Below are 55,442 nucleotides of genomic sequence, written 5' to 3'. Positions count from 1 at the left end.
ATGTATCTCGACGTGCTGGCGTCCCGACTGGGTATGCACGATGCTTCCGACGACGCTTTACGCGTTGAGCTTAATCGCTATTCGCTGAAAACTCAGGGGCTGCTGGGGCGGCGCTGCCCGACGCCAATGCTTTCCGGCTACTGGCAGAACGATCCTTTCAGCCCGGAAGAGGAGTCACGCCTTATCACTTCTTCCTCTGCGGAGGGTAAATTGATGCAGATCCCGTTTAAGCCGGTTTACCGTAATTTTGACAAAGCGCTGAAAGAAATTGCCGGGTGGATCAACGATCGATTAGGTTAATAGATTGCTAAATTCTATTGTTTTGGTAAAACAGGTGCATCACTAAAGGAGACTGTAATGACGTTACCGAGTGGACACCCGAAGAGTAAACTGATCAAGAAGTTCATGGCCCTGGGCCCGTACATCCGGGAAGAGCAGTGTGAGGATAATCGCTTCTTCTTCGATTGCCTGGCCGTCTGCGTCAATGTTAAACCGGCACCCGAGAAGCGTGAATTCTGGGGCTGGTGGCTGGAAATGGAAGCCCAGGAAAAGCGGTTTACCTACAGCTATCAGTTTGGCCTGTTCGACAAAGACGGCGTCTGGCAGCCGACGGCTATCAAAGACACCGAAGTGACTGACCGGCTGGAACAAACGTTGCGTGATTTCCATGTGCGAGCAGAAGAGCTGCTGAAAACCTTGGGTCTGAAGCTGGAGCCTGCCGAAGACGTTACCCAGCCCGTGAGATTATCAGCCTGAAATCTGCCAGAATAATAAAAAGGCCCCTCATCATGAGGGGCCTTTTGCATTGGGGAATAATCAGAACTGATAAACCAGGCCCAGAGCAACCACGTCGTCGTTGTTCAGGGCGAGCTTATTGTCATCGCTCAGCTGGTTAATTTTATAATCCACAAAGGCAGACATGTTTTTGTTGAAGTAGTAAGTTGCCGCTACGTCAATATATTTCACCAGATCCGCATCGCCAACGCCTTCAATATCCTTGCCTTTAGACTGGATATAACCGACAGACGGGCGCAGGCCGAAATCAAACTGGTATTGCGCCACGACTTCAAACGCCTGGTTTTTATTCGCAAAACCGCTGACTTTGGTATCTACACCGCCGATCGAAGCCGTGCCGGAAATTGGCGTCATATCACGGGTTTCAGCATAAATCGCAGCCAGGTAAACGTTGTTAGCATCGTATTTAAAGCCAGTGGTCCAGGCTTCGGCGTCGCTGCCCTTGCCGAAATCGCTGTCCTGCTGGGTCAGCGTGCGGTTAGAGTTGGCGTACGCTGCGCCCAGAGTGAAGCCCGAGTCGCCGAAATCATAGCTCAGAGAGGTACCGAAGCCGTCTCCGTTGGCTTTGCTGGCCGCACGGCCATCGTTCTCGTTCTTGCCCTGATACTGTACCGCCACTTTCAGGCCGTCGACCAGGCCGAAGAAGTTGTTGTTACGGTAGGTTGCAACACCGTTGGCACGGCCGGTCATGAAGTTATCGGTTTTAACGAAGGAGTCATCACCGAACTCCGGGATCATATCCGTGTAGGCCGCAACGTTATACAGAATGCCGTAGTTACGACCGTAGTCGAAGGAGCCTGCGTCACCTGCTTTCAGACCCGCAAAAGCCAGACGGGTTTTCGTCGTATTCGGGTCACCTTCCACTTTGTTGGCGGCAACCTGATATTCCCACTGACCAAAACCGGTCAGCTGGTCGTTAATTTGAGTCTGGCCCTTAAAGCCCAGACGGATATAAGACTGGTCGCCATCCACGGCATCGTTATCACTCATATAGTGTTCGGCTTTCACGCGGCCGTAAAGATCCAGCTTATTACCGTCTTTGTTATAAACTTCTGCGGCTTGTGCTGCACCAGTAGACATTACGCCCAGTACGATTAATGCCAGTGTTGTCTTTTTCATTTTTAACCCTGATTTATCTACGCGCTGAAATTTGGGAACTCGCCCGATGTAAAAAACAGGAAGGGTTGTAACGCCGGGAAATGAACGTTTTATGACAAAGTAAGAATAATTTTAAATATCTGTATTTATCTATTTCTGTCATAAAAAAGCCATTTTCTGCCGCTACGCTTCCTGATCCCGCGCAACAAAGTGCTCAGCAACCCTTTGCGGGAGTTGGCAAGCCGTCTGACTCCTGCTAAAACGTCCTTTTCGTAATGATTGAATGGCAGAGAATCATGAGTGACAGCCAGACGCTGGTCGTAAAACTGGGTACCAGTGTATTAACCGGTGGCTCGCGCCGCCTGAACCGTGCGCATATCGTTGAACTGGTGCGTCAGTGCGCGCAGCTTCACGCCGCAGGACATCGTATTGTGATCGTGACGTCAGGCGCGATTGCCGCCGGACGCGAACACCTGGGCTACCCGGAACTCCCTGCCACTATCGCTTCCAAACAGCTGCTGGCGGCTGTTGGCCAGAGCCGTCTGATTCAGCTCTGGGAACAGCTTTTCTCTATCTACGGCATTCACGTGGGTCAGATGCTGCTGACTCGTGCCGATATGGAGGATCGCGAACGCTTCCTGAATGCACGCGACACGCTGCGTGCGCTGCTGGATAACAACATCGTACCGGTCATTAACGAGAATGACGCGGTGGCGACAGCTGAAATTAAAGTTGGCGATAACGACAATCTCTCCGCGCTGGCGGCCATTCTGGCGGGAGCGGACAAGCTTCTGTTGCTGACAGATCAGCAAGGCCTGTTCACCGCCGATCCGCGCACCAACCCGCTGGCGGAGCTGATCCAGGACGTTCACGGCATTGATGACGCGCTGCGTGCCATCGCTGGCGACAGCGTTTCCGGCCTTGGTACCGGCGGTATGGGTACTAAATTACAGGCCGCCGACGTCGCCTGCCGCGCGGGCATCGATACCATTATCGCTGCGGGCAGCCGCCCGGGCGTCATTGGCGACGTGATGGAAGGCATTGCCGTTGGCACCCGCTTCCATGCGCAAACCTCTCCGCTTGAAACCCGTAAGCGCTGGATTTTTGGCGCACCTCCTGCGGGAGAAATTACGGTTGATGAAGGCGCTGTTTCCGCGATTCTGGAAAGAGGGAGTTCATTACTTCCAAAAGGAATTAAAAGCGTGACAGGCAACTTCTCCCGTGGTGAAGTAATCCGTATTCGTACGCTGGACGGTCGCGACATCGCCCACGGCGTATCCCGCTACAACAGCGACGCGCTGCGCCGCATTGCCGGCCAGCACTCACAGCAAATCGACGCCATTCTTGGCTACGAGTATGGCCCGGTAGCCGTGCATCGCGACGACATGATCATCCGTTAAGGAGCTTTCAATGCTGGAACAAATGGGCATCGCTGCCAAAGCGGCTTCGTACAAGCTGGCGCAGCTGTCCGGCCGCGAAAAAAATCAGGTTCTGGAAAAGATTGCTGATTATCTGGAAGCGCAGACGGATACGATTTTGAGCGCTAATGCGCAGGATCTGGAAGAGGCTCGCGCCAGTGGCCTGAGTGAAGCGCTGCTCGATCGCCTGGCGCTGACGCCCGCTCGCCTGAAAAGCATCGCTGATGACGTGCGTCAGGTGTGCAAGCTCGCCGATCCGGTCGGGCAGGTAATAGACGGCGGATTGCTGGACAGCGGCCTGCGTATCGAACGTCGCCGCGTGCCGCTTGGCGTGGTCGGGGTGATTTATGAAGCGCGTCCGAACGTCACGGTAGACGTTGCCTCGCTGTGCCTGAAAACGGGCAACGCGGCGATCCTGCGCGGCGGGAAAGAGACCTGGCGCACGAATGCCGCTACCGTAAAAGTGATCCAGCAGGCGCTGGAAGAGTGCGGTTTGCCGGCGGGTGCCGTGCAGGCCATTGAAAGCCCGGACCGCGCGCTGGTGAACGAAATGCTGCGCATGGACAAATATATCGACATGCTGATCCCACGCGGTGGCGCTGGTCTGCACAAGCTGTGCCGCGAGCAGTCGACGATCCCGGTGATCACTGGCGGAATTGGCGTGTGTCATATCTACGTCGATGATTCTGCAGAGTTTGAACCGGCCCTGAAGATTATCGTTAACGCCAAAACCCAGCGTCCGAGCACCTGCAATACCGTGGAAACGCTGCTGGTGCATAAAGATATCGCCGACACATTCCTGCCTGTGCTGAGCAAACAGATGGCGGAAAGTGGTGTAACGCTGCACGCAGACGCTAACGCGCTGTCGCAGCTTCAGGCTGGCCCGGCGAAGGTGGAAGCGGTTCAGACGCAGCAGTATGACGATGAATATCTGTCGCTGGATTTGAACGTGAAGCTGGTCGACGGCCTCGACGGCGCAATTGCGCATATTCGGGAGCACGGAACCCAGCATTCCGACGCCATTCTGACCCGTACGCTGCGCAACGCCGACCGCTTTATCAACGAAGTGGATTCCTCTGCGGTGTACGTCAATGCCTCCACCCGTTTCACCGACGGCGGCCAGTTTGGCCTGGGGGCCGAAGTGGCGGTCAGCACGCAGAAGCTGCACGCACGCGGCCCGATGGGGCTCGAAGCGTTGACCACCTACAAGTGGATTGGCTTTGGTGACGATACAATCCGTGCGTAATTGAAAACGGGTGATGCAAAAACAGGCAGTTGATTCTAAAGGCCATTGACGCATCACCCGCAGCGTTTTAAGCTTTTGCCCCGTAGCACTTCCCCTCAGTGCCGATATAGCTCAGTTGGTAGAGCAGCGCATTCGTAATGCGAAGGTCGTAGGTTCGACTCCTATTATCGGCACCATTTCAAACTCTTCCCAGGTCTACCGAAATCCACTAAAAGCCCGTATGATGCGGTTTCTGGCCCATATCCTGTCTCCTGTTATCAACTGGACTCAACCGGAATCAAGTTACAGTTGGGGGGCATAAGTGGGGGCATTCTGTGTTTGTAAGTATCCCTGCAAAACGAACCATCCACTTTTAGAGATCTTCCGACATACTGATTATGTCCTCTGAGGAGATCGCCATGCGTAAAGCCTGATTCACCGAACATCAGATCATTGCCGTTCTGAAGTCCGTCGAAATCGGACGTACCGTTAAGGATGTCTGCCGTGAAGCCGGTATCTCTGAAGTCTCGTACTACAACGGGAAAGCAAAGTATGGTGGTATGGAAGCCTCTGATATCAAAAAGATGAAAGACCTGGAGGATGAAAACCGACGTCTCAAACAGATATTTGCTGATCTCAGCCTTGAATGTCGTGCACTGAAAGATGTTATCGAAAAAAGCTTTAAAACCAGTGATAAAGCGGGAGTTTGTCAGCTATCTGACGGCACAATTTGCCATGAGAGCACAGGAAATCACCGAGCGCTGGCTGGCTGAATATAACAGCGAACGGCCTCATGAATCCCTGAGTAACCTGACGCCGGAAAAGTACCCGCTGATGGCTGAAAAGCCGGAAGTCTCAAAAAGTACGTGGAACTAAAACAGGTGTGCTTACACATCATTACGAGCCTAATAAGCAATAGAGATATATCTGGCGCTAAGAGTGCCGCCAGATAATGAATAAAAATGAGTTTTACTCTTTGATCTTTATAGCCACCCTTCAACGGGATACCCGGAAAAAATGCGTTCCTTCGGCAGACTGGTGATGTAGTAAGGGTTAAGTAAAGGTGGTGCACCAGCAGCATTCAGTTTTTCAAGAGACTCGTCAGGGAGGATAATATCGAGCGAAGTAATATTCTGTACAATTTGTTCTGCTCTGCTGGCACCAATCAGTACGGATGATACTCCGGCCCTGTTCACGACCCAGGCGAGTGCGACCTGCGCCATGGGCCTGCCCATCTCTTCTGCGACTTCACGCAGGGTGTCCACAATCTGAAAATTTGTTTCAGTGAAGAGCAGTCCGCCAAAGGGATTATCGCCATTCAGACGACCATCGCTTTTCTGCCCGGATTCGCCCGACGTGTTAGGCAGGCTCCCCGCAGGACCGGCGTTACTCAGCTTCTCCCGGCCATATTTCCCCGTCAATAACCCCGCTCCCAGCGGGCTCCAGGCAACTAATCCCATACCCAGTGCTTTTCCTGCAGGGAGGATATCCAGCTCAACGCCTCTGTCTATCAGTGAATAGGAATATTGCAGACCCACAGGCTCAGGTAACCCATTTGCACGGGCAAGAGTGGCAATCTGGGCAACGTACCATGAAGGTGCGTTAGAGAACCCATAGTAGAGAATATCTCCCCGGCGAACGGCATCGGTTAATGCGTGCAGAACCTCTTCAGGCGGGGTTGTCTGGTCCCACACATGTGTCCAGAAAAGGTCGATATAATCTGTCCCCAGACGCCTGAGGGAGCCTTCGATGCCGTTACGGATGTTACGGGCTGAATTCCCCCCGGTCAGCGGCGTATCCTGCCTGCGTGGAAAACCCGCTTTGGTAGAGATAACGACCTTCTCACGATTGCCACTGCTGTTAATAAAACGCCCCAGCATCTCTTCGCTATTGCCACCCGCATAGACATCAGCGGTGTCGACGAAATTACCACCGTTATTGATATAAGCATCGAAAATAGCGCGGGCACCGGCTTCATCGACTCCCCAGCGTCCGGCACCAAAAGTCATAGCCCCCAGTGCAAGTGGGCTCACGATAAGGCCTGAGCGCCCCAGAGTGCGATAGCTGCAAAGATTCATGGTAGTATCTCTTCAATGAGTCAGAAAAGTTATTAGCATACGACCATGTTACGGAATAACTAGCCCCGGTTCATGGCAAGACCTTGTGAGTGGGATGCAACAATGAAACGTGGCGATCTCGACGATCTGGCAGCATTTGCTGTCGTGGCAAGAACGCGTAGCTTCACTCGTGCAGCTGCAGAAATGGGGTTATCACCCTCTGCGCTGAGTCATGCCATGCGTGGGCTTGAGCAGCGGCTGGGCGTCGTGCTGCTTGCCAGAACTACCCGTTCCGTTGCACCAACAGCAGCAGGTAGACAATTATTGCATTCGCTGGAGCCTGCCCTTGCCGGACTGGCTGAAGGCCTGGCCTCGCTTGCGAGCTGGCGGGGCACGCCAGCGGGCAATATCAGACTGACCACGCTTCACTATGCCTCCCGAACTCTCCTTGCCGACCGGCTACCTGCTTTTTTGCGGGAATATTCCGACGTGACTGTTGAAGTCACCATTGATGACCGGCTGACCGATATTGTCGCCGGAGGTTTTGATGCCGGGATCAGACCTGGCGGGGTTGTTGAAAATGATATGATTGCCATCAGGCTTGAACCTGATTCCCGCACACGAGTCGTGGGTACACCTGACTATTTCACACGTCATCCCCGCCCACAATCACTGCAGGACTTGCAGGAGCATATTTGCATTAATTATCGCAGGGTAACGACCGGTGAGATTACGCCCTGGCGATTTGAGCGTGAGGGCGAAATGATAAATATCAGGACTCAGGGGCAATTGATCGTTAATGACGGGGTACTTGCTGGTGCAACCATTCGTGCTGGCGCAGGGCTGGGGGTCTTACTGGAGCATGAAATCACAGAGGAGCTGGCTGATGGCAGGCTTGTCTCAGTACTCGATGAGTGGAGCCCCGTATTTCACGGTTGTCATTTATATTATCCCAACAGGCAAATAACGCCTGCGTTAAGGGCGCTGACAGAGGCGTTGCGCTGGAAGGATAAGTGATATTCTTCAGTTAAGTAGTAAAGTTGTGACATTAAAATCCCCTATACCTTTGCCACTCAGTTAACTTCCTTAATTGTTATATCTTCAATCGTCAAGTTAGCTCTCATATCGTGCTGGCCAGCGTCTAAATACACTGGAATGAGTCGTTATCTTCAAGCATATATGTCCACTCACCATGTCCTGCCCCAGGATTAGATACAACCTTCAGTTAGTCATGTCAGTTGGTTTTTCTTCATATTGCCAGTCCACTGCAAATTCAGCTGGAGTCTGGTAATCCAGCGATGAATATGGGCGGCACTTATTATAATCCTGCCGCCAGTCATTAATTGTTTTCCGGGCGTGAACAATATCGCTGAACTGGTGCTCATGCAGGCATTCATCTCTAAATCATCCGTTAAAACTCTCAATAAACCCGTTCTGAGTCGGTTTGCCCGGCTGGATAAGACACAGCTTCATGCCATGCTCAAAGGCCCATTGATCCAGTGCGCGGCAGGTGAATTCCGGACCCTGATCGGTCTTATCGTAGCCGGATAGCCAGGGAAAAGCGCGATACTGTCCAGAATACGCGTGACCTGTACGCCTGAAATCCCGGCTTCGACCTTGCGGAGAATACTGATGATCTGTTCGTCGGAAAAACGCTTCTTCGCATGGATGCCCTTACGTTGTTGATGAAGACATTACTAACATCACGGTGTATTAATCAACGGGGGGCTGGTCACTGTTGTTGCTTAAAGTCAATCACTTACGACTTTTATCAAACTAAAAAGCTGTAAAAGTAGACATTTGTCGACTTTTCATCTTAAAGTCCCCGGGTTGGCACTAGACAAAACCAGTGCTTGGTTATCAAATGGTTAAAAGATTTTTTGCTGAGCGTAAATGACCGACTAAATTTTTACATAAAGGTCGGCATGTATCTCAGCGTTTGCAAACACCGTGACACACCTCTTCGGGAGTATTTATGCAGTCCTCTGCTCAACATAACGAAGGCCGGACGTTCTTCGGCCACCCTTATCCTCTCGGTTCGCTGTTCTTCACTGAGATGTGGGAGCGCTTTTCCTTCTACGGCATTCGTCCACTGCTGATCCTGTTTATGGCGGCGACCGTTTATGACGGCGGAATGGGGCTTGCACGTGAAAACGCCTCGGCCATCGTCGGGATTTTTGCCGGGGCCATGTACCTGGCGGCTCTGCCGGGCGGCTGGCTTGCGGATAACTGGCTTGGCCAGCAGAAAGCAGTCTGGTACGGTTCGATTCTGATTGCGCTCGGGCACCTGTCAATTGCACTGTCGGCCTTTATGGGCGATACGCTGTTCTTCGTTGGCCTGATGTTTATCGTACTCGGCTCTGGCCTGTTCAAAACCTGTATTTCGGTTATGGTGGGCACGCTCTACAAAGCCGGTGATGCCCGACGCGACGGTGGTTTTTCGCTGTTCTACATGGGCATTAACATCGGTTCGTTTATCGCACCGCTGATCTCCGGCTGGCTGATTAAAACACACGGCTGGCACTGGGGCTTTGGCATCGGCGGCATCGGGATGCTGGTGGCGCTGATTATTTTCCGCGTGTTTGCCGTACCATCAATGAAACGCTACGACCGCGAAGTAGGGCTGGATTCCACCTGGAACAGCCCGGTTTCGAAGAAAAAAGGCGTTGGCGGTTGGCTGCTGGCGCTGGCAGTGGGCGTTGCAGTGATTGTCACGCTGATTGCCCGGGGCATTATCATTATCAACCCTGTCGCGGTTGCCAGCGCGCTGGTGTACGTTATTGCGGCCTCCGTGGCGCTCTACTTCATTTATCTTTTCCTCTTCGCCGGTCTGAACCGCAAAGAGCGCGCACGACTGCTGGTGTGCTTTATTCTGCTGGTCTCTGCGGCGTTCTTCTGGTCGGCATTTGAGCAAAAGCCAACCTCCTTCAACCTGTTTGCGAACGACTACACCAATCGCATGATCGGTGATTTTGAAATTCCGGCAGTTTGGTTCCAGTCCATCAATGCGCTGTTTATCATTATTTTGGCCCCGGTGTTCAGCTGGCTGTGGCCGATGCTGGCGCGCAAGAACGTTCGCCCGGGCAGTATCACCAAGTTCGTGATCGGCATTTTGTTTGCTGCCGCAGGCTTTGGCCTGATGATGCTGGCGGCGAAGGACGTGCTTGGCAACGGTGGCGCAGGTGTCTCACCGATGTGGCTGGTAGGTAGCATCCTTATGCTGACGCTCGGTGAGCTTTGCCTGAGCCCGATTGGCCTGGCGACCATGACGCTGTTGGCGCCGGAAAGAATGCGCGGTCAAATGATGGGGCTGTGGTTCTGCGCCAGCGCGTTGGGTAACCTGGCGGCAGGTCTGATTGGCGGTCACGTCAAGGCCGACCAGCTGGATATGCTGCCAGACCTCTTCGCTCGTTGTTCTGTGGCGCTGCTGATCTGTGCTGCGGTATTAATTGTGCTGATTGTCCCGGTACGCCGAATGCTGGAAAATGCGCAGGTTAAGACGGAAACAAAACCTACCGCAAACGTCTGATCATTTTCTTTATCTGAATAAACGGGCCCTATTTGGGCCTGTTTGTTTTGTCATAATCAGCTGTATGCTTTAGTTGAAACTTAACGTGAGCTAATGGCTTCACTTCACCACTACGGCCTGGAAGGAACGTTTGCAGGAGAATGTCGGTAGTGTCCCTATAAAAAAAAGATAGTTGTTATTGAACTGTTTTATTATTTTAATGTAAATATCTTTGCCTTCATAAACATAAAAATCAGGAAAGCGCTGTGCCATCCACTCATCGCTGACGGAATCATCGGGATACTTGATATTATGCATCGAGCGTAATACATAGGTATTTTGATTCCGTTGGTAATCAAATAAAATTTTTCGATTGAAGATCTTAGTGGGATCTTCTTCCAGATAGCCGTTCAGGCTCAGGGAACCACCTGTTTTATTGAATACGTAGTGCGATGTTCCATGAACATTACCTTGTGAACCATGGCTTATGTGATTAGCCACGCAGGAAATGGTATTATCATGCTTCGATATCCACAGGATATAAGTCAGGCTGGCGCTGGCAAACAGCGCTACAGCAATCAGAAGAAGTACCGATAAATTCTTTAGCATCACTTATTGGACTCAAAGAAATAATCTGAAATACAGGTATTATGTTGGCTCATCGGCTTATCACAGCGAATGATAGAGGTTCGAGGCAACATCGGAAAGTGTGAAATATATAGCCAGGGATAGTTCTGGCAGCTTCGCTCAAAACGGTTAACATATGAAAGGGCTTTATCTTTATCAGCTTTGCTTTTGATATTTTTTGAAAGAAAGACTCTGCATTCTCCGTGTGAAATAGAGGCAGAATAGGTTTCAAAGTAGCGGTGATTAGTGGCATTGTCAGAGCCTATGGCAAATGCCATAAAGAGCGTCAACAAAATAAAAATAATGAGGATAAGGCTGCTTATCTGCTTGATTGATAGCCGGTGAGCAAGAACACGCAGGCTAGCTTTCTGTGCTGGTGGGAACAATTTTGTGTCCCCTGGAGCATGCTGTGTCTCGATGGTTAAACCTGGGCTCATGCTGTCATCTTCTTGTTCATGAATAGCATTTGCATGATCGTGCCTGATTTCCGCCTCGTGATCGGCGACCAGCTTCTTAACCTGGGTGCCGCTGGCCAGCGTCAGGCCAATGCGCGGAATGGTCACGATCAGATTTTCAACTACCCCTAACTTTTTTAATCCCTTTCGTAGAATTGAGATGTTCTGATAATAGGTATTCAGTGAGACCTGCATCCCACTTTGCTCCCAGACAATATCCATGACCTCATGTTGGGTAACAATATTTCCCTGGCGATTAATCAATAGCAGCAGACAGCGACTGGCGGGATAATTTAGTACCACTACATTGTTGGGGTCATGCAAATCCCGTAGCGTACTCGTCGCTGGATGAAATTCTAAAGTGTTATTTATAATATAATGATTGTGCATAGCTTCCTTTCTTTTTCTCCATAAATATAAAGCAGTTCTTTGTTTGTAAGAGATAAATTGAGGTTTTTTTAACTGATAAAGGGTGTTTGTTAAAGATTATTTTTTGGATTATACACCCCCTGAAAAAGGATTTTTCTGAAAAATAGTCATATTTAGCAATGCTCATGCTTCTAAACTTGATTTTTACAGCGGGCAGAAAACTTAAGGAAAGGGCTCTTTTCTACGACTGCGCTGTGTTATTTATTGACACCGGTAACCGATAATCTTTGTGATGACTGATGTTTTTGAAATGATTGTGAATTAATCTTTATTTGGCTTTAAACATGCAGCGGAAATACTTCAAATAATTTCAGGTGCGCCTGGGAAAGCCTCTTCGCCATAATGGAATGACAACTCAGTAATCAAAATCAGAACAAATCTAACGGCATGTGCACCAGGGAGTAAGGAGGGGGGTATGCTGAATATACCAGGGTCAGAAGGGCGGATGACCGTTGCATTATCAGATGCGAATCATTTTGTCCGCAACGCAATTTATACTTTATTACAGGAGCTGGATACGCAGGGGAAAATCAGCGTCTCGGTCAGAAATTATCCATTGCTGGAAAATACGCAGGAACAAAGCGATATCGACTTGGTATTCTGGTCCGGCCTGGAATCAGGCACCGGATATGGTTGTCTGGAATATGTCAAAGAGGCGCGGGAAAAATACCCCAAAATGGCAATCTGCATGTACTCACAACAGCCTGACTCCTCATTGTATATTCGTGGTCATATTGATGCCTGGCTCTCATTGAATGAACCCTTGTCGACATGGCGAAGCTATATCATGAAAGTGATCGATGCCAGCACCTGTTCACGCAAAAAAAATTCCGGTGAGTTTCCGTTAACGGAAAGTGAATGGGAAGTCCTTAAAGCCATTAAAGCGGGCGACTCTTTGCAGGATATCGCCGTAAAAACAGAAAACAGCTATCGCCGGGTCAGTGCATTAAAAAACTCGGCAATCCGTAAACTTGGGTTGCGCAATAAAACAGAACTGCTGTTATTTCTGACGCGTTAAGTTGTTGTGCGTTATTGATAGGAAAATGTCAGGCTGGCTAACGCGTTAGCCGTGCCTGGCACAATGGTCCCCTTACGTACATACCTCACCTGGAAAGGCAGCGAGACGGTTTGCGCCGTGGTAGTGGTGGTGATGTAAAACTGGTTGGCTGTGCCTGCGGCAGAACTATCCTGCCCCAGATGAAGAGGGCCTGTGCCATCGTAATAAAATGCTACTCCCAGCGCGCCGGCGGTTGAATCTAAGGTAAGGGCAACCGCGTCGCTGTTGTTTGACGGATAACTTTGATCGCTCAGGACGGCGCTCAGGGAGATGCCGGCGTCGCAATCCAGAGTGACGTTAAATGCGCCGGCAGCAGCCATGCTGCCTACCGTGGGCAGTTGACGAATATCCACAGCACCCAGATTGACGCTTGCAGATTTGGTGATCACCACGCAGCCGGTCGCGGTGACGGTGATTGTGGTGGGGTTAATGATAACGCTGGCCGTTTTGGTTTCATTGTTGTACGCCGTGAGCAGCGCTGCGTTGATGGTCGGCGTGACATAAACCCCTGATACCAGCGGCTGTCCTGTTTTGATAAAGGTCACCTTGCCGGACCACCCCAGATTTTGCGCAAACCCGCTGGTGCCGTCTGCCGGATAGGTTTGCGTTACGCCGTTTTGCAATGGCATGTAGGCGCTGCCGTAAAAATCTTTCAGGCCAATAATGTAGCCAATGCCCGGAATGCCGGTTTCGAAGATGGTGTAGCTTTTGCCGTCGAGCGTTACGCTCATGCCGGTCGAGACAGTCCCGCTACCGGGTTCCATCGTGCCTTTGCTGCACAAAAAGACCAGCCCACACCAGAACACCTCCTGCACATCTGCAGTGGCACTCCAGTTGCTGCCAATTACTTTACCCGGAACGATGGAGTTTGCCGGACCGGAGTAGGTCAGTGGGACAGGGGAGAGCACGATATCGGCGACCCAGTTCAATGCCCAGGCCTGGATGCTGAACAGAAAAGTGATTAAAAAAGTCAATGTCTTCATTGGTACTCCACAAGCCAGGTGGCCGTTGCTGATACATCCCCGGCGCCGACAGTGGACTGCGTGGCGATCATACGGGCATAAAATTTCATCTCTACGTCGCTGGCTCCTGCCTGTCCATAGAACTTAGTCTGCGTATTTAAAGGCACGAGCTGGTCGTCTGAGTCGAATAGCGCAAGGGCAACTCCACTTGCGCCGCCGGTGGTCGTTTTTAACCATTGTGCGTTGGCAGGAGCGGGCGTGCCGGTAAAGCGAACCTTTGCCCCGGTGAACGTTGGACCGCAGTTTTGAAGGCTCAGCGTGAACCAGGATTTCACATTGCCCATGCTGCCTGCTGTACGAAACTGTCCGGTGCCGATTGTGCCAAGAGGAACCGTCAGGGTTTTTGCATCTGCGGCAACGTCGCAGGTATTGCCAATGATGCTGCCGGTGATGGAAATTAAAACGTCGTACCCGTGGGCTGGGGCTTGCAGAAGAGAGCCCGCCAGCAGGGCGATTGCACAGAAACGTTTATTCATTGGCAATTCAGCTCCTGTGTGTAAAGGCCGGTCGCCGGATTGAAATGTTGGGGTTTCAGGTAATAGGAGGCCTGGCACTGTTTATCCGCCCCTTTTCCCCAGACGATTTTCAGCGTGCCGGACTCCGCTAAACCCGACATGTATAAGCTGCCGTTGTCGCCGACGATGCCGCTGTTTTGCTGGCGCTGGCTGATGGAGGCGAGGCTACCAAAAGGCAGATCGCTCCGGTCGTGGCGGATAAAGAACATCGCTTTGAGCCCGGTCTGGGTTTTAATTTCCGCTCTGACGAGAGCGCCTTCTGTCGGCACCACGTTCACAATGGCATTTTCGATCTCGACGTTCTGCCCGGCGGTCGTGACGTCCATTTCAACCCGGTTCTGGCGATAGGGTGAAGCCCAGGGGATAACGGCGTAGCCATGGCTGTCGGTGGTAACATTCGGGTTATTACGCAGCGCGGCGCCCTCTGCTCCCGGTGCTTTGACCAGAATGTTGGTGTTGCCTAATGGGCGGCTGAGCGTCACGCCTCCCTCATGAAGGACGATACCGCCACTTGCGCCATAGCTGATATTGCGGGACTGTGGCGAATAGCCGTAGCCCAGGTTGTAGTCACCTTTTCCGGTGGAATATTGCAGCGCGAGATTCCCGCCGTTTTCATTCTGCGAATTTATTCTCTGGCTGGCGCTGTAGAACAGACTTTTGTTGCCTGGCATGTAGCCACTAATACCCAGGTTATAAACCGCAGGTGAAGCACTGGGCTGTAGTACGGAGAAGTTTGCCCGCGTAGCGGCAGCGGGCGAGCCCAGCGGAACAGAAACGGCTAACGACAGGATGTTTTCCTTTTTCCCGCTGCCGAGTGAAGTGCTCCGCTGGTAGCTCAGGCCAAACGATAAACGCCGCCAGGTGCTGTTCCAGGCGAATTGAGTGCTTTCTGACGTCTGATTCGATTTCCACCAGGTTTGTCGTACCCAGGAGAGCGAAAGCGATCCTAAATCGCCCATCTGCTGAGATATCTCGAGCTGGTTTTTGGCTTTTTTGGCCCTGTTTAAATCGTAATAGTTGTCGTATTGATAAGTGACGGTTCCGTCGCTGTTTGTCGTTTGCGGCGGGGCACCGCTTTTCATGGCCCGCCATGTGGTGTCGCTCAGGCTGTAAAAGCCTGCGGTTGAATAGCGCCAGGAATAAAAATTAAGCCGGGTGCCGTAATAGTTCAGCAATTTACTGTAACGAACCTGAACAGAATTACCTGAATAGAGATGGCCATCGGCCAGTCGGCTGCGTGCGTGGGTAAGATCGACGGCATAAGCACCCACGATCCCCAGATTTTGTCCCGCGCCGATAGCCACCGCGCGGTAATCGAGCGTAAGCTGCGTGCCGCCGTACAGCGTCAGGTTATCGAATGCTCCCCAGTACGCTTCCCCCCAAAACAGCTGCGGCTCGTTCTGGTTACCAGCGGCCTGATATTTACCTGCCCCCACGGCGTAATGAACCTGCCCCCGACGCAACATGTCAGGTACGCTTGCGAACGGCACGGTAAAATGCTGATTCTGGCCATTTTCCTCTTCAATGGTAACGTCCAGATCCCCCCCAAATGCCGTCGGGTAAAGATCTTTCAGAATAAAAGGGCCGGGTGAAACCGTCGTCTGGTAGAGAATGTTGTTATTTTGCCGTACGGTCACGGTGGCATGGCTTTTGGCAATGCCTTTTACTTCCGGGGCGTACCCGCGCAGGCTGTCCGGCAGCATATTATCGTCGGAATTGAGCATAATTCCGCGCATGCCGACGGAGTCGAACAGCTTTTGAGAAGAGAGCACTTCCCCGACGGAAAGCTGGGAGTCCAGCGCTTTCAGATCGCGCTGAAGCCAGGTGCGTCCATGAGAAAAACCATCTGCCTGGCTTTTGGTCCAGGTGGAGTAGTCGCGTAAACGCCATGCGCCCCAGTTCAGCGCGCTGGAAAGCCCGATGAAAAGCTGCTCCGGAGCCTGCGCGTCATCACGCGATCCGTTGATCACATAGTTCACCCATCCGGAGGTCAGCCCGTAGTCCCAGCTTTCTGGATTAACGTAGCCGCGCGGCAGGTTGACCATGTAGCGCTGGGGAACGTTAACTTGCAGCGTCATGGTTTTGTTGATGAATGAAAATGTGGCCTGGGGCAGTATATCTTCAAGAGACCAGAGCCCGGCTTGTTGCTGCTGAAACGCATTGGCGTCAGCAAGCTGTTTAAGATCGATTCCCAGCGCGCTGAGTTGCTCTTTGCTGAACTGAGGTGAAACGACCCCCTCCCTCATCGCGAAGGGAATGTCGGCGGTGAAAGCAAAATTATCGTTGATATAAATATTAACGTTGTAGTGACCCGGTGGAATTTCATTGCCGCTGCCGATCCACGAAAGATCGACGTTATTATCGACTTCGCCATTAATAAAGGCCGGGTTGAAGCGTAAATCACTTTCAGCAACGGCGTTATCCACCAGCAGAGTTAATGACGATGCCATAAAAATGATTTTAACTTTCATTTTAACCTGATTCATTTTGCGCGATTAAGTTAACTCAAAACTGCGGCTAAAAATGCACGTCCATCACCGGAGTTAATGCACCAAAATCGTTGATGGTTTGATAGCTAATGCGCTGTGCAGCCTGAAATTTTCCCGGGATTGTCGCTTCGCTTTTCGGCGCGATCATCACCGGTGCAACGCTCTTATTGTCAATACGGACATTGGTAGTGGTAATGTAAAAAGGTGTCGGGTTGCTAAAAGTAATGGTCCCGTTATGATTGTTTGCTTTTATTTTTGTATGGCTCTGAACAGCGCCTTCAGCAATACTCTGCGGGCGGTAAAAGAGCTTTATTCTGCTGGCAGACGCAAACTGCAATGTATTTTCAGATGTGGTGGTTTGCATCTGCGGAATCGCTTTCACCGTTATCCAGTAAAGCGTTTCCCGATCCTGAGTAAGCGGTTTTCCGGCAAACAGGACCTTCAGCATATTTTCACTGGCAGGCTTGAGCACGAACAGCGGCGGCGTAATAACAAAATCGCGTGAGGGCTGCCCCTGTTCGTTCTCTATCCATGACTGGATGAGAAACTGTGACTGCGAATCGGTGTTTCTGACTTCCAGAGAGGATTGTTTACTGTCGCTGGTGTAGATAAGACGGGTGGTTCCCAGCCCGACGCCCCCGGCGCGGGCATCAATGGCGCAGAATATCAGCAGAAGAATGAGTGAGCGAAAGCGTTTCATGAATGTCCTTATACTTAGCAATAATGAAGGCCCGCTCCCGGAACGGGCCTTTGTCATCAGGAATAGGTCAGGGTATAAGTGGCAACGGCGCTGGCATCACCTGCGGTGGCATCGCCCGCTGATGAGTAATATTTAGCGCTGAAGTTGAGTGTATTCTCGCCATCACGCAGGCTGGTGACGCTGGATGCGACGCCCAGTTTTACCTGAGCCCCGTTCTCATCGTACAGACGGATAGCCACGTTTTGCGCCGTGGAAGCCCCGCCGTTGGAGCCTACAGCCAGGCTTGTGGGGTCAGCTTTATCGGGCGTGCCGCTGAAGGTAATCGCGACGCCCGTTGAGGTTTTGGTGTCACAACCCTGTAAAACGATGGCGAAGTTTTTAGCCGTAGCAGACTGGCTACCTGCGGTTTTCAAAGAAGCTGCGCGGATCTCGCCAAGCTCCACATTAATATCTGCGCTGTTGCTGCTGATGGCACATGCAGTGGTGACCACGCTGCCGTGAAAATTCACCGTGCCGCCACTGACTTCTGCAGCATGAACCGCACCTACGGCTGGTAGTAACAATAATAAGCTGATGGACAGCAAAGATTTAGTACGAATAAGCGAGTTCATGAAATTACCCTACATAATGGCATGATTAAATAGACATCTAATAAATAGATGTTTAGCTGGTAAGAAATACCAGTAAATCTGTTTTATTTCGAAGTCCCAGTTTTCTTATCGCCGAGGTTTTTAAAGCGCTCACCCGGCGATAAGGAATTTCTTCTTTGTGTGCAATATGGTGCATGGAAAAGCCACTTTTTATACCTTTTAATACTTTCCATTCGGCATGGGTTAGCGACATTCGCTGTGCGGGAAAGCGATTTAGCGTACCACGACGGTTTTCAAGTATTCTTTTTAATCTGTATTTCAGGGAGTAGATCGGTTCGTCCGTTGATAAGTAATCATCTACCGCACCGCATGCCCAAAAGTAAAGGCTGCTACACGCTGAATAAATACAGATAGTCATTCCTGGATACGTTTCTTTTAACTGCTGAAGATAACTAATGCAGTCATAACCCTGGATTCCTGATTTATTGTCAGAGATAAATAAAATATCGACGGCGGTTTGCGATAAAAAAAGATCGAGAACCTTTTGTTCACGAACCGACGCTCTAATATGGATGCGTGGGCTAATTTCCTGTATCAGGTTTGATAGTCCACCTCTGGCAAAGTTATCCGCTCCCATGATCGCGACTGTTTTATTATGCCCAGGAGAAAATGCGGTAATCATCATCTTGCCCCCTCTGTTTGTGTTGTTAATGTGATTTTTTTTTACAAATAAATCAACGCCGCCTCACAAAGACCTGTTTTTTGGGTTTTAATGCTGCTTGTTTTGTGTTTATTGAAATTTTTGAATATTACCGTAAGATTTTGGCGCCTTTCTGTGGGGTTTTACACTGGTCGCGCCCGTTAAAAAACGCACCCTTTTTATTCACATCACGCTAACTTTCTTCGGAATAATCCATGGAAATTTCTTATTTTCCGTTAATTTCTGAGAGCCATGTCGCTGTTAGCACGAGCCACAGATCTTTATATTGCCAAACACCGTGCCCTCCCGCTGATGGGCGGGTCATAATCGCAGGTATCGAGTCAGGCTATTGTTTTTTAGCGGATTATTATCTACGCCTGTAGCATTACTCATCGTATTAACCGGCAGCATTTTTCGAACGCTTGCTGCTATTGTCCTTTTCACTGTTCCCTTCCCCTGAATGGCGTTTGTCCTGAGTTCTTTTTTGGATCTAAAAAGCGGGAAAGTAATCAAAATTAGTCAAAACTTAATCAAAAGTTCGCGGTTTGGACTCAGGCTGTAGCGTGACATCTGCCTGTTTCAGAAGATCTGAAACGCGTCTGTAACATCTCTTGCAAGGCGTTAACTTATTGATTAGGAATCTTTTTAGATTTATAAGCTGTCTGATAGTATGGTTGGGAAAATTCCTAAAAATAAGATGCGAACCGATGACTGTTATCTACCTGATCAATAACGTATTGTCATTTTCTCCTGCTGATAAATTACTGAAAAACATCGAAGAAAATATAAGCGCGAGCTTGCATACTCCCGCGTCAAACTGTTTGCAGGCGTTGATCGAACGTCAGGGAGAGGTCATCAGGCAGGAAGAACTTTATAAGATTGGCTGGGGCGAAATTAAAGGTCCTTCAACGTCGCCCAGTGCTTATTATCAGTGCTTTGTTAACTTACGTAAACAGCTGAAGATCATTGGCTATGAAGCCGAGCTCGTTATCACTGTGCCCAAAGAGGGGATGAAACTTGATCCGAACGCCAGGATAACTGTGGTGGAAGTGAATCCGGAGCAGGACGTTTCTTCTTTATCTGTCTGTCCGCGCAGTCGGGTCATTACCTCATGGCTGAAAACCAACAAGCTGTTAACCACATTTATTATCGGGTTTTGTGTGGTCATGGTGAAGCTGGTATTCATTTCTTTTCATCGCCATGAATATGTGTCTCAGCGTTTTCGTCCTGTAAATGCGCTACCGGCATGTCTTTTACTAAAAAAGGATGCCGACATATCGACGGAAGAGGCCGTGGGCATCATTCATTCATACAAAATTATGTGCAGCAGTGATAAACCGGTCTATGTCAGCGTAACTCCTGGTAAGCTGACGGGTATTCAATGTGACAAGGAGTTAAAACGCTGTACTTCATTTACCGAGATATCCCATTATGAATAAATTTATTAGTGCCGTGGCGCTTGCCGCATTGTATGCATGTCCTTCTGTTGGGGCGGTGAAAGTTATAGACTGCAGTATTATCCATAAATTACATCATGGTAACGATACTGTATCTGTAACCTACAAGCTACATATGGCGAAAAATAGTGGAACGGTGGTTATGCAAGGCGTTTTTGATGAAGGGAATAAAAAATCGGTTATCAGCCGGCAGGTATTGTTTCATTATAAGTCGGTAGATGATACAGGCTATCAGCTGACTTCCGATAAAATCATTTCGTTTTCAGGTGAGACGGTGCATCCTGAATCAATGAGAATGCACTATCCCCTCTTTTTCCTGAAGGGAGGAATGCAGCTGTTTATGAGTATTCGCGAATTTTCGCCATACAGCCTCGCGATCAGTTTTGTATCTGATGTTTTATTTATTTGCTCCAAACCCTGAGAGTAATCAATTGCCAGGACAGGCTATGGTTCTTTAAATATAAACTTTGGTGCTGAGTTGCCCGGAGAGGAAATATCGCCGTTACGAAGTTTGGTATTTTTCACTGGTACGGTAAACTGACGAAGATAAAAACAATTGGCGGCACTACGCTACACTTTGTCTGACTTAAGCAGCAGGCATAATGGGGTCTGTACCCGAATTCACGTCTCCTGGTTACCGAATGAAAAAACTCAAAAAAGCCTCTTCGCCTTCTAACGTTCTGCGCTATCTGTGGTGGTCTGCAACGGCAACCCTTGTGTTGACGTCGATTCTCTCGTGGTGGCTGCTTTCCGGCTCCTGGCAGGCCTGGAACAGCGCCAGAGATGACGTACTTCAGTTCGACAACTTCTATCTTGTTTTGCAGGTTTCCAATGACCTGGCAAGCGAACGGGCCTTTTCTAATGAGCTGGTGCTGAGTCCGCAGGCATCGAAAGCAAAAACCTGGCAGGCGCTGCAGGAAAGCCGACAGATTACCGATAGCGATCTGCAAAAGGTGCCCGCCAATCTGCTGTCGCAGGCGCTGCTGACGGCCACGGTTGAGCAACTGAAGCGCTCGCGTCTGAGCGTCAATTTCTATCAGGACAGGGTGCTCCAGGATCCGGTAGAAGCCCAGCGGGCTATCAATGCGATGGTGGAGGCGACGGAGTTCTATCATGAAGCGCTGTTTCAGCACACGTCTGAATTTTTGCTGCTCGAACCGTTTGCGCTCGGGCCGATTCTGCGTGCTCAGGCGCTCGGCGAGCTTCGCGATGCCACGGGGCGCCTGGGTTCCCAACTGCTGCTCCCGCTGGCAACCCGCACGCCAATTCCGTTGCATAACGACGAGGCGCTGAGCCGTGGAATGGAGCGGATTAACGTTTTGTGGTGGCTTCTTCGCACCCAGGGTGATGAGGCAGGGTATTTACCTGGCTTCCAGAAGCAGCTGGAAAATACGCGCCAGCAGTTCGAAGAACAGGGCGTGAGGCTGATCAAAACGCTTCATGCAGAGAGTGGTAATGGCGAGGCTTATAGCGTGGATGCGGAAAGTTTTGCCATGCGCTATCACGCCAGCCTTAGTTCCTTTGATGATCTGCTCAATACCTATTTGACAGGCGTGAAAAAACATTACGTTCATGCTCAACAGAAGGCACTGCTGCATCTGGTCATGGTGATAGCGATCCTGATTTTGCTCTGCCTGCTGACCTCCGGGCTGATCTACTACATCCGCACCCGCGTGCTGCAGCCTATTTTGCGACTCAACCAGATAGCAACGGGGATCATCGCTGGCGATCATCAGGATGCCCTGATGGATGAAAGCTCGGCGGAAGAAGTTCAGGAGCTCTTCTCTTCGCTGGGCACGCTCGGCACTAAGCTGCGCGAGCAAACACACCTGAGTAAAAAGCTACAACGTCAGTCGGAAGAAGATCCGTTGACGCACCTCTTTAACCGCCGGGCGTTCGATGCGCTTGCGGGGAATTTGCTGCTTAAAGTAAGCCAGGCAACCCCGGCCTGGTTGATAATGATCGACGTCGATCGCTTCAAATCCATTAACGATACCTGGGGCCACCCAACCGGTGACAAGGTGCTGGTGGCGCTGGCCGCCACGCTCAAAAAATTCAGCCGACCTGGCGACGTGATTGCGAGGCTGGGCGGGGAGGAGTTTGCCGTGATGTTCCTCGCCCCTGGTCATGAGGATGTGATGGGCTACACCAGCCGCATTCAGAATGAAATTCGCAGGCTGCGCTTTGCAGGGCTGAAAGGGGAAGCGTTTTCGATTACCGCAAGTTTTGGCGTGACGTCCGGCTGGCAGCGAGAGCTGGGCGATATGCTTGCCGAAGCCGATGCGGCGCTGTACGAAGCGAAAAACAGCGGACGGGATAAAATCTGCGGCCTGCCCACCTCACATGCCTGAAGGCGGTGCCGGGACGTTTTGTAGGCCCGGTAAGGCGTAGCCGCCACCGGGCAATCTGAGCCACCAGGCGTCACTCTTTAGTGGTCAAGGAAGACGTAGTTTTCCCAGCTCTTCATTCGAATTAAAACCTTACGTATCAGCGACAGCTCCTTGAAGTGGCCGGAATAGACGGCGATTTCGACCTGCGTCCCCTGCGGCAATGCATAGTCTTTCAGGCGCGGGTCGGTGGCTTTCACCTTCACCATCACGCGACCCTGGCCGGCCAGATCTGCCGTTGTCAGCAGTTTCCCCTGCGCCTGGAACTGGCTTTCACCGATGGCGGGCAGCACTTCCACCACTTCGCCGCTGAATACGGTGCCCGGAATGGACGGGAACAGCAGCTCCGCCTTGTAGCCTGGCTTCAGGCGCTGAACTGAATTCTGGCGGAAGGCCGCCACGTAGCTGTTTTGCGAGTCGGCATCCACAGGGATAAATGTCATCACGGGTGCAAGGCCGAGCGCCGTGGACATGTTGCCCTCACGCAGGGCAACGTTGCTGACATAACCTGCCGAAGGTGCGCGAACGACCGTGTTTTCCAGACGGAACTCAGCCTCACGCAGCTGGGCCAGCAGCGAGGCGACTTTGGTATTCTGGCCGTTCACGACCGAGTTCAGGTTATTTTTTGCCTGCTCCAGTTTTGCCCTGGCGGCGACCACGGCGACCACGGCGGCATCGGTGGCTTTATACGTCTGGCGACGGGTGTCGACCATCTGATCGGAAAATGTGCCTTTGGCGTGGCCTTCGTTGTAACGGGCGTATTCCCGCTGCGCCTTGTCCCTGTCGGCGATAGCTTTATTGAGATCGGCCCCGGCCTGATCGACACCTGCATCCAGAGAAAGCGCATCCTGGCTTGCCGCTTTTACCTGTGCTTTCAGGTCGTCTACTTTCGCCTGGGCCAGCGTCGGATCGATGCGGAACACATTATTGTTCCCTCTTCGCGACAGTGGACGCAGGTGCCATCGCAGACGAGGCTTTAAGCTGATTAATTTCGTTTTTTAAAGCATCCATCTGAATCAGCAGATGGTTCATCTGAAGATGGACAGCCTGCTGATCTTCACTGATGCGATGCATGCCCCAGCCCCGGTCTTCGCGCCACAGCGTGGCCCAAATCCACAGGAAGGGCCACAGCGCATGCAGGGTGAATAAGCTGACCCAGCCTGCGTAATGAATGGCATCCTGATGAGGATGGTTACGTTTTTTCGCGATGTCATAAGGAATATCGTGGATGGCGATAATTCCGTAAAAGAAAACGATCAGCACTACGCTCAGAATGGCCAGTGCAACATAGTCCAGGGTCATGCTTAAACACTCCAGGGCGTTAGCAAAAATGCAAAATGTACAGGGTGAAAATCACCGTCAGAATAAAGAAGACCATAAAAGTCTGGAGCGGACAAACTCGCATTTATATAAAAATAAATTTGGAACCGTCGGGGCGAGGGCGTTGTTTTATTTAAAAATAAATTTAGCGGAGGGGGAAATAAAAAAACGCCTTCGGGAGTAAGGTGTTTGCGCTGAGGCAAAAGGGTGATATTTCACCTTTGAATCAGGCTTTTGTCTGACGGCGCGAGTGAGGCGAGGGCGACATGCTGAAAGAAAGTGATACAGGAGGCTATTATGGCCTGGCGACCCTTTCTCTTTCTTATTACCACCGCATCCCCACAGCTTTCACGCCGTCGTGGAAAACTGACGCTGGTGCGCTAAATGACTAAGCTTTGCCGTTTTTTTTCTAAAAACGGATTGGCATTAGCCAGAATTTTTAATTCCTTTATCAAACTTCTGCTGCCAGAAATACTGCGCCCATAACCACAAGGGGAGCAGACACCATGGCACGCACTTCGCAGCTTTCAATCCTGGCCGCACTGGCCTTCATTGCCTTTCAGGCGCAGGCGGTCAACGTCACCGTCGCTTATCAGACTTCCGCTGAGCCCGCCAAAGTTGCGCAGGCAGATAACACTTTTGCCAAAGAGAGCGGGGCGACCGTTGACTGGCGCAAATTCGACAGCGGCGCAAGCGTTGTGCGCGCCCTGGCCTCCGGCGATGTGCAGATCGGCAATATCGGTTCCAGCCCTTTAGCGGTCGCGGCAAGCCAGCAGGTGCCAATTGAAGTTTTCCTGCTCGCCTCTCAGCTAGGTAACTCCGAAGCGCTGGTGGTGAAAAAGAACATCAGCAAACCAGAAGACCTGATCGGCAAACGCATCGCGGTGCCGTTTATTTCCACCACGCATTACAGCCTGTTGGCGGCGCTTAAGCATTGGGGCATCAAACCGGGCCAGGTACAGATCGTGAACCTTCAGCCGCCCGCTATCATTGCCGCCTGGCAACGAGGAGATATTGACGGAGCCTACGTCTGGGCGCCTGCGGTGAATGAGCTGGAGAAAGACGGGACGGTGCTGACCGATTCGGCTCAGGTCGGGAAGTGGGGCTCGCCAACGCTTGATGTGTGGGTGGTGCGCAAAGACTTCGCCGAGCAGCATCCTGACGTGGTGAAGGCCTTTGCCCGCAGCGCAATTGAGGCGCAGCGGCCGTACATTGATAACCCGCAAAGCTGGCTCGAGCAGCAGGAGAATCTGCAAAAGCTCTCGAAGCTGAGTGGCGTGCCGGAGAGTGACGTCGCCGGGCTGGTGAAAGGCAATACCTATCTGACCGCTTCCCAACAGGCGCAGCAGCTTAACGGCCCGGTGAATAAAGCCATTGTCGATACCGCGCAGTTCCTCAAAGAGCAGGGCAAAGTGCCCGCGGTTGCTGCAGATTACAGTCAGTACGTGACCGATAAATTTGTGAAGTAACGGAGGTCGCCATGCTGCAAATTTCCCATCTGAGTGCGCAATACGACGGCAAACCGGTGCTGAATGACATTTCGCTGAACGTCGATCGCGGTGAGCTGCTGGTGGTGCTGGGGCCGTCGGGCTGCGGTAAAACCACGCTGCTGAACCTGGTGGCCGGTTTCACGCCGTATCACTCCGGCAGCATCGTGCTGAACGGTGAGCCGGTTCGCGGGCCGGGTGCAGAACGCGGCGTGGTGTTTCAGAACGAAGGGTTGCTGCCGTGGCGAAACGTGCAGGATAACGTGGCCTTTGGCCTCCAGCTCGCGGGCGTGGGCAAGCCAGAGCGGCAGGAAATTGCCCGGAAGATGCTGAAGAAAGTCGGGCTCGAAGGGGCGGAGAAACGCTTTATCTGGCAGCTTTCCGGCGGCCAGCGCCAGCGCGTCGGGATTGCCCGCGCGCTGGCGGCAGACCCACAGCTGTTGCTGCTCGATGAACCTTTTGGCGCGCTGGATGCGTTTACCCGCGAGCAGATGCAAACGCTGCTCCTGCGCCTGTGGCATGAGACAGGCAAACAGGTGCTGCTTATCACCCATGACATTGAAGAAGCCGTGTTTATGGCCACCGAACTGGTGCTGCTTTCCGCCGGGCCGGGCAGCGTGACGGAGCGGCTATCGCTCGACTTTTCCCGCCGATTCGTGGCCGGGGAATCCTGTCGTAGCATCAAATCCGATCCGTCGTTTATCGCCCAGCGTGAATACGTGCTGAGCCGCGTCTTTGAACACCGGGAGGCTTTCTCATGAGCATTGTGGCGAACGATAAACTCCGTCGCCGCCTGGCGTGGCGCTGGCGATGGCCGCTGTCTCGACAGTTGACGATTGGCTTTGTCACGCTGGCGTTCCTGCTGGCGCTGTGGTGGGCGGTAACGGCATTACAGCTGATTGCGCCGCTGTTTCTGCCGCCTCCTGGCGCGGTTCTCCACAAACTGCTGACGATCGCCGGGCCGCAGGGGTTTATGGATGCGACCCTCTGGCAACACCTGGCCGCCAGCCTGACGCGCATTTTGATTGCACTTGCTGCGGCGACGCTGATAGGGATCCCGGTCGGGATTGCGATGGGGCTGAGCCCGACCGTGCGGGGGATTTTCGATCCGCTGATTGAGCTGTACCGCCCGATCCCGCCGCTGGCCTATCTGCCGCTAATGGTTATCTGGTTTGGCATTGGTGAAACCTCAAAAATCCTGCTGATTTATCTGGCAATTTTCGCTCCGGTGGCAATGTCGGCACTGGCTGGCGTGAAAAGCGTGCAGCAGGTAAGGCTGCGGGCTGCGCAGTCGCTCGGGGCCAGCAGGGCGCAAATCTTATGGTTTGTTATTTTGCCGGGTGCTCTGCCGGAAATTCTTACCGGGCTGCGCATTGGGCTTGGCGTGGGCTGGTCGACGCTGGTGGCGGCAGAGCTTATCGCCGCCACGCGGGGCCTTGGGTTTATGGTGCAATCCGCCGGTGAGTTTTTGGCCACAGACGTGGTGCTGGCCGGCATCGCGGTGATTGCGATTATCGCTTTCGTATTAGAGCTGGGCCTGCGCGCGCTGCAACGCCGCCTGACGCCGTGGCATGGAGAAATAGCATGAGTGAACGACTGAGCATTACCCCGCTGGGGCCGTTTATCGGCGCCCAGGTGGCGGGGCTCGATTTAACCCGCCCGCTGAGCGACAACCAGTTTGAACAGCTGTACCACGCCGTACTGCGCCATCAGGTCGTTTTCCTGCGCGAACAGCCGGTAACGCCTCAGCAGCAGCGTGCCCTGGCGCAGCGCTTTGGCGATCTGCATATTCACCCGGTTTACCCGCACGCCGTGGGCGTCGAAGAGATTATCGTGCTGGACACCCACGACAATAACCCACCGGATAACGATAACTGGCACACCGACGTGACCTTTATTGATACGCCGCCCGCCGGGGCGATTCTGGCGGCGAAGCAGCTGCCGGAAACCGGCGGTGACACGCTCTGGAGCAGCGGTATTGCCGCTTACGAGTCGCTTTCTGCGCCACTGAAGGCGTTGCTGAGCGGCCTGCGGGCCGAGCATGACTTTCGTAAATCGTTCCCCGAATGGAAGCACCTGAAGTCTGAGGAAGAACATCAGCGCTGGCTGAACGCGGTGGCCAAAAATCCGCCGCTGCTGCATCCGGTGGTGCGCACGCATCCGGTCACCGGCAAACAGGCGCTGTTCGTCAACGAAGGGTTTACCACGCGGATTGTGGATGTCACGGAGAAAGAGAGCGAGGCGCTGCTCGGGTTCCTGTTCGCTCACGTCACGAAGCCGGAGTTTCAGGTGCGCTGGCGCTGGCAGGAACGGGACGTGGCTATCTGGGATAACCGCGTCACGCAGCACTACGCCAACGCCGATTATCTGCCGCAGCGGCGCATCATGCACCGCGCGACGATTCTTGGTGATAAGCCTTTCTTCCGCGCGTCATAACGATGCCGGGGGGCGGTTTACGGAATAGCAACTGTAGGCCGGATAAGCGTCAGCGCCATCCGGCAGCATTACAAATGCGCTTCGATATAACGCTGATACCGGCTCGCTTTCAGGTAGCTCAAGTCAACCAGCACCAGCCCGTCGATGCAGTGGTTAAAGGCCGGATCGCTGCCAAAATCAATAAACTGCACGCCGCCGGGTTCGCACAGCTCCGAATATTGCTTGTACAGCGGCGGGATGGCGCAGCCGAGATTGTTGAGTAGCGACTTCAGGCGGGTGAGATCCTCGGTGTAATCTTCACCGCCGAACTGCGCCAGCACGTCCGGCAGCGAGGCAGGGTAAGGGCTGCGTGACACCGCCAGCGGGTGGCTTGCCGGGAACCAAAGGCGATAAAAGGCGACCAGCAAATCGCGAGCCGCAGGCGGTAAGCCGCCGGAAATCGATACCGGGCCAAACAGATAGCGGTACTGCGGATAGCGCGCCAGATAAGCCCCGATGCCGGACCATAAGTAATCCAGCCCGCGACGTCCCCAGTAGCGCGGCTGAATAAAGCTGCGGCCAAGCTCAATGCCCTGCTGCAGAACATCATCCATCTTCTCATCGTAGTGAAACAGGCTGTGGCTGTAGAGGCCGTCGATCCCGCGTTTCTTAATCTGCTGCGCGGTGGGTATAAAGCGGTACGCGCCGACGATTTCCAGATCGGCTTCGTCCCACAGGATCAGATGCAGATAGTCATCATCATAGCGGTCCAGATCGCGGCGTTTGCCGCTACCTTCACCTACCGCGCGAAACGCGATTTCCCGCAGCCGACCCAGCTCGCGCAGCAGCGGTGCATCCTGATGGACGTCCTGCCGCTGCCAGAGATAGATGGCTTTTCCGTCAGCGGTGGTGCCAAGACACTCCGCATGCGCCAGCTCCCGCCGCAGCAGGGCACGATCTTCAGGCCGCCCGATGGCGCTTTCCGTTCTGAATTTCCCCGGCAGCCCTTTGCCCAGCAGCTGCACGTGCTGGCGGCAGTGCTTCGCCTGCTCTTTTGACGCCAGCTGCGGCTGATACCAGCTTTCCCACGGAATGCGCTCGCCGAGCGTTACCGGCAGGCTGGAGTGGCGGCGGCGGAACATCTGCTGCATCAGCAGCAGCATCGAAAACGTCGGCGACAGCCAGGTTGTTGCGTAAAACAGCGGGCTGTTGTGGGCGTGGATAAACGCCGGCAGCAGCGGCACGCGGAATTTCTCCGCCAGCCTGATAAACCCCGGATGCCAGTGGCCGTCGGCGATGCCCCGGCGCGTCAGTCGCGACACTTCCCCCGCCGGGAAGAAAATCAGCACGCCACCGCTTTGCAACTGTTGCTCCATCAGGCCCAGAGAGGATTTGCGCGTGCGGCCATTGATGTTATCTACCGGAATAAACAGGCCGCTTAGCGGTTCCAGATGGGTGAGCATCCGGTTGGTAACGACTTTGACGTCGCGGCGCACGCGCGAGACGGCGTACAGCAGCGCTAAACCGTCCAGCGTACCGGTGGGGTGGTTGGCGATGACGACCAGCGGGCCATGTTCGGGGATATTTTCCAGTTCGCGAGGGGAAATGTCACAGTAGATATGCAGATGTTCCAGCACCTGTTCGACCATATCCAGCCCGCGAAGGTGCGGATGATCTGCGGCAAACTGCTGAAACTCCTTTTCGTACAGTAGCTTTTTGAGCAGGCTTTTTTGCCAGGGGGCAGGCGTTGCCTGCGGCCAGAGATCGTCGAGGACATTGTCGAGACTAAACATAGCGGCTCCTTTTTCCGTCCTGATGACGAAAGTAGGCGCGCGGCGTGACGGTTACGTGTCAGCGAGATGATGTTTTGGGGATGGAAATTCGCCCGGCAGGGAGCGCCGGGCGTGAAGGATTAACGCAGGATTTTCTTCTCGGCCAGATCGAGGGCGAAGTAGCTGAAGATCAGATCGGCACCGGCGCGCTTGATGGCGCCAAGGCTTTCCAGCACCACTTTCTCTTCGTCGATGGCACCCGCCTGGGCGGCAAATTTGATCATCGCGTATTCGCCGCTCACCTGGTAGGCGCCAATCGGCAGCTCGGTGCGTTCACGGATATCGCGCAGAATGTCGAGATAGGCCCCTGCCGGTTTCACCATCAGGCAGTCTGCGCCCTGGGCTTCGTCCAGTAGTGATTCACGAATCGCTTCGCGGCGGTTCAGCGGGTTCATCTGATAGGTCTTACGGTCGCCTTTCAGCGCCGTGCCAGCGGCTTCGCGGAAAGGGCCGTAGAACGATGAGGCGAACTTGGTAGAGTAGGACATGATAGCGGTATCGGTGAAGCCTGCCGCATCCAGCGCCTGGCGAATCGCCTGCACCTGGCCATCCATCGCCGCCGACGGCGCAATGAAGTCTGCACCTGCTGCCGCCGCAACAACAGCCTGTTTGCCGAGGTTCGCCAGCGTTAAGTCGTTGTCCACGCCGTGGTCGCACAGCACGCCGCAGTGACCGTGCGATGTGTATTCGCAGAAGCAGGTGTCGGACATGACGATCATCTCCGGCACGGCCTGCTTGCAGATGCGGGACATGCGCGCCACCAGACCGTCTTCCTTCCAGGCATCGCTGCCGGTGGCGTCGGTGTGGTGCGAGATACCGAAGGTCATCACCGAGCGAATACCGGCGTTGGCGATGCGTTCAATTTCACGGGCGAGATGTTTTTCCGGGATGCGCATGACGCCAGGCATGGCCTCAATGGCCTTGTAATCGTCAATCTCTTCTTCAACGAAGATCGGCAGCACCAGATCGTTCAGGGTCAGGGATGTTTCTTCAAACATAGCGCGCAGCGCAGCTGATTTGCGCAGGCGGCGAGGGCGTGTGATCAAATCTGTCATGATAGGCCTGAAGGTAATGGGACAATTGAGTGAGTTTACCCGATTGACCGGGCGTTTGTTTCACTATCGTGGTGGTTATGGCGCAGAGGAGAAGAGATAAGGGTAAACGGATCTCGGTGACCGTTTACCCTTTAAGAACTCAGGATCAGGAGGCTGGCACAACCTGTGGCGTGTTGCCGCTCAGCTCGGAGACCAGATCGTTAATGCCATCGCTCATATTCACAAAGCGGGTCAGCGGAGAGCGGGTAACGACCACGAACGCACCGATATTATGCTGCGGGATCATCGCCATATAGGTGATAAAACCGCCGCCGCCGCCCGTTTTCTGAATGATGCCCGGACGGCCATTTTTCGGCGCCATATAGACCCATCCCATTCCGAGCGCATCGGCTTTACCGGGCACGTCCATCCCGATAACGCGGGTGAGCTGGCTGCGCTGATAGATAAGCGTCTGCATCCGATCCGCCTGCGGATTGCGGGTATAGAAATCAGAAGAGAGGAACTGCTGCATCCAGCGCATCATATCGCCCGGCGTGGAGTAGACGCCGCCGCTGCCAATGGCCGCCAGCGTGTTATCGCAGGGGCTTGCTCCTTTTTCAGCGACCATCAGACGCTGACACTGATCCGGTGACGGCGTAAACGTGGTGTCCTTCATGCCCAGCGGACGGGTGATTTGTTCCTCAAACAGCTGCGGATACGGCTTGCCCGCCGCGGTGCTCAGCGCATCTGCCAGCAGATCAAACGCGAGGTTGGAATAGGCGGCCTGGGTGCCCGGTGCTTTCGTCAGTTTTGCCGTGGTCAGCCAGTTCCAGCGCTGATTGTGCGTGGGCCAGGTGAAGACCACGCGGTGGGCTGCGCCGCCGGGCTGTTCGCGCGGCAGGCTGCTGGTGTGGGTTGCCAGATTCACCAGCGTGATAGGTGTGCCCTGATAAGTCGGCACGCTTGCGCCAGGCGGGGCGTATTTACTCAGCGGATCGTTAAGCTTGACCACGCCCTGATCCAGCAGCTTCACCAGCATTTCACTGGTCATCAGCTTACTTAACGATGCGATGCGGATAACGGAATCCAGTTGAGGATGCACGTTGCTGCCGGGACGCGTCTCGCCAAAGCTGCGGAAAACTCGCTGATTGCCGTCAATTACCACCAGCGCCATGCCCGTTGCACCGCTGCCGTAATAGATGTGGTTGGCGTAACGATCGACGATGTCAGAAGCAAAAACCGGATCCGGAGAGGTTTGTGCGGCCTGGGCCGCAGGCAGCGAAGCAGCACACAGCGCCGCGAGGAAAAGCAGACTACGTTTCAAGGAAAGCATCCATGAATTGAAATGAAAAGATAATGCGTATTTATACTATTAAACGGCCGCTTGCAAAGCGCCTTTCTGCGGGATTGCGGCAGGAAAAACGTAACGACGGGTAAATATGAATATTTTTCCAGCGAGTGTTTGCGTGCTTCTGTGAACTCGCGCGTATGATACCCTCAATCTTCACAGACAGTTACGGAGCAAAAGATGTCAGATAAGCGCGTTGTCATGGTCGTGGATATGCAAAACGGCGTTTTCGCTACGCCTCGCCGTCAACAGCAGGCGTGCGTGGCAAAAGTGAATCAGCTTATTCAGGCGGCTGACCGCGTTATTTTTATTCAGCACCAGGAAGAGGGCGGTCTTGAAGCAGACAGCGACGGATTTGCGCTATTGCCGGACCTGCTGAGGCCGGACAACGCCCTTTACGTGACGAAAACGGCCTGCGATGCGTTTTATCAGACGACGCTCGAACAGGTCCTGGCCGCCCATGAGATTACCGGGTTTGTGATGTGCGGTTGTGCAACAGATTATTGCGTCGATACCACGCTGAAGGTCGGGGCCAGCAAAGGCTACCGGATTACCGTCGCGGAAGATGCGCACACCACGGCAAACCGGCCAGCCGCCGAGGCCGAAACGCTCATTGCTCATTACAATGACGTCTGGCGTACGTTGACCGTTCCCGGCAATCCCGTCAGCGTGAAACTCGTGGAAACAATTGTGAAGCAATGGCAGGCGAACTAAGCCTGTACTGTCTGGTCAGATTCAACGGTTTGAATGCGTTTCACTTTTGCCGTGGTGGCTGCCGCGGCGATTTTGGTGGTACACAGCAGCAGTGAAAAACGATAAGAATTCAGCAGGAGAGTAGGTATGTTTAAGTCTTTTTTCCCCAAACCGGGGCCGTTCTTTTTGTCGGCTGCCATTTGGGCGCTTATTGCGGTGATTTTCTGGCAGGTGGATGGCGGTAAGTGGCTGCTGAACCTGGCGGGTGCAAAGGGCGATGTGCCGATTGGCGCCTCCCGATTTGTGTCGATGGATTACCTTGTCTTTTATGCTTACTACCTGTTTGTGGTGGGCGCCTTCGCACTGTTCTGGTTCCTGTACAGCCCGCACCGCTGGCAGATCTGGTCGGTCTGGGGGACTGCCCTCATCATTTTTGTCACCTGGTTCCAGGTTGAAGTCGGCGTGGCGATTAACGCCTGGTATGCGCCTTTTTACAACATGATCCAGGAAGCGATGGCCACCCCGCATAAGATCAAAATTGAACAGTTTTATCAGGAACTGAATGTCTTCTTATGTATCGCCCTGATCGCCGTGGTGATTGGCGTATTGAGTAACTTCTTTATCAGCCATTACGTGTTCCGCTGGCGTACCGCAATGAACGATCACTATATGGCGCACTGGTCACGTCTGCGCCACATCGAAGGTGCCGCTCAGCGTGTGCAGGAAGACACCATGCGTTTTTCCTCGACTCTTGAGGACGTTGGTGTGGGCTTCATCAACGCCATCATGACGCTGATTGCTTTCTTACCGGTGCTGGTTGCGCTATCGCCAAACGTGAAGGATTTGCCGATTGTCGGCTCCGTGCCTTACGGTCTCGTCTGGGCGGCTATCATCTGGTCAGTGATGGGGACCGGACTTCTGGCTGTGGTCGGTATCAAACTGCCTGGCCTGAATTTCAAAAACCAGCGCGTGGAAGCCGCCTACCGTAAAGAGCTTGTGTATGGCGAGGATCATGCGGATCGCGCCACGCCGCCAACGGTTAAAGAGCTGTTTACCGCCGTGCGTAAGAACTATTTCCGCCTCTATTTCCACTACACCTATTTCAATATTGCGCGCATTTTGTACCTGCAGGCGGACAACGTTTTCGGTCTGTTCCTGATGTTCCCGTCCATCGTTGCGGGCACAATTACCCTCGGCCTGATGTCGCAAATTAACAACGCTTTCAGTCAGGTGCGCGGTTCGTTCCAGTATCTGATTAGCTCCTGGACCACGCTGGTGGAACTGATGTCCATCTACAAGCGTCTGCGCAGCTTCGAGCGTGAACTTGATAATAATCCCGAGCAGGAAGTGACAAGCTCATTCAGCTAATACAAGGATGCCCGATGGCGACAGCCACATCACGTAAGGGTTCGATTTCACTGACGCTGCTCGCTGGCGTCATTCTGGCAGGCTGTACCAGCCAGAAGCCGGTGATGAAAGCGGGGGAAAAGCCGGTGGATGTCGCCACGGTGGTCAGGCAGAAAATGCCCGCCGGCGTAAAAGACAGAGAAGAGTGGGCGCAAAGCATCGCGAAGGCGTTCGAAAGCCAGAAGCTCGCGCCTACCGAAGAGAACGTCTGCTCGGTGCTGGCCGTCGCGCAGCAGGAGTCGAACTATCAGTCCGATCCTGCGGTGCCGGGCCTGAGCAAAATAGCCTGGCAGGAGATAGACCGCCGGGCCCAGAAGGTGCATGTTCCATTATTTGTGGTGCACACCGCCCTGAAGATCTCGTCGCCGAACGGCAAATCCTACAGTGAGCGCCTGGATACGGTGAAAACCGAAAAGCAGCTCAGCGCTATTTTTGACGATTTCATCGGCATGGTGCCCATGGGGCAGACGCTGTTTGGTTCGCTCAATCCGGTGCATACCGGCGGCCCGATGCAGGTCAGCATTGCGTTCGCCGAGGCGCATCAAAAAGGCTATCCGTGGAAAATGGAAGGCACCGTGCGTCAGGAAGTGTTCTCTCTGCGCGGCGGGCTGTGGTTCGGGACGTATCACCTGCTTAACTATCCGGCGAGCTACAGCGCGCCGCTGTATCGTTTTGCTGATTTTAATGCCGGCTGGTACGCGAGCCGCAATGCTGCTTTCCAGAATGCGGTCAGCCGGGCAAGCGGGGTGAAGCTGGCGCTGGACGGCGATCTGATTCGTTATGACAGCGATGAGGCGGGTAAAACCGAGCTGGCGGTGCAGAAACTGGCCTCGCAGCTTGGCCTGAGCAACCGCGAAATTCATCAGCAGCTGCAAAAGGGCGACAGCCAGGATTTTGAAGAGACGGCGCTCTATAAGGGCGTTTATCGACTGGCGGAAGCGAAAACCGGGAAGGCGTTAGCGCGAGAAATGCTGCCGGGGATCCAGCTTGAGAGCCCGAAAATCACTCGTAACCTCACCACGGCGTGGTTTGCGAAACGGGTCGACGATCGTCGGGCCAGCTGTATGGCGTCAGGTCAGAAGTAGCGACGCCAGCGCAGGAAGAGTGCAATTACGCCGAGTACGGCGCAGCCTGCCAGAAAAGGTATCAGTCCAAACAGCGTGCCGACGGCGAAACCGATTTCAATCCGCGGGCGGCCGCTGTCCTGAACCTGCATCAAATGTTCGTACACGCCTGGGGCGTGAACCAGCAGATTGAGCACCTGCGCACCCGCCCAGAAGCAGAGCAGCACAAAAAGCGCATACGCGACGTTACCCGGCGCGGAGGATCTCCTTTTTCTCCCGGCCATAATCGACCTGGATAAGGTGAATTCAGTCATAACAACCTCCTGATACAACTTGCGCGCTGACTGCGTCAGGCATTTTGTTTTAGTGCTGGCCTCAGCCAGGCTCTGTTGCAGTGAGTCTGACAGCAGATAGCGATTGTCAATATCAGATTCGTGGTAATTTACGCCAGGTAATATTCCTAAAGGGGAATTTTTTAGCCGCGATCACAAAGTGGCCCGCAACGGAACCTGATGATGTTAAATATTTGCTAAGTGCCGCGCAGACTGCGGCCCGGGAATGTGCGACGATAGCGTTTTCTCATACGGAGTGGTTATGAAACTGCCTGATAAAATTCGCCGCGACTGGCATTACTATGCCTTTGCCATCGGCCTGATTTTTATCCTGAACGGCGTCGTCGGGCTGTTGGGATTTGAAGCGAAGGGCTGGCAAACATATGCCGTTGGGCTGGTGACATGGGTGATTAGCTTCTGGCTGGCAGGGTTTGTCATTCGCCGTCGCCCGGTGAAAGAGAAGCCAAACCCGGAAGTGTAAACCGGGCAGCGAGGGAGCCACCCGGCCTTATCATATCAGGTGTTCATGGTGGTTTTCAGCGCCACGTTGGCCTGATGGCGTTCGAGCGCCAGCTCAATCAGGCGGGTGATGAGGCTGGTGTAATCCAGACCGCTCGCCTGCCACAGTTTTGGATACATGCTGATGTTGGTGAAGCCAGGCAGCGTGTTGATTTCGTTAATAATGACTTCATTATCTGCCGTCAGGAACACGTCCACGCGGGCCATGCCGCTGCAGCCGAGTGCCTGATACGCGTCAACGGCGGTCTGGCGGATTTTGTCGTTCACCGCTGCATCGATGGCTGCAGGCACCACCACTTTCGCGCCGTTATCATCAATGTATTTAGTGTCGTAGGCGTAAAACTCACTGTTCAGGACGATTTCACCGCAGGTGCTTGCTTGCGGATAGTCGTTGCCGAGGACGGCGCATTCGATTTCGCGGCCGTTGATGCCAGTCTCCACTACCACTTTATGGTCAAACTCAAAGGCCAATGCCACCGCCTGCAGATACTGCTCTTCGGTTTTCACTTTGCTGACGCCCACGGAGGAGCCCTGGTTCGCCGGTTTGACGAACAGCGGCAGACCGAGTTTTTCTTTCACATCGACGAAGCTGAATGTGTCGCGGTTGGCGCGCGTCAGCGTCACGAAAGGTGCTATTGCCAGGCCTGCATCGCGCAGAAGACGCTTGGTGACGTCTTTATCCATACAGGCGGCGGAGCTCAGGACATCAGAGCCGACAAACGGCAGGTTCGCCATGCGCAGCATGCCCTGTAAGGAACCGTCTTCCCCCAGCGTGCCGTGCACGATTGGGAAGATAACGTCGATGGCCGGAAGCGGCTGGCCGTTTTCCGCGTTGATGAGCTGCTCAGCTGCTTTGCCGGGGATCTGGGCAAGCGTGACATCGGACGGTCGCAGTGCAATACGGGCAGGATCCTGCGCGTTCAGCAAATAGCTGTTGGCATCATTGATGTGCCACTGCCCCTGTTTATCAATGCCCAGCAGCACCACGTCAAATCGCGACTTGTCCATCGCTTCTACAATGTTCTTCGCCGACTGCAAAGAGACTTCATGCTCCGCTGATTTACCGCCAAAGACGACCCCAACCCGCAACTTAGCCATTTCCACACTCATCTACAAAAACAGAAAGCCGATACCATAGCACGTCGACCCGGTCGCTTCTGCCATAATCTTAGTTTTCTCAGCGGGAGTGAAAATGGGCGTGAAGGGCATCATTGCTTTGCTGGCGATAGGAGTGGCGGGGTACCTGACCTGGCGCTTTCTGCCACCTTACTACAATCCGTTTGCACCGTTTTCACTGGACGATCCGCCGGGGCGCATTGCTCAATTCAAGTTACGCCGTTTGCCGGAGGCAAGCTGCCAGATGCTCTTGCAGCAGGCTGACGCGCGCGGCTGGATCAGCAGTAAAACGTTGCCCGATAGCGACGGACCTTGTCCATTACACCAGCCTGTGCGGGTGATGAACTTCGGAGACGTCCGGCTCAGCAGCAGCTTTCTGGCAAGCTGCCCGTTGGCGCTCAGCAGCGCACTTTTTGTGCAGCAGCAGATTAAGCCATTGGCGCAACGGATGCAGGGATCGGCGCTGCGCCAGATTGACCATCTTGGCAGCTATGCCTGCCGGAATATCTATCACCGGGAAAACGCCCGGCTTAGCGAACATGCGAGCGCCGATGCGCTGGATGTCAGCGGTTTCCGGCTCGCCGATGGGCGGCGAATCACCGTCTTAAAGGGCTGGCATCAGCCGGCACAGGTACCTTTCCTGCAGGCGGTACTCTCAGCGAGCTGCCGCTATTATGGAAATAGCCTGGGTCCAGAGTACAACGCCGCGCATGCGAACCACTTTCACCTGGGAATGCGCGGTTACGGACTTTGCCGGTAAGTATATCGCTCTGTGAAAGGAACGCTTTTTCGTGAGATTAATCACATAAACAAGCGATAAGGAAATAAAACACCAAACTCCCGTTCAGCGCATCTCGCGCCATACAAGCAGACTTTTGGCTTGCTATGCTGGGCATTACGTACCAAAAACGAATGAAAACCCGTAGTTATGGAATCCTGGAAGGTTAACCTTATTTCCGTCTGGTTTGGCTGTTTCTTCACTGGCCTTGCCATTAGTCAAATCCTGCCTTTTTTGCCGCTGTATGTTTCCCAGTTGGGGGTCACGTCCCACGAGGCGCTGTCGATGTGGTCGGGGCTGACTTTCAGCGTCACGTTTCTGGTGTCGGCGATTGTCTCGCCGATGTGGGGCAGCCTTGCGGACCGTAAAGGGCGCAAGCTCATGCTGCTGCGCGCCTCTCTGGGGATGGCGATTGCCATTCTGCTCCAGGCCTTTGCCACTAACGTCTGGCAGCTGTTCATCCTGCGTGCCGTCATGGGGCTGACCTCTGGCTATATCCCGAATGCGATGGCGCTGGTGGCCTCGCAGGTGCCGCGTGAGCGCAGCGGCTGGGCGTTAAGCACCTTATCAACCGCACAGATCAGCGGCGTGATTGGCGGGCCGCTGCTGGGCGGATTTTTAGCCGATCATGTCGGCCTGCGTGCGGTATTTTTTATCACCGCGATCCTGCTGACGGTAAGCTTCCTGGTAACGCTGTTCCTGATTAAAGAAGGCGCTCGCCCTCAGGTCAGCAAAGCCGACCGCCTGAGTGGGAAAGCTGTTTTTGCTTCGCTCACTTATCCCGGGCTTGTTATCAGTCTGTTTTTCACCACGCTGGTTATTCAGCTTTGCAATGGCTCCATCGGCCCGATTCTGGCGCTGTTTATTAAATCCATGTCGCCGGACAGCACCAATATTGCGTTTCTGGCGGGGATGATCGCTGCCGTGCCGGGGATTTCTGCGCTTATCTCCGCGCCGCGTCTGGGGAAACTGGGCGACAGAATTGGCGCTCACCGCATCCTGCTGGCGACGCTGTTTTGCGCGGTGGTGATGTTCTTTGCCATGTCTTTTGTGACCACGCCTTTTCAGCTTGGCGTATTGCGTTTTCTGCTCGGCTTCGCCGATGGTGCGATGCTCCCTGCGGTGCAAACGCTGCTGCTGAAATATTCGAGCGATCAGGTCACCGGGCGCATCTTCGGCTATAACCAGTCGTTTATGTATCTGGGGAACGTTGTCGGGCCGCTGATTGGCGCGTCTGTTTCCGCGATGGCTGGTTTTCGCTGGGTATTTGTCGCAACGGCGATTGTGGTGCTCATCAATCTTTTGCAGCTTGCCTTTATGTTACGCCGCCGCCAGAGCCTTTCAGCGAAATAAGAGATAACGGGGCGGAGGCATTATTATTCCGCTCCCCCTCAATTCTGGTGGGGGTTATTTGTGCGAGAGAAACGTTTCGCCATCGACTGAATTTGCATAATGGCGAAAATATCAAATAATTCTTATACCGACTATGCATTATGGATCATCGGTGCTACCGTCTCAGGCATTCTCATAAGGAAGTCTCGCCATGAAAAATCTGATTGCAGAGTTGTTGGTTAAGCTTGCACAAAAGGAAGAAGAATCAAAAGAGTTAGTGGTACAGGTTGAAGCGCTGGAGATTGTGGTGACCGCGCTGTTACGCCATATGCGGCAGCCGGAACAACAGGCTTTGATCACGGATATTGAAGCGGCATTAGAACAAGCCAAACCCGAACTTCAGGTTCCCGAGCACGACACCGAATTACTGCATCAGTATATAAAAAAGCTGTTACGGCATCCGCGTAATTAAAGAGGATGCCGTATTGTTAAGCCGCAATTCACTCCAGTATGATTGCCGCTTAACAATTAATCCTGACAGTGCTGACGGCTTTTATTGCTATTTTTTTTCATCCCTCGTGATTTTTTTCTCTGAAGCAGCCAAAATTACGGTGCTACTTCACAAAAGGATGGTGCAATGAAAATAACATTACTGGTGTCTTTGCTGTGTGGCATGGCGTTTATGACCACTGCGCATGCAGCAGAAAAAACGATGACGCCGCAACAGCAGCGTATGACCACCTGTAACCAACAGGCAACGTCAAAAACGCTGAAAGGCGACGCGCGTAAAACCTATATGAGCGACTGCCTGAAAAACGGTAGCTCAAAACCGGAAGAAAAAAGTCTGACCCCGCAGCAGCAGAAAATGCGTGAATGTAACGCCACCGCGACGCAACAGTCGCTCAAAGGTGACGATCGCAAAAAATTCATGAGCGCCTGTCTGAAGAAAACAGGTTAAAGGCGGGAAAAGGGCGGGTGAGCCGCAGTCAGACTCACCCGTTTATCGTTATGATTTACTCAGCTTCTCTGATTTTTCCATACAGCTGACCATCGCCTCGATCACCGCCGAACGGAAGCCTTTCTCCTCCAGCACGCGCACCGCTTCAATGGTGGTGCCGCCTGGAGAACAAACCATGTCTTTCAGCTCGCCAGGGTGCATACCGGTTTCCAGCACCATTTTGGCTGAACCCATCACCGCCTGAGCGGCGAATTTGTACGCCTGTGCGCGCGGCATACCGCCAAGCACGGCCGCATCGGCCATCGCTTCAATAAACATAAACACGTAGGCTGGCGCAGAGCCGCTAACGCCGACGACCGGGTGGATCATCGGCTCGGCAATCACTTCGGCTTCGCCAAAGCAGCGGAAAATGGTCACCACATCGGCGATGTCTTCGCTGGTCACCAGCGCGTTTGGCGTAATGGAGGTCATCCCGGCGTTGACCAGCGAAGGGGTGTTTGGCATAGCACGAACAATTTTACGATCGTGACCCAGCGCGCGGGCGAGCTGATCGAGCGTGACGCCTGCGGCAATAGACACCACCAGCGTCTCCTTATTGAAGCTGGAGGCGACGTCGCTCAGTACCTTGGTCATGATGCCAGGCTTCACGGCGCCGAAGACGATATCGGCGACCTGAGCCACTTCCTGCGCGCTTTGCGCGGCGTTGATACCATATTGATCGTGCAGGGCGGCGACTTTTTCCGGCGACGGCGTGTAGACCCAAATCTGTGTGGGCTGCACCTGGCCGCTTGCGATAAGGCCACCGAGGATAGCTTTCCCCATATTGCCGCAGCCGATGAAACCGATCTTCTTCTCCATTCTGTCTCTCCCTCAGCGTTTTTCCGATAATGGTTATTAGCTTATCATCTTGTGGCTTTGCGGGAAGAGTAAAGCAGGCGACAATGCCGCGGTTAACGGATTCAGGAGTCGATATGGCAATTTGGGTGGACGCGGATGCGTGTCCGAATGTGATTAAAGAGATCCTGTTTCGCGCGGCGGACAGAACGCAAACGCAGGTCACGCTGGTGGCGAATCAGAATATCCGTGTGCCGCCGTCGCGGTTTATCCGCTCGCTGCGAGTGCCTTCTGGCTTTGACGTAGCGGATAACGAAATTGTGCGCCAGTGTCAGCCGGGCGATCTGGTGATCACCGCGGATATTCCACTGGCGGCAGAAGTGCTGGCGAAAGGCGGTGCGGCGCTGAACCCGCGCGGCGAGCGCTACAGCGAAGCCACCATCCGTGAACGCCTGACGATGCGGGACTTTATGGATACGCTGCGGGCGAGCGGCATCCAGACCGGCGGTCCGGACAGCCTCTCACAGCGCGATCGCCAGCAGTTTGCCGCTGAGCTCGATAAATGGCTGCTGGCGGTGAAGCGCGGGCAGGCTTAGACCCAGCTGTCGTCGTCGCTGCCGAAATCGTCGTTATCGAAGTCGTCGGTGCTGAAGCCGGTATTGTTCCAGTCATCATTGCCGCTAGCGGCGAAATCGGTGCCGTCATCCGGCAGGAACTGCGCGTCGCTGGCCTGCGTCAGGTCATCGGCGGCCGGAGCCGGCGTTTCCTCGATGATGTTGACGATTTCCTGGGGATGCGAGCCCGAAAACATGTTCATCAACATGTTGCCGAGCACCGCGCCGCCCGCGACGCCTGCGGCTGTCTGCAATGCTCCGGCCATAAAACCGCCGCCGCTGCGCCCTGGTGCGTAATTCTGAGCCTGAGGAGCGGTATAACCGGTCTGCGGCGGTGCCGTTGGGCGACCATAGTTTTGCGCGCCGGGAATAGGGTCTGCCCCGCGCGACTGAGGCTGACTGCCGCCAAACAGCCCAGCGAGAAAGCCACCGCTGCTCTGTTTTGTAGCCTGAAGCTGTGCCAGATCGCTTTCCAGCGCCTGAATTCGCTCGTTCAGCTGTTTGATTGCCGCTTCCTGAATCAGCAGGGTTTGCGCCATGAGTAGGGCGCGGCAGGCTGTGCCTGAACATGTTGCGCAATGATGCGCTCGGCGTTAGCATCGCGCGGTGCGCTTTGGGTTTCGGCCTGCTGCAGGCGAGAGAAAAGCCCGTCGATCAGCCGTTGTTCTTCGGATTGCATGAGTGACTCCTCAATAGCACGGACACGATAGCGCTTAGTTTGTCTGAAACCTTCGTGCTGTAAAGGCGAGTAACGTAAAGCTGTGCGGAAATGTGTTACCTTTTGCAGCCGGGCGGGCTTGTCAACAGACGGCCGTTTCATGTAAGGTTGCCGCAACACTTAATGACACTATTTCTTTACACTCGCACATTCTCTTCCGACCAATAACCACAACGAAAAGAGAGAGTAGATGTTGCGTGTGTAACTCTATTTTTACACTTACTTGCGTACTAGTTTGATGATATTATCGTCGCTCATGAGCACGGCTCGTAATACCGCCGTACCAGGGGGAACTCAGTGATAACACAGCCCATTTTTCTTATCGGCGCCCGCGGCTGCGGTAAAACCACGGTCGGGCAAAAGCTTGCTCAGGCCTGCCAGTTTACTTTCATCGATACCGACCAGATCCTGCAACAGCGCGCGCAGCGAAGCATTGCGGATATTGTGGCTGATGAAGGCTGGCCTGCGTTTCGCGCACTTGAAACCCGGACATTACAGTCGCTGGCGGCATCGCACGCGGTCGTTGCGACCGGTGGCGGCATTATTCTGGCGCCGGTGAACCGGGAGTTTCTGCGTGATAATGGGATCGTGATTTACCTGAAAGCGCCCGTATCGGTGCTTGCAGGGCGCCTCGAGCTCTCCCCGGAGGATTCACAGCGCCCGACGCTGACCGGTAAGCCCATCGTTGAAGAAGTGCGTGAAATTCTCGCCCAACGTGATGCGCTATACGGTGAAACCGCGCACTACGTGGTTGATGCTGCCGGTGAGCCTGTTGAAGTCGTTGCGCAGATTTTGGCGGTCCTCGCCGCAGATCGCGCACCGGTCCAGCCATTAAAGTCAGCAACTGCTGGCTAACGCCTATACTTAAAGCTCTGAACCTAAAGAGGAAGAGCTATGCCGTCCAATCCCCCGTATCCACGTAAAGCCCGTATTGTCACCGTCGAGAAAGGTGAGCCGGGTCAGTCGGTGACCTGGTATGAGCTGCGGGCCGATCACCCTAAACCCGACTCATTGATTAGCGAACATTCAACTCAGGCGGAAGCGCTCGATGCCAAACGGCGTTACGAAGATCCAGGCAAGTCATAATTTGCACAAAAGCGTTGCGCAACGCCCGCCCAATGCGGGCGTAAATCACACTATTTAGCTAAACATTGATGTTAATAAAAAGTTAATATACAGATAATGCTGGCGTAAACTGGATCTAACTGGAAACTTTACAAACAGTTCTGGAATGAAGCTGCTACGCTTCTGAACGGTTGTTTTTTAGCCATCCAGGGGGCTGTCAGCAGCAGTAAGCCTGTATCGAAGCTGTGGTGTTGTAATAAAAGGGTCATAACATGAGTGCGACTTTGGCCATTCTTACCATCGGTGTGGTTCCGTTGCGTGAGGTGTTGCCGCTACTAACGGAGCACATCAGGGAAGATCAAATAACCCATGTCAGTCTGCTGGGTAAAATGACGCGTGAAGCGGTCATGGAAGAGTACGCCGCAAGCCCCGGCGAAGAGGTGCTGATTACTCTTCTCAATGATAATCAGCTGGCTGAAGTGTCTCGCGCGAAGGTTGAACGCGATCTGCAGTCGGTGGTGGAGGTTCTGGATAATCAGGATTATGACGTTATCCTGCTGATGAGCACCGCGCCGATCGGCGGTCTCGTTGCCCGCAATGCCATTCTTATCGAACCCCAGCGTATTATTCCGCCTTTGGTTGGCTCCATTGTCGACGGTCATCAGGTCGGCGTCATCGTGCCCATTCCTGAGCTGATGAACACCCAGCGCAGCAAATGGCAGGCGTTACAGAATGCGCCACATTACGCGCTCGCCAACCCTGTTCATGGCACAAGCGACGAGCTTATCGCCGCCGGACAGCAGCTGATTGGCCTTGGCGCGGATGTGCTGGTGCTCGACTGCCTCGGCTTCCATCAACGGCACCGCGACCTGCTGCAGAAAGCGCTTGATGTGCCGGTTTTGCTGTCGAATGTGCTGGTGGCAAGGCTTGCGGCGGAACTGCTGGTCTGAACTGATTTTTTTGCGTGACAGCCTGCTGTCACGCCCCCTATATTGGATTGGTACACAACAACGACACCAATAAGGGCCAGTTATGCTCCAAAGCAATGAATACTTTGACGGGAAAGTGAAGTCCATCGGGTTTACCAGCAGCAGTACTGGTCGTGCCAGCGTTGGCGTGATGCTGGAAGGGGAATATACGTTTGGTACGGCGCAGCCTGAAGAAATGACCGTCGTGAGCGGAGCGCTGCACGTGCTGCTGCCGGGTGAAACAGAGTGGAAAACCTATGCCGCCGGCCAGGTGTTTAACGTGCCGGGCCACAGCGAGTTCCATCTTCAGGTCGCTGAACCGACCTCTTATCTTTGCCGCTACCTGTAATCTCTTTATTGAAGTAATGCGCCTTCCTGTCTGCACAGGAAGGCATTCGCTTAACGCTGGGCTTCGCCGCCCAGACCTTCCACCAGTTGCGCAACCAGCGCCGCCAGCTCTCCGGTCATCAGAATAAAGTCGGCGTCAAAGCGCTGATCGTAGTTTTCCCGCTCAATATCCTGGTTTTGATCGCGCAGTTCATCGCAGAACTTCAGACGCTTGATGGAGGCGTCGTCGCAAATCATAAACTGGATGCGCTGCTGCCAGTCGAGTGCGAGTTTGGTCACCACTTTTCCGGCTTCGATATGCACCGCGATCTCATCGCTGACCAGATCCTGCTTCTTCGCACGGATCACGCCGCCGTCTTCGAGGATCGCTTTTAGCTCTGCTTCATCGAGCAGCTGGAAGCCCTGCGCCACGTTGCCGGAGCGTACCCACTCGGTGAGCGTCAGCTCAATCGGATTTTCCAGCGCCAGCGGCACTACCGGCAGTGAGCCGAGGGTTTTACGCAGCAGGGCGAGGGTATCTTCGCCTTTTTTCGCGCTGGCGCAGTCGACCATGATCAGGCCGTTGACGGTATCGATCCACAGCATCGTCTGGCTGAAGCGGCTGAAGGCGCGAGGCAACAGCGAGTGCAGTACTTCGTCCTTCAAGGAGTCTTTTTCAGTTTTCTTGAGCTTGCGGCCCTGATCGGCCTCGAGCTTGAGGATTTTCGCTTCCAGCGCCTGCTTCACAACCGGAGCGGGCAGGATTTTTTGTTCATTGCGGGCGCAGATCAGGATCTGACCATTGGCTTCGTGGGTGAAAGCATCACTGTGTGAACCCATCGGCGGAACCCAGCCGGTTTTGGCCATGTCCTGGCTGCCGCAGGGCGTGAATGCCAGCGCGGCCAGCTGTTTTTCCATCTCATCGGCACGCAGAGAAATGTCGCGGCTAAGACGGTAAACCATTAAATTTTTGAACCACAGCATGATAATTTCCACGGGGTTAACGTTAAATTCAGCGGGCATGATAGCGAATTGTCACTATGCTTGCATTGTTAATCAGGCACCGGGGAGGCATCTGTGCGTATAGGAATAGATTTGGGTGGAACGAAGACTGAAGTCATTGCGCTCAGCGATCGGGGGGAGCAACTGTTCCGTCATCGCCAGCCTACGCCGCGTGACGACTATCGGCAGACGATTGAAACTATTGCCACGCTGGTCGCAATGGCCGAAAAAGAAACCGGGCAAACCGGGACGGTGGGGATGGGCATTCCGGGTTCGATTTCGCCGTATACCGGCGTGGTCAAAAACGCCAACTCGACCTGGCTTAACGGCCAGCTTTTCGACAAGGATCTGAGTCAGCGTCTGAATCGTGAAGTGCGGCTGGCCAACGACGCTAACTGTCTGGCGGTTTCGGAAGCTATCGACGGCGCGGCTGCCGGGGCTCAAACCGTGTTTGCGGTGATTATCGGTACAGGCTGCGGCGCTGGCGTGGCGCTGGGTGGCAGGGCGCATATTGGCGGCAATGGTACGGCGGGTGAATGGGGCCATAATCCGCTGCCGTGGATGGATGAGGACGAGCTGCGCTACCGCGCTGAAGTGCCATGCTACTGCGGCAAGCAGGGCTGCATCGAAACGTTTATCTCCGGCACCGGGTTTGCTACTGATTACCATCGCTTAAGCGGCAGCCTGCTCAAAGGGAATGAGATCATGCGTCTTGTGGAAGAACAGGATGCCGTTGCAGAGCTGGCGCTCAGCCGCTACGAGCTGCGTCTGGCGAAATCGCTGGCGCACGTGGTTAATATTCTGGATCCGGACGTCATTGTACTGGGCGGCGGCATGAGCAATGTGGAGCGACTGTACAAAACAGTGCCGGATTTAGTGAAGCACTTCGTTTTTGGCGGCGAATGTGAAACCCCGATTCGCAAGGCATTGCACGGCGACTCAAGCGGCGTGCGCGGTGCGGCGTGGCTGTGGCCTTTGTAATTTCGTTATGTGCCCGGTGGCGGCTGCGCCTTACCGGGCCTACTTTTCGTTGCGTAGGCCTGCGCAAGCGTAGCGCCGCCAGGCATTGTCACGATATCATTCCACTGCAAACACCTTATCCAGCCTGCTATAGCCCAGCCCATTAATTTTCTTCACTTTAATCTGCACCGGGATCCGCTCCTTCATCGCCTCGACGTGGCTTATCACACCGATCACTTTCCCGCTGGCGTTCAGGGCGTCGAGCGCATCCAGCGCGGTATCCAGCGTTTCACTGTCGAGCGTGCCAAAGCCTTCGTCAAGGAACAGCGAATCAATGCGAGTCTTGTGGCTGACCAGATCCGAGAGCGCCAGCGCCAGCGCGAGGCTCACGAGGAAACTTTCCCCACCGGAAAGCGTGCGGGTATCACGTACGGCATCGGCCTGCCAGGTGTCCATCACTTCCAGCTCAAGCGCTTCGCTGGCCTTGCGTTTGAGCAGATATCGCCCGTGCAGGCGGCTGAGCTGCTCGTTCGCCAGCCACACCAGATTATCCAGCGTCAGGCCCTGAGCGAATTTGCGGAACTTATCGCCTTCCTTCGAGCCGATAAGCTGGTTCAGCCAGCCCCAGTCTTCGAGGGTTTGCGCGGCGGCATCGATGCGTGTCATCAACGCCTGTTGCTGCTGGCGGTTATCGGCGTCCTGCTTTAGCTGCTGATGAATCTGGCCCTGCGCGGCGCTGTTGTCCCGCAGCTGCTGCGCCAGCTGAGCTAACGCGGCCTGCACCTGCTCGCGGGTGTGCGCTGGCGGTAAATCTTCCGGGCGCTGCTGCTGGTGCGCCGCCAGCGTGGTTTGCGCCTGAGCGGCCAGCGCTTGCTGCTGCGTGAGCTGGCTTTCAAGCTGCTGCTTTAGCTGCTCCAGGCGTTGTTGCGTCTCGTCGTCGAGCAGGGCGGCAAGGAAGGCCGGCTGGTCTGCAAACGGGCTGGCAGCCAGCGCATCGTCGAAGGCTTTCTGTGCGAGCAGAAGCCGTTCACGCGCCTGCGTTTCCTGCTGCTGTAGCGTCTGCCGCTGGCTTTCCAGCGAAACGCAGTCGTGGTGAACCTGCTGCCAGCCGTCAAGCGTAGCTGTGCCCGATGTTTCTTGCCCGGAAACAGGCGGCAGGGTGTCCAGCAAAGGCTGAAGAAGGGACAGTTCATGTGCGACGGTTTGCTGGCGCTCGCTCTGCTTTTGCCACTGCTGGCTTTCCGTTTCGCGTGAGGCCAGCCATGCGGCTCCTTCGCCTTGTGAGGGTAACGTCAGGCTAAATGCGGCGAGGGCTTCGCTCAGCTCCGCGAGTCGCGCTTTCGCTTCCTGTTCACGAGCCCGGCGCTCGGCGTTCAGCGCCTGAATTTGCCGCTCCAGCGCCAGCCGCTGCCCGTGCTGATACAACTGCTGCCCGAGATTCTCCTGTTCGTTAAGCCAGCCGCTGACATCCTCGTCCGGCGTTAAGGTGATTTGCAGCCCGTCAACGGTGGCTTTCCACCGTGAGGTGAGCGCTTGCTCCTGTTCGGCGATCGACTGTAGCTCGCTTTGTTCGGCCTGTTGCTGCTTCTGTTGTGCATCAAGCTCACCCTTGAGGCTGGCGCCGAGTTCACGAATCTGGTTGACCTCTTTTTCCAGCGCGTCGCGGCGGGCTTCGTTCACGCCTGGCCTGAGCGCCTGATATTCCGCCACCGCCGGATGCTCCACCGATCCGCAAAGCGGGCAAGGGGCACCGGGTTGCAGACGGGCGCGTTCGGCAGTGAGGTCGGCAATGATTTTTTCCTGCTCGCACAACGTTCTGACGTCATTGAACTGCTGGAGCTTCTCTTTGTATTGCTGGCGACGCGCGGCGAGCTCCGCTTCGCCTTTTTCCAGCGCCTGCTGGCGCTGGGCCAACAGAGGGAGTAGCTGCTGGCGCCGCTTGCTGAGCGGCTGAAACTGCCCTTGCAGCGTGTTCAGCTGCTGACGAAGGGGCCTCAGGCGCTGATGCTGTTCGAGCGCAGCGGCCACGGCGGCCTCATCCAGCGTCAATGTGGACGGCGGCAGGGCATCACGCTGACGGGCGAGCTCGTTCTCACGCTGAGTCAGCTCTTGCAGATGTATGGCATCGCGCTCCTGTTGGCTAAAGGCCGCGCGCCAGCCAGTCAGTTCGCTCGACCAGTGGCGGAAGCGCGCGTTTTCGGTAAGCCACGCTGAGAGTACCTTTTGCTGGCCGGTGAGCTCCTCGTGCTGGCGTTCGGCGCTCAGGCGTAACCGCCCGCGCTGTGTGAGCTGAGCCTGTAAGCGAGTATTCACTTCTTCAATTTTTTGCTGCGTTTGCGTCAGCGACGCCTGATCGTCCTGAAAGCGCAGCCACAGCGGGCGCAGCCTGTCGGCGGGCTGTGCCAGGGCGAGGGCTTCCAGCCGCGGCCGGGCGGCGTTTAATGCATCCTGTGCCGCGGCGAGCGCTGTCTGTGAGCGAAGCTGTGCGTCCTGCATTTCCGCTTCGCGCGTTAGCCACTGCTGCCAGAGCTGGACGCGCTGCTGCTCCGCCTGGTGCTGTTTCTCCTCGTCAGTAAGCGCCTGCAAACGTTGCTGCAGCGCCTGCTGCTGCTCTTCCGTCAGTAAAATCATACCGGAAGCCTGCGCCTGGCATTTTTCCAGTTCGGTTTTGGCTTCTTTATGTTTCTCAAATACTCTCGCCGAAATCTGGCCATAAATTTCGGTGCCGGTCAGCTCTTCCAGCAGCTCAGCACGCTCTTTCGGCTTGGCATTGAGGAAAGCGGCAAACTGGCCCTGGGAGAGCATCATGGAGCGGGTGAAGCGGCCATAGTCGAGACCGGTGAGTGAGGCGGTCAACTCCAGCTTATCTTTGACTTTTTCTGCCAGAATTTTGCCGTCTTCACAGCGGGCCAGCTCCACGCGCGGGGCCTGGAGATTGCCGTCTGGCTGATTTCTGGCGCGGTTCTGGCTCCAGAAGGCGCGATAGGCCACGCCTTTCACTTCAAACTCCACTTCCGCGAGGCACTCGGCGGTATCGCGGGTCATCAGGTCGTTTTGCGACTGCGACAGCGTACTGAGGCGCGGCGTTTCGTGGTACAGCGCAAGGCAAATGGCATCCAGCAGCGTGGTTTTGCCCGCGCCCGTTGGCCCGGTAATCGCGAACAGGCCGTTGCTGGCAAACGGTTCAGCGGTGAAATCAATCTTCCATTCGCCCTTCAGCGAATTGAGGTTTTTCAGCCGCAGGCTCAGGATTTTCATGGCTGTTCCTCCCCGGAAAGCTCGCTCAGGGTTTCGGCGAAAAGCTGGTGCAGGCGTTGCTCCTGCGGGGCTTCCAGCGCTTCCAGCGCCAGACGTCGCTCAAAAACGTCTTCGACTTTCAGTTCGCTCAGCGTTTCGCGATGCTCGTTTGCCAGGATGCGCTCGCGCTGTTCGCGGCTGCGGCGAACCAGCAATACCTCGACGGGTAAATCATCCGTCAGTGCCTGAATTTTGCGCTGAATATCGTGCAGATATTCGTCGCTGGTGATTTCGATATCGAGCCACACCGGTGAGGCGGGATCGGCGTCGCGCCACTGTTCCAGCTGCTGGCTGATGCTGGCGAAATCGCCTTTCAGCACGGCCAGCTTTTGCGTAACGGGCACCTCGAGCGGCTCCACGCTTTCCAGCCTGCCTTCGCTGAAATGCACCAGGTTGACGGTTTTGGCTTTTCCGGTTTCATCAAAGCTCAGAGAAATCGGCGAGCCGCAGTAGCGAATGTGCTCCGTGCCGCCAATTTTTTGCGCACGGTGAATGTGGCCCAGCGCGATGTAGTCGACGGGTGGGAAGTTCTGCGCCGGGAAGGCGTCAAGCGTGCCGATATAGATGTCACGCACAGCGTCACTTTTGCTGGCACCGACGGTGGTCAGATGGCCGCTGGCGATGATTGGCAAAGGGCGCTCGCCCCGCAGTTCGCATGCCTGCTGATACTGCTGCTGATAGTAGTCCGTGATCGCCTGTAATAAATGCTGCTGCTTTTCCCCCGCCGACGCACCCGCCTGGCTGACGATAACATCGCGCGGGCGCAGGAACGGAACCGGGCAGAGAATGGCACCAGGTTCGCCGTCGCGGCGTTTCAGTTCGCAGGGCGGTGTGCCGCTGCCCGCCACCACGAGGGTGTTGAGAAACGCCAGAATATCGCGGGACTCGTTGAGCGTGGCGACGGAGTCGTGGTTGCCCGCCAGCACCACCAGCTGGCAGCCGGTCTGCTGGAGCTTCACCACAAAGCGGTTGTAAAGTTCGCGCGCGTAGCTCGGCGGCGAACCGGTGTCGAAGATGTCGCCCGCCACGATAATGGCATCTGCCTCTTGCGCCTCTGCGGTGTTCAGCAGCCAGTCGAGAAACGCCTCGTGTTCGGCGGCGCGGCTTTTACTGTAAAAGTTCTGGCCAAGGTGCCAGTCAGAGGTATGGAGGATGCGCATTAAGGTGGCCTGTGGCAAAAAAGCGTGACGGCAAGTATAAACGGTTACGGATATCAGGGCGATGACGTGTTTTTCGGTGTCATAATTGAAAAAATCACTATCATAAATCTGTCACAAATCTGACGCATAATGACGCCGCATGATACGCATATGATTAATAAACAGGATAAATAATGGCGAGACGTATTCTGGTCGTTGAAGATGAAGCACCGATTCGCGAGATGGTCTGCTTCGTCCTGGAGCAAAATGGCTTTCAGCCTGTAGAAGCCGAAGATTTTGACAGTGCCGTGAATCAGCTCAATGAGCCGTGGCCGGATTTAGTCCTGCTGGACTGGATGCTGCCGGGCGGTTCAGGCATTCAGTTTATTAAGCATCTTAAGCGTGAAGCGCTGACGCGTGATATTCCAGTGGTCATGCTGACCGCGCGAGGTGAAGAAGAAGATCGCGTGCGGGGTCTGGAAACCGGCGCAGATGATTACATCACCAAACCGTTTTCCCCGAAAGAGCTGGTGGCGCGCATCAAAGCCGTGATGCGCCGCATTTCGCCGATGGCGGTTGAAGAGGTGATTGAGATGCAGGGCCTGAGCCTCGACCCGTCCTCTCATCGCGTCATGACTGGTGAAAACCCGCTGGACATGGGGCCAACGGAATTTAAGCTCCTGCATTTCTTTATGACGCACCCGGAGCGCGTGTACAGCCGCGAGCAGCTGTTGAACAACGTCTGGGGCACTAACGTTTATGTGGAAGATCGTACGGTGGACGTGCACATTCGCCGTCTGCGTAAAGCGCTGGAACACAGCGGTCACGACCGGATGGTGCAGACCGTCCGCGGCACGGGTTATCGTTTCTCCGCCCGTTTCTGACAATTGACTGGAGTGTGACCCGTGCTGGAACGGTTGTCATGGAAAAGGCTGGTTTTTGAGCTGATCCTCTGTTGTATCCCGGCCCTGATCCTCGGGGCTTTTTTCGGCTATCTGCCGTGGTTTCTGCTGGCGGCCGTCACCGGACTGCTGATCTGGCATTTCTGGAATTTGCTTCAGCTTTCGTGGTGGCTTTGGGTCGACAGGAGTATGACGCCGCCGCCGGGTAAAGGAAGCTGGGAGCCGCTGCTTTACGGTCTGCACCAGATGCAGATGCGTAATAAAAAGCGTCGCCGTGAGCTGGGGAGCCTGATAAAGCGCTTTCGCAGCGGGGCGGAATCGTTGCCCGATGCGGTGGTGCTGATTACGGAAGAGGGATCGATGTTCTGGTGTAACGGCCTGGCTCAGCAGACGCTCAACCTGCGCTGGCCGGACGACAGCGGTCAGAACATCCTCAACCTGCTGCGCTACCCGGAATTTTCCCGCTACCTGAAATCCCGCGATTTCACCAAACCGCTCAATCTGGTGCTCAACACCGGGCGTCATCTGGAAATACGCGTGATGCCCTACAGCGAAAAACAGCTACTGCTGGTTGCGCGTGACGTCACCCAGATGCACCAGCTGGAAGGTGCGCGGCGTAATTTCTTCGCCAACGTGAGCCACGAGCTGCGCACGCCACTCACGGTGTTGCAGGGCTATCTGGAGATGATGCAGGAGCAAACGCTGGAGGGCGCACCGCGCGAAAAAGCGCTGCACACTATGCGTGAGCAGACGCAGCGCATGGAAGGGCTGGTGCGTCAGCTGTTAACGCTGTCGCGCATTGAGGCCGCACCGCTGGCCGCGCTGAATGAGCGTATCGATGTGCCCATGATGCTGCGCGTGGTTGAACGTGAAGCGCAAACCCTCAGCCACAAAAAGCACATTCTGCATTTTGAGATTGATGATTCGCTGCTGGCTTTGGGTAGCGAAGAACAACTGCGCAGCGCGATGTCGAATCTGGTGTACAACGCGGTGAACCACACGCCGGAGGGCACGGAGATAGTGGTGCGCTGGCAGCGTGCTCCGCACGGAGCGCAGTTCAGCGTGGAAGATAACGGGCCAGGCATTGCGGCCGAGCATATTCCCCGGCTTACAGAACGCTTTTACCGCGTTGATAAAGCGCGCTCCCGGCAGACAGGCGGCAGCGGGTTGGGGCTTGCGATTGTGAAGCATGCGGTTAATCACCATGACAGCCGGCTCGATATTGAAAGTATTCCAGGCAAGATGACGCGCTTTAGCTTTGTGCTGCCGGAACGTTTGGTTGCCAATAAAAGTGCCTGAAGAGCTGTCTGGAAGGATTGGTTGACAAAGACCGGCGAAAGCCGGTTTTTTATCTTTCCGGTCGGCCAAACGGCGAATAATTATTAATCGTCTGCTGCTTTTTTGTTCGCATGATTAGCCAGAGGTTTTTCGCATATATGGTTGTTCATGCTACATGCGAATTCGTTGTTGCTATAATCCTCTGGTTTTACGATCCCTTGTTGCATTAAAACGTTATAAGCGTTTAAATTGCCCCCCATGCAGTCGCAGTCTGACTGCCTTCACGCGATAAACCCAATAACTATTCTTTTCGCGTGAACATCGGGAGTGTTTCCCACTGTATGACACGCTTTCACCGTTGTTCTGTTCCGCAGGAATAAGTACGACGTTTTGACATTCAACACCACATCCACAGGCAGTAAAGAGTTTATGACCCATCAGTTAAAATCTCGCGATATCATCGCGTTGGGCTTTATGACCTTTGCGTTGTTCGTTGGCGCGGGCAACATTATTTTCCCTCCTATGGTCGGCCTGCAGGCTGGCGAACATGTCTGGACGGCGGCGATCGGCTTTCTGATTACTGGTGTGGGCCTGCCTGTGCTGACGATTATCGCGCTGGCGAAAGTGGGTGGTGGCGTAGACAACCTCAGTACCCCGATTGGTAAAGTGGCGGGCGTTCTGCTGGCAGTGGTGTGCTATCTGGCTGTGGGGCCGTTGTTCGCCACGCCGCGCACCGCAACGGTTTCTTTCGAAGTGGGGATCGCCCCGCTGACCGGTGATGGCGCGCTGCCGCTGTTCCTCTACAGCCTTGTCTATTTTGCGCTGGTGATTCTGGTTTCCCTCTATCCGGGCAAACTGCTGGATACCGTTGGCAACTTCCTGGCTCCGCTGAAAATCATTGCCCTGGTGGTACTGGCCGTGGCGGCCATCATGTGGCCTGTGGGCCCAATCAGCCAAGCGCTGGAAGCCTATCAGACTGCGCCGTTCTCTAACGGTTTCGTTAATGGCTATCTGACGATGGATACCCTCGGTGCGATGGTGTTCGGCATTGTTATCGTGAATGCCGCACGCTCCCGTGGCGTGAGTGAAGCGCGCCTGCTGACCCGTTATACCGTGTGGGCGGGCCTGATGGCGGGCGTTGGCCTGACGCTGCTGTACTTGGCGCTGTTCCGTCTGGGTTCCGACAGCGCATCGCTTGTCGATCAGAACGCCAACGGCGCAACTATTCTGCACGCGTACGTTCAGCACACCTTTGGTGGCGCAGGCAGCTTCCTGCTGGCGGCGCTGATCTTCCTGGCCTGTATGGTGACTGCGGTGGGCCTGACCACAGCATGCGCAGAGTTCTTCTCTCAGTACCTGCCGCTTTCTTACAAAACGCTGGTCTTCATCCTTGGCATCTTCTCGATGGTGGTGTCCAATCTGGGCCTGAGCCACCTGATTCAGATTTCCATTCCGGTGCTCACCGCGATTTATCCGCCATGTATTGCACTGGTAGTATTAAGCTTTACCCGCGGTTGGTGGCATAATTCGACCCGCGTGATCGCCCCGGCAATGTTCATCAGCCTGGTGTTCGGCTTGCTGGATGGCGTGAAAGCCTCCGTGTTTGCTGATATCCTTCCCGGCTGGACCGCGCATCTGCCGCTGGCACAGCAGGGTCTTGCATGGCTGATGCCAACGATTGTCGCCGCCGTGCTGGCGATGGGATGGGATCGCGCAGCAGGTCGTCAGGTAACCTCCAGCGCGCATTAATTAGCGGGCGAGGATTGAAATTAACCACGGGGCCATCGGCTCCGTGGTTTTGTTTTTGTTAAGGCAGTGGAATTCATGGCAACAGATAACAAGCTAAAGCGTGGGCTTACCGCCCGTCACATCCGCTTTATGGCGCTCGGTTCGGCTATCGGCACCGGTCTTTTTTATGGCTCGGCAGACGCCATTAAAATGGCCGGTCCCAGCGTGCTGCTGGCGTACCTCATCGGCGGCGTGGCCGCTTACATCATCATGCGTGCGCTCGGCGAAATGTCGGTGCACAACCCGTCTGCCAGCTCTTTTTCCCGCTACGCGCAGGAAAACTTAGGCCCGCTTGCAGGCTACATCACCGGCTGGACCTACTGCTTTGAAATCCTGATTGTCGCCATTGCTGACGTCACGGCGTTCGGCATCTACATGGGCGTCTG

Annotated in this window: 54 protein-coding genes, 1 tRNA gene and 4 pseudogenes (2 of these 59 cut by a window edge); 36 read left to right on the top strand and 23 right to left on the bottom strand. The window is 54.4% G+C overall.

What is annotated here, in order from left to right:
* Both frsA and crl read left to right on the top strand, forming a co-directional pair.
* Window positions 1-300, top strand: the end of a protein-coding gene (gene frsA, locus RTU33_RS01875; protein WP_312624886.1) for an esterase FrsA. It extends 945 nt beyond the left edge of the window; only the last 300 of its 1,245 coding nucleotides appear in the window; its start codon lies off the left edge, out of view; the stop codon is at window positions 298-300.
* Window positions 301-357: 57 nt separating this feature from the next.
* Window positions 358-756 (top strand): sigma factor-binding protein Crl, encoded by a 399-nt coding sequence (gene crl / locus RTU33_RS01870; RefSeq protein ID WP_312624885.1) that lies wholly within the window; start codon window positions 358-360, stop codon window positions 754-756.
* Window positions 757-816: 60 nt separating this feature from the next.
* Here crl and RTU33_RS01865 read toward each other — a convergent pair whose 3' ends face one another.
* On the bottom strand, window positions 817-1,914 hold the full coding sequence (locus RTU33_RS01865; RefSeq protein ID WP_312624884.1) for a porin: 1,098 nt from the start codon (window positions 1,912-1,914) through the stop codon (window positions 817-819).
* A gap of 275 nt (window positions 1,915-2,189) precedes the next feature.
* On the opposite strand from RTU33_RS01865, the gene proB reads away from it, so the two are divergent.
* From proB to RTU33_RS01840, 5 genes and pseudogenes are all read left to right on the top strand, one after another.
* A complete protein-coding gene (gene proB / locus RTU33_RS01860) occupies window positions 2,190-3,293 on the top strand; it encodes a glutamate 5-kinase (RefSeq protein WP_312624882.1) in 1,104 nt (367 codons plus the stop codon).
* Between the two features lie 10 nt (window positions 3,294-3,303).
* Window positions 3,304-4,557, top strand: a complete 1,254-nt coding sequence (gene proA / locus RTU33_RS01855) for a glutamate-5-semialdehyde dehydrogenase (protein ID WP_312624881.1) — start codon at window positions 3,304-3,306, stop codon at window positions 4,555-4,557.
* A 100-nt stretch (window positions 4,558-4,657) separates the two neighbouring features.
* Window positions 4,658-4,733, top strand: a tRNA-Thr gene (locus RTU33_RS01850).
* Window positions 4,734-4,985: 252 nt separating this feature from the next.
* Window positions 4,986-5,265 (top strand): annotated as a pseudogene (locus RTU33_RS01845) (transposase); the annotation flags it as partial.
* Window positions 5,266-5,271: 6 nt separating this feature from the next.
* Entirely contained in the window at window positions 5,272-5,412 is a 141-nt protein-coding gene (locus tag RTU33_RS01840) for an integrase core domain-containing protein (RefSeq protein ID WP_312624921.1), read from the top strand.
* A gap of 107 nt (window positions 5,413-5,519) precedes the next feature.
* Here the strand turns inward: RTU33_RS01840 and RTU33_RS01835 are convergent, their stop codons facing one another.
* The gene (locus RTU33_RS01835) at window positions 5,520-6,569 is read right to left on the bottom strand and encodes an aldo/keto reductase (protein ID WP_312624880.1); all 1,050 of its coding nucleotides are present in this window, start codon (window positions 6,567-6,569) and stop codon (window positions 5,520-5,522) included.
* 147 nt (window positions 6,570-6,716) lie between these two features.
* On the opposite strand from RTU33_RS01835, the gene RTU33_RS01830 reads away from it, so the two are divergent.
* Window positions 6,717-7,610 (top strand): LysR family transcriptional regulator, encoded by an 894-nt coding sequence (locus RTU33_RS01830; protein WP_312624879.1) that lies wholly within the window; start codon window positions 6,717-6,719, stop codon window positions 7,608-7,610.
* 204 nt (window positions 7,611-7,814) lie between these two features.
* Here RTU33_RS01830 and RTU33_RS01825 read toward each other — a convergent pair.
* Window positions 7,815-8,209: pseudogene (locus RTU33_RS01825) on the bottom strand (integrase core domain-containing protein); the annotation flags it as partial.
* A gap of 359 nt (window positions 8,210-8,568) precedes the next feature.
* Here RTU33_RS01825 and RTU33_RS01820 point away from each other — a divergent pair.
* On the top strand, window positions 8,569-10,122 hold the full coding sequence (locus tag RTU33_RS01820; RefSeq protein ID WP_312624878.1) for a peptide MFS transporter: 1,554 nt from the start codon (window positions 8,569-8,571) through the stop codon (window positions 10,120-10,122).
* Window positions 10,123-10,221: 99 nt separating this feature from the next.
* Here the strand turns inward: RTU33_RS01820 and RTU33_RS01815 are convergent, their stop codons facing one another.
* Both RTU33_RS01815 and RTU33_RS01810 read right to left on the bottom strand, forming a co-directional pair.
* A complete protein-coding gene (locus tag RTU33_RS01815) occupies window positions 10,222-10,710 on the bottom strand; it encodes a hypothetical protein (RefSeq protein ID WP_312624877.1) in 489 nt (162 codons plus the stop codon).
* Window positions 10,710-11,573: a winged helix-turn-helix domain-containing protein gene (locus RTU33_RS01810; RefSeq protein ID WP_312624876.1), complete on the bottom strand. Its 864-nt coding sequence runs from the start codon at window positions 11,571-11,573 to the stop codon at window positions 10,710-10,712. The genes RTU33_RS01815 and RTU33_RS01810 overlap by 1 nt, the downstream gene beginning before the upstream one ends.
* 454 nt (window positions 11,574-12,027) lie before the next feature.
* On the opposite strand from RTU33_RS01810, the gene RTU33_RS01805 reads away from it, so the two are divergent.
* Window positions 12,028-12,630 (top strand): LuxR C-terminal-related transcriptional regulator, encoded by a 603-nt coding sequence (locus tag RTU33_RS01805; protein WP_312624874.1) that lies wholly within the window; start codon window positions 12,028-12,030, stop codon window positions 12,628-12,630.
* 11 nt (window positions 12,631-12,641) lie between these two features.
* Here the strand turns inward: RTU33_RS01805 and RTU33_RS01800 are convergent, their stop codons facing one another.
* From RTU33_RS01800 to RTU33_RS01775, 6 genes are read right to left on the bottom strand one after another with little or no spacing between them, the layout of a single operon-like run.
* Window positions 12,642-13,652, bottom strand: coding sequence for a fimbrial protein (locus tag RTU33_RS01800; protein WP_312624873.1), 1,011 nt, complete (start codon window positions 13,650-13,652; stop codon window positions 12,642-12,644).
* The gene (locus tag RTU33_RS01795; RefSeq protein ID WP_312624872.1) at window positions 13,649-14,167 is read right to left on the bottom strand and encodes a fimbrial protein; all 519 of its coding nucleotides are present in this window, start codon (window positions 14,165-14,167) and stop codon (window positions 13,649-13,651) included. The genes RTU33_RS01800 and RTU33_RS01795 overlap by 4 nt, the downstream gene beginning before the upstream one ends.
* Window positions 14,164-16,677, bottom strand: coding sequence for a fimbria/pilus outer membrane usher protein (locus tag RTU33_RS01790; protein WP_312624871.1), 2,514 nt, complete (start codon window positions 16,675-16,677; stop codon window positions 14,164-14,166). The genes RTU33_RS01795 and RTU33_RS01790 overlap by 4 nt, the downstream gene beginning before the upstream one ends.
* 46 nt (window positions 16,678-16,723) lie before the next feature.
* On the bottom strand, window positions 16,724-17,395 hold the full coding sequence (locus RTU33_RS01785) for a fimbria/pilus periplasmic chaperone (RefSeq protein WP_312624869.1): 672 nt from the start codon (window positions 17,393-17,395) through the stop codon (window positions 16,724-16,726).
* A gap of 56 nt (window positions 17,396-17,451) precedes the next feature.
* Window positions 17,452-18,006 (bottom strand): fimbrial protein, encoded by a 555-nt coding sequence (locus RTU33_RS01780; RefSeq protein WP_312624867.1) that lies wholly within the window; start codon window positions 18,004-18,006, stop codon window positions 17,452-17,454.
* Between the two features lie 52 nt (window positions 18,007-18,058).
* Window positions 18,059-18,670 carry a LuxR C-terminal-related transcriptional regulator gene (locus RTU33_RS01775; RefSeq protein WP_312624866.1) on the bottom strand — a complete coding sequence of 204 codons (612 nt, stop codon included), beginning with the start codon at window positions 18,668-18,670 and terminating at the stop codon, window positions 18,059-18,061.
* Window positions 18,671-19,392: 722 nt separating this feature from the next.
* Here RTU33_RS01775 and RTU33_RS01770 point away from each other — a divergent pair.
* From RTU33_RS01770 to RTU33_RS01760, 3 genes are all read left to right on the top strand, one after another.
* The gene (locus RTU33_RS01770; RefSeq protein WP_312624864.1) at window positions 19,393-20,124 is read left to right on the top strand and encodes a hypothetical protein; all 732 of its coding nucleotides are present in this window, start codon (window positions 19,393-19,395) and stop codon (window positions 20,122-20,124) included.
* Entirely contained in the window at window positions 20,117-20,563 is a 447-nt protein-coding gene (locus RTU33_RS01765; RefSeq protein WP_312624862.1) for a hypothetical protein, read from the top strand. Before RTU33_RS01770 ends, RTU33_RS01765 begins: the two co-directional genes overlap by 8 nt.
* Before the next feature lie 220 nt (window positions 20,564-20,783).
* On the top strand, window positions 20,784-22,493 hold the full coding sequence (locus tag RTU33_RS01760) for a GGDEF domain-containing protein (protein ID WP_312624860.1): 1,710 nt from the start codon (window positions 20,784-20,786) through the stop codon (window positions 22,491-22,493).
* Between the two features lie 77 nt (window positions 22,494-22,570).
* On the opposite strand, the pseudogene RTU33_RS01755 reads toward RTU33_RS01760, so the two are convergent.
* Window positions 22,571-23,485, bottom strand: a pseudogene (locus RTU33_RS01755) (HlyD family secretion protein); the annotation flags it as partial.
* A complete protein-coding gene (locus RTU33_RS01750; protein ID WP_312624858.1) occupies window positions 23,454-23,831 on the bottom strand; it encodes a DUF3302 domain-containing protein in 378 nt (125 codons plus the stop codon). The gene RTU33_RS01750 and the pseudogene RTU33_RS01755, both read right to left, overlap by 32 nt.
* A gap of 284 nt (window positions 23,832-24,115) precedes the next feature.
* On the opposite strand from RTU33_RS01750, the gene RTU33_RS01745 reads away from it, so the two are divergent.
* The 5 genes from RTU33_RS01745 to tauD all read left to right on the top strand — a co-directional run bounded on the left by RTU33_RS01745 (window position 24,116) and on the right by tauD (window position 27,772).
* Window positions 24,116-24,241 (top strand): hypothetical protein, encoded by a 126-nt coding sequence (locus RTU33_RS01745; protein WP_312624857.1) that lies wholly within the window; start codon window positions 24,116-24,118, stop codon window positions 24,239-24,241.
* A 114-nt stretch (window positions 24,242-24,355) separates the two neighbouring features.
* On the top strand, window positions 24,356-25,318 hold the full coding sequence (tauA, locus tag RTU33_RS01740) for a taurine ABC transporter substrate-binding protein (protein ID WP_312624855.1): 963 nt from the start codon (window positions 24,356-24,358) through the stop codon (window positions 25,316-25,318).
* A gap of 11 nt (window positions 25,319-25,329) precedes the next feature.
* Window positions 25,330-26,097, top strand: a complete 768-nt coding sequence (gene tauB / locus RTU33_RS01735) for a taurine ABC transporter ATP-binding subunit (protein WP_312624854.1) — start codon at window positions 25,330-25,332, stop codon at window positions 26,095-26,097.
* On the top strand, window positions 26,094-26,924 hold the full coding sequence (gene tauC, locus RTU33_RS01730; RefSeq protein ID WP_312624852.1) for a taurine ABC transporter permease TauC: 831 nt from the start codon (window positions 26,094-26,096) through the stop codon (window positions 26,922-26,924). The genes tauB and tauC overlap by 4 nt, the downstream gene beginning before the upstream one ends.
* On the top strand, window positions 26,921-27,772 hold the full coding sequence (tauD, locus tag RTU33_RS01725; protein WP_312624850.1) for a taurine dioxygenase: 852 nt from the start codon (window positions 26,921-26,923) through the stop codon (window positions 27,770-27,772). Before tauC ends, tauD begins: the two co-directional genes overlap by 4 nt.
* Window positions 27,773-27,840: 68 nt before the next feature.
* On the opposite strand, the gene RTU33_RS01720 is transcribed toward tauD, so the two are convergent.
* From RTU33_RS01720 to ampH, 3 genes are all read right to left on the bottom strand, one after another.
* A complete protein-coding gene (locus tag RTU33_RS01720; protein WP_312624849.1) occupies window positions 27,841-29,544 on the bottom strand; it encodes a GNAT family N-acyltransferase in 1,704 nt (567 codons plus the stop codon).
* 119 nt (window positions 29,545-29,663) lie between these two features.
* Window positions 29,664-30,638 (bottom strand): porphobilinogen synthase, encoded by a 975-nt coding sequence (hemB, locus tag RTU33_RS01715; protein WP_312624847.1) that lies wholly within the window; start codon window positions 30,636-30,638, stop codon window positions 29,664-29,666.
* Between the two features lie 145 nt (window positions 30,639-30,783).
* Window positions 30,784-31,941, bottom strand: coding sequence for a D-alanyl-D-alanine-carboxypeptidase/endopeptidase AmpH (gene ampH / locus RTU33_RS01710; protein ID WP_312624845.1), 1,158 nt, complete (start codon window positions 31,939-31,941; stop codon window positions 30,784-30,786).
* Window positions 31,942-32,145: 204 nt separating this feature from the next.
* On the opposite strand from ampH, the gene RTU33_RS01705 reads away from it, so the two are divergent.
* The 3 genes from RTU33_RS01705 (at window position 32,146) to RTU33_RS01695 (ending at window position 35,150) form a co-directional block, all read left to right on the top strand.
* The gene (locus RTU33_RS01705) at window positions 32,146-32,679 is read left to right on the top strand and encodes an isochorismatase family protein (protein WP_312624844.1); all 534 of its coding nucleotides are present in this window, start codon (window positions 32,146-32,148) and stop codon (window positions 32,677-32,679) included.
* Between the two features lie 126 nt (window positions 32,680-32,805).
* A complete protein-coding gene (sbmA, locus tag RTU33_RS01700) occupies window positions 32,806-34,026 on the top strand; it encodes a peptide antibiotic transporter SbmA (protein WP_312624843.1) in 1,221 nt (406 codons plus the stop codon).
* A 14-nt stretch (window positions 34,027-34,040) separates the two neighbouring features.
* On the top strand, window positions 34,041-35,150 hold the full coding sequence (locus tag RTU33_RS01695) for a DUF1615 domain-containing protein (RefSeq protein WP_312624842.1): 1,110 nt from the start codon (window positions 34,041-34,043) through the stop codon (window positions 35,148-35,150).
* On the opposite strand, the gene RTU33_RS01690 is transcribed toward RTU33_RS01695, so the two are convergent.
* Window positions 35,141-35,443 carry a DUF2755 family protein gene (locus tag RTU33_RS01690; protein WP_312624841.1) on the bottom strand — a complete coding sequence of 101 codons (303 nt, stop codon included), beginning with the start codon at window positions 35,441-35,443 and terminating at the stop codon, window positions 35,141-35,143. The genes RTU33_RS01695 and RTU33_RS01690 overlap by 10 nt on opposite strands.
* Before the next feature lie 280 nt (window positions 35,444-35,723).
* Between RTU33_RS01690 and RTU33_RS01685 the strand changes: the two genes are divergently transcribed.
* Window positions 35,724-35,942, top strand: a complete 219-nt coding sequence (locus tag RTU33_RS01685) for a DUF2754 domain-containing protein (protein ID WP_312624840.1) — start codon at window positions 35,724-35,726, stop codon at window positions 35,940-35,942.
* 35 nt (window positions 35,943-35,977) lie between these two features.
* Here RTU33_RS01685 and ddlA read toward each other — a convergent pair whose 3' ends face one another.
* On the bottom strand, window positions 35,978-37,078 hold the full coding sequence (gene ddlA, locus RTU33_RS01680; protein WP_312624839.1) for a D-alanine--D-alanine ligase: 1,101 nt from the start codon (window positions 37,076-37,078) through the stop codon (window positions 35,978-35,980).
* Window positions 37,079-37,172: 94 nt separating this feature from the next.
* Here ddlA and RTU33_RS01675 point away from each other — a divergent pair, with 94 nt between their 5' ends.
* The 4 genes from RTU33_RS01675 (at window position 37,173) to psiF (ending at window position 40,164) form a co-directional block, all read left to right on the top strand.
* Window positions 37,173-37,856: an extensin family protein gene (locus tag RTU33_RS01675; RefSeq protein ID WP_312624838.1), complete on the top strand. Its 684-nt coding sequence runs from the start codon at window positions 37,173-37,175 to the stop codon at window positions 37,854-37,856.
* Window positions 37,857-38,024: 168 nt separating this feature from the next.
* The gene (locus RTU33_RS01670; RefSeq protein WP_312624837.1) at window positions 38,025-39,227 is read left to right on the top strand and encodes a multidrug efflux MFS transporter; all 1,203 of its coding nucleotides are present in this window, start codon (window positions 38,025-38,027) and stop codon (window positions 39,225-39,227) included.
* A 190-nt stretch (window positions 39,228-39,417) separates the two neighbouring features.
* The gene (gene iraP, locus RTU33_RS01665) at window positions 39,418-39,678 is read left to right on the top strand and encodes an anti-adapter protein IraP (protein WP_312624836.1); all 261 of its coding nucleotides are present in this window, start codon (window positions 39,418-39,420) and stop codon (window positions 39,676-39,678) included.
* Window positions 39,679-39,843: 165 nt separating this feature from the next.
* Window positions 39,844-40,164 (top strand): phosphate starvation-inducible protein PsiF, encoded by a 321-nt coding sequence (gene psiF / locus RTU33_RS01660; RefSeq protein WP_312624835.1) that lies wholly within the window; start codon window positions 39,844-39,846, stop codon window positions 40,162-40,164.
* 48 nt (window positions 40,165-40,212) lie between these two features.
* Here the strand turns inward: psiF and proC are convergent, their stop codons facing one another.
* Complete coding sequence (gene proC / locus RTU33_RS01655; protein ID WP_312624834.1) at window positions 40,213-41,022, bottom strand: pyrroline-5-carboxylate reductase; 810 nt, start codon at window positions 41,020-41,022, stop codon at window positions 40,213-40,215.
* 113 nt (window positions 41,023-41,135) lie between these two features.
* Here proC and RTU33_RS01650 point away from each other — a divergent pair, with 113 nt between their 5' ends.
* Complete coding sequence (locus RTU33_RS01650; protein WP_312624833.1) at window positions 41,136-41,594, top strand: YaiI/YqxD family protein; 459 nt, start codon at window positions 41,136-41,138, stop codon at window positions 41,592-41,594.
* On the opposite strand, the pseudogene RTU33_RS01645 reads toward RTU33_RS01650, so the two are convergent.
* Window positions 41,591-42,291 (bottom strand): annotated as a pseudogene (locus RTU33_RS01645) (DUF2076 domain-containing protein). The gene RTU33_RS01650 and the pseudogene RTU33_RS01645 sit on opposite strands and share 4 nt — an antisense overlap.
* Window positions 42,292-42,630: 339 nt before the next feature.
* On the opposite strand from RTU33_RS01645, the gene aroL reads away from it, so the two are divergent.
* The 4 genes from aroL (at window position 42,631) to ppnP (ending at window position 44,712) form a co-directional block, all read left to right on the top strand.
* Window positions 42,631-43,185: a shikimate kinase AroL gene (aroL, locus tag RTU33_RS01640; RefSeq protein WP_312624920.1), complete on the top strand. Its 555-nt coding sequence runs from the start codon at window positions 42,631-42,633 to the stop codon at window positions 43,183-43,185.
* Between the two features lie 39 nt (window positions 43,186-43,224).
* Entirely contained in the window at window positions 43,225-43,416 is a 192-nt protein-coding gene (locus RTU33_RS01635; RefSeq protein WP_312624832.1) for a YaiA family protein, read from the top strand.
* 251 nt (window positions 43,417-43,667) lie between these two features.
* On the top strand, window positions 43,668-44,345 hold the full coding sequence (locus tag RTU33_RS01630; RefSeq protein ID WP_312624831.1) for an AroM family protein: 678 nt from the start codon (window positions 43,668-43,670) through the stop codon (window positions 44,343-44,345).
* An 82-nt stretch (window positions 44,346-44,427) separates the two neighbouring features.
* A complete protein-coding gene (ppnP, locus tag RTU33_RS01625; protein ID WP_312624830.1) occupies window positions 44,428-44,712 on the top strand; it encodes a pyrimidine/purine nucleoside phosphorylase in 285 nt (94 codons plus the stop codon).
* A gap of 50 nt (window positions 44,713-44,762) precedes the next feature.
* Here the strand turns inward: ppnP and rdgC are convergent, their stop codons facing one another.
* Window positions 44,763-45,674 carry a recombination-associated protein RdgC gene (gene rdgC, locus RTU33_RS01620; protein ID WP_312624829.1) on the bottom strand — a complete coding sequence of 304 codons (912 nt, stop codon included), beginning with the start codon at window positions 45,672-45,674 and terminating at the stop codon, window positions 44,763-44,765.
* A 93-nt stretch (window positions 45,675-45,767) separates the two neighbouring features.
* Between rdgC and mak the strand changes: the two genes are divergently transcribed.
* Window positions 45,768-46,673 carry a fructokinase gene (mak, locus tag RTU33_RS01615; protein WP_312624828.1) on the top strand — a complete coding sequence of 302 codons (906 nt, stop codon included), beginning with the start codon at window positions 45,768-45,770 and terminating at the stop codon, window positions 46,671-46,673.
* 96 nt (window positions 46,674-46,769) lie between these two features.
* On the opposite strand, the gene sbcC is transcribed toward mak, so the two are convergent.
* A complete protein-coding gene (gene sbcC / locus RTU33_RS01610) occupies window positions 46,770-49,910 on the bottom strand; it encodes an exonuclease subunit SbcC (protein WP_312624827.1) in 3,141 nt (1,046 codons plus the stop codon).
* Window positions 49,907-51,109 (bottom strand): exonuclease subunit SbcD, encoded by a 1,203-nt coding sequence (gene sbcD / locus RTU33_RS01605; RefSeq protein WP_312624826.1) that lies wholly within the window; start codon window positions 51,107-51,109, stop codon window positions 49,907-49,909. Before sbcD ends, sbcC begins: the two co-directional genes overlap by 4 nt.
* A 173-nt stretch (window positions 51,110-51,282) precedes the next feature.
* Between sbcD and phoB the strand changes: the two genes are divergently transcribed.
* From phoB to proY, 4 genes are all read left to right on the top strand, one after another.
* Window positions 51,283-51,972 carry a phosphate response regulator transcription factor PhoB gene (gene phoB, locus RTU33_RS01600; protein WP_097161456.1) on the top strand — a complete coding sequence of 230 codons (690 nt, stop codon included), beginning with the start codon at window positions 51,283-51,285 and terminating at the stop codon, window positions 51,970-51,972.
* A gap of 21 nt (window positions 51,973-51,993) precedes the next feature.
* Entirely contained in the window at window positions 51,994-53,289 is a 1,296-nt protein-coding gene (phoR, locus tag RTU33_RS01595; RefSeq protein ID WP_312624825.1) for a phosphate regulon sensor histidine kinase PhoR, read from the top strand.
* 408 nt (window positions 53,290-53,697) lie between these two features.
* Window positions 53,698-55,017, top strand: a complete 1,320-nt coding sequence (brnQ, locus tag RTU33_RS01590; protein ID WP_312624824.1) for a branched-chain amino acid transporter carrier protein BrnQ — start codon at window positions 53,698-53,700, stop codon at window positions 55,015-55,017.
* Window positions 55,018-55,092: 75 nt separating this feature from the next.
* Window positions 55,093-55,442 carry the beginning of a proline-specific permease ProY gene (gene proY, locus RTU33_RS01585; RefSeq protein ID WP_312624823.1) on the top strand. The gene runs 1,024 nt beyond the window's last position, so 350 of the gene's 1,374 nt are visible here — the first part of the coding sequence; it begins with the start codon at window positions 55,093-55,095; its stop codon lies beyond the right edge, outside the window.

The sequence above is a fragment of the Scandinavium sp. genome (assembly GCF_032012665.1).
Classification (GTDB): Bacteria; Pseudomonadota; Gammaproteobacteria; order Enterobacterales; family Enterobacteriaceae; genus Scandinavium.
Note: the sequence above shows the minus strand (reverse complement) of the source record. Positions and strands in the feature narration are given on the sequence as shown.

What these genes read in the sequence shown, in the direction of transcription:
- RTU33_RS01745 (WP_312624857.1), top strand. Translation starts at nt 24,116, where the DNA reads ATGCTGAAAGAAAGTGATACAGGAGGCTATTATGGCCTGGCGACCCTT.
- proC (WP_312624834.1), bottom strand. Translation starts at nt 41,022, where the DNA reads ATGGAGAAGAAGATCGGTTTCATCGGCTGCGGCAATATGGGGAAAGCT.
- sbmA (WP_312624843.1), top strand. Translation starts at nt 32,806, where the DNA reads ATGTTTAAGTCTTTTTTCCCCAAACCGGGGCCGTTCTTTTTGTCGGCT.
- brnQ (WP_312624824.1), top strand. Translation starts at nt 53,698, where the DNA reads ATGACCCATCAGTTAAAATCTCGCGATATCATCGCGTTGGGCTTTATG.
- RTU33_RS01775 (WP_312624866.1), bottom strand. Translation starts at nt 18,670, where the DNA reads ATGATGATTACCGCATTTTCTCCTGGGCATAATAAAACAGTCGCGATC.
- RTU33_RS01760 (WP_312624860.1), top strand. Translation starts at nt 20,784, where the DNA reads ATGAAAAAACTCAAAAAAGCCTCTTCGCCTTCTAACGTTCTGCGCTAT.
- RTU33_RS01720 (WP_312624849.1), bottom strand. Translation starts at nt 29,544, where the DNA reads ATGTTTAGTCTCGACAATGTCCTCGACGATCTCTGGCCGCAGGCAACG.
- RTU33_RS01785 (WP_312624869.1), bottom strand. Translation starts at nt 17,395, where the DNA reads ATGAAACGCTTTCGCTCACTCATTCTTCTGCTGATATTCTGCGCCATT.
- RTU33_RS01840 (WP_312624921.1), top strand. Translation starts at nt 5,272, where the DNA reads ATGAGAGCACAGGAAATCACCGAGCGCTGGCTGGCTGAATATAACAGC.
- RTU33_RS01685 (WP_312624840.1), top strand. Translation starts at nt 35,724, where the DNA reads ATGAAACTGCCTGATAAAATTCGCCGCGACTGGCATTACTATGCCTTT.
- RTU33_RS01690 (WP_312624841.1), bottom strand. Translation starts at nt 35,443, where the DNA reads ATGACTGAATTCACCTTATCCAGGTCGATTATGGCCGGGAGAAAAAGG.
- RTU33_RS01865 (WP_312624884.1), bottom strand. Translation starts at nt 1,914, where the DNA reads ATGAAAAAGACAACACTGGCATTAATCGTACTGGGCGTAATGTCTACT.
- RTU33_RS01770 (WP_312624864.1), top strand. Translation starts at nt 19,393, where the DNA reads ATGACTGTTATCTACCTGATCAATAACGTATTGTCATTTTCTCCTGCT.
- RTU33_RS01765 (WP_312624862.1), top strand. Translation starts at nt 20,117, where the DNA reads ATGAATAAATTTATTAGTGCCGTGGCGCTTGCCGCATTGTATGCATGT.
- crl (WP_312624885.1), top strand. Translation starts at nt 358, where the DNA reads ATGACGTTACCGAGTGGACACCCGAAGAGTAAACTGATCAAGAAGTTC.
- rdgC (WP_312624829.1), bottom strand. Translation starts at nt 45,674, where the DNA reads ATGCTGTGGTTCAAAAATTTAATGGTTTACCGTCTTAGCCGCGACATT.
- hemB (WP_312624847.1), bottom strand. Translation starts at nt 30,638, where the DNA reads ATGACAGATTTGATCACACGCCCTCGCCGCCTGCGCAAATCAGCTGCG.
- ppnP (WP_312624830.1), top strand. Translation starts at nt 44,428, where the DNA reads ATGCTCCAAAGCAATGAATACTTTGACGGGAAAGTGAAGTCCATCGGG.
- proB (WP_312624882.1), top strand. Translation starts at nt 2,190, where the DNA reads ATGAGTGACAGCCAGACGCTGGTCGTAAAACTGGGTACCAGTGTATTA.
- RTU33_RS01805 (WP_312624874.1), top strand. Translation starts at nt 12,028, where the DNA reads ATGCTGAATATACCAGGGTCAGAAGGGCGGATGACCGTTGCATTATCA.
- tauB (WP_312624854.1), top strand. Translation starts at nt 25,330, where the DNA reads ATGCTGCAAATTTCCCATCTGAGTGCGCAATACGACGGCAAACCGGTG.
- RTU33_RS01790 (WP_312624871.1), bottom strand. Translation starts at nt 16,677, where the DNA reads ATGAAAGTTAAAATCATTTTTATGGCATCGTCATTAACTCTGCTGGTG.
- tauC (WP_312624852.1), top strand. Translation starts at nt 26,094, where the DNA reads ATGAGCATTGTGGCGAACGATAAACTCCGTCGCCGCCTGGCGTGGCGC.
- RTU33_RS01810 (WP_312624876.1), bottom strand. Translation starts at nt 11,573, where the DNA reads ATGCACAATCATTATATTATAAATAACACTTTAGAATTTCATCCAGCG.
- proA (WP_312624881.1), top strand. Translation starts at nt 3,304, where the DNA reads ATGCTGGAACAAATGGGCATCGCTGCCAAAGCGGCTTCGTACAAGCTG.
- ddlA (WP_312624839.1), bottom strand. Translation starts at nt 37,078, where the DNA reads ATGGCTAAGTTGCGGGTTGGGGTCGTCTTTGGCGGTAAATCAGCGGAG.
- RTU33_RS01820 (WP_312624878.1), top strand. Translation starts at nt 8,569, where the DNA reads ATGCAGTCCTCTGCTCAACATAACGAAGGCCGGACGTTCTTCGGCCAC.
- RTU33_RS01750 (WP_312624858.1), bottom strand. Translation starts at nt 23,831, where the DNA reads ATGACCCTGGACTATGTTGCACTGGCCATTCTGAGCGTAGTGCTGATC.
- iraP (WP_312624836.1), top strand. Translation starts at nt 39,418, where the DNA reads ATGAAAAATCTGATTGCAGAGTTGTTGGTTAAGCTTGCACAAAAGGAA.
- RTU33_RS01695 (WP_312624842.1), top strand. Translation starts at nt 34,041, where the DNA reads ATGGCGACAGCCACATCACGTAAGGGTTCGATTTCACTGACGCTGCTC.
- RTU33_RS01635 (WP_312624832.1), top strand. Translation starts at nt 43,225, where the DNA reads ATGCCGTCCAATCCCCCGTATCCACGTAAAGCCCGTATTGTCACCGTC.
- RTU33_RS01795 (WP_312624872.1), bottom strand. Translation starts at nt 14,167, where the DNA reads ATGAATAAACGTTTCTGTGCAATCGCCCTGCTGGCGGGCTCTCTTCTG.
- RTU33_RS01705 (WP_312624844.1), top strand. Translation starts at nt 32,146, where the DNA reads ATGTCAGATAAGCGCGTTGTCATGGTCGTGGATATGCAAAACGGCGTT.
- RTU33_RS01780 (WP_312624867.1), bottom strand. Translation starts at nt 18,006, where the DNA reads ATGAACTCGCTTATTCGTACTAAATCTTTGCTGTCCATCAGCTTATTA.
- sbcD (WP_312624826.1), bottom strand. Translation starts at nt 51,109, where the DNA reads ATGCGCATCCTCCATACCTCTGACTGGCACCTTGGCCAGAACTTTTAC.
- tauA (WP_312624855.1), top strand. Translation starts at nt 24,356, where the DNA reads ATGGCACGCACTTCGCAGCTTTCAATCCTGGCCGCACTGGCCTTCATT.
- RTU33_RS01830 (WP_312624879.1), top strand. Translation starts at nt 6,717, where the DNA reads ATGAAACGTGGCGATCTCGACGATCTGGCAGCATTTGCTGTCGTGGCA.
- sbcC (WP_312624827.1), bottom strand. Translation starts at nt 49,910, where the DNA reads ATGAAAATCCTGAGCCTGCGGCTGAAAAACCTCAATTCGCTGAAGGGC.
- phoB (WP_097161456.1), top strand. Translation starts at nt 51,283, where the DNA reads ATGGCGAGACGTATTCTGGTCGTTGAAGATGAAGCACCGATTCGCGAG.
- RTU33_RS01815 (WP_312624877.1), bottom strand. Translation starts at nt 10,710, where the DNA reads ATGCTAAAGAATTTATCGGTACTTCTTCTGATTGCTGTAGCGCTGTTT.
- tauD (WP_312624850.1), top strand. Translation starts at nt 26,921, where the DNA reads ATGAGTGAACGACTGAGCATTACCCCGCTGGGGCCGTTTATCGGCGCC.
- RTU33_RS01675 (WP_312624838.1), top strand. Translation starts at nt 37,173, where the DNA reads ATGGGCGTGAAGGGCATCATTGCTTTGCTGGCGATAGGAGTGGCGGGG.
- RTU33_RS01650 (WP_312624833.1), top strand. Translation starts at nt 41,136, where the DNA reads ATGGCAATTTGGGTGGACGCGGATGCGTGTCCGAATGTGATTAAAGAG.
- RTU33_RS01630 (WP_312624831.1), top strand. Translation starts at nt 43,668, where the DNA reads ATGAGTGCGACTTTGGCCATTCTTACCATCGGTGTGGTTCCGTTGCGT.
- psiF (WP_312624835.1), top strand. Translation starts at nt 39,844, where the DNA reads ATGAAAATAACATTACTGGTGTCTTTGCTGTGTGGCATGGCGTTTATG.
- RTU33_RS01670 (WP_312624837.1), top strand. Translation starts at nt 38,025, where the DNA reads ATGGAATCCTGGAAGGTTAACCTTATTTCCGTCTGGTTTGGCTGTTTC.
- RTU33_RS01800 (WP_312624873.1), bottom strand. Translation starts at nt 13,652, where the DNA reads ATGAAGACATTGACTTTTTTAATCACTTTTCTGTTCAGCATCCAGGCC.